Origin of the sequence: Sandarakinorhabdus limnophila DSM 17366 (assembly GCF_945882885.1) — a bacterium.
Taxonomy (GTDB): Bacteria; Pseudomonadota; Alphaproteobacteria; order Sphingomonadales; family Sphingomonadaceae; genus Sandarakinorhabdus; species Sandarakinorhabdus limnophila_A.
The window spans coordinates 1-50,175 of record NZ_CAMCWT010000013.1; the positions used below are offsets into that span (position 1 = coordinate 1).

At 65.1% G+C, this 50,175-nt stretch carries 54 protein-coding genes, 1 tRNA gene and 1 pseudogene; 27 read left to right on the forward strand and 29 right to left on the reverse strand.

Features of this window, described 5'->3' with window-relative positions; all coding sequences use genetic code 11:
• Nucleotides 1-14: 14 nt before the first annotated feature.
• Nucleotides 15-88: transfer RNA gene (locus Q7O19_RS04330), tRNA-Gly, on the reverse strand.
• Between the two features lie 173 nt (nucleotides 89-261).
• Here Q7O19_RS04330 and Q7O19_RS04335 point away from each other — a divergent pair.
• Both Q7O19_RS04335 and Q7O19_RS04340 read left to right on the forward strand, forming a co-directional pair.
• Nucleotides 262-627, forward strand: coding sequence for a BlaI/MecI/CopY family transcriptional regulator (locus Q7O19_RS04335; RefSeq protein ID WP_022679963.1), 366 nt, complete (start codon nucleotides 262-264; stop codon nucleotides 625-627).
• On the forward strand, nucleotides 624-2,237 hold the full coding sequence (locus tag Q7O19_RS04340; protein WP_303808892.1) for a M56 family metallopeptidase: 1,614 nt from the start codon (nucleotides 624-626) through the stop codon (nucleotides 2,235-2,237). Before Q7O19_RS04335 ends, Q7O19_RS04340 begins: the two co-directional genes overlap by 4 nt.
• Nucleotides 2,238-2,288: 51 nt before the next feature.
• On the opposite strand, the gene Q7O19_RS04345 is transcribed toward Q7O19_RS04340, so the two are convergent.
• The 4 genes from Q7O19_RS04345 to Q7O19_RS04360 form a co-directional block, all read right to left on the reverse strand.
• The gene (locus Q7O19_RS04345) at nucleotides 2,289-2,780 is read right to left on the reverse strand and encodes a GAF domain-containing protein (protein ID WP_303808893.1); all 492 of its coding nucleotides are present in this window, start codon (nucleotides 2,778-2,780) and stop codon (nucleotides 2,289-2,291) included.
• Nucleotides 2,781-2,866: 86 nt separating this feature from the next.
• Nucleotides 2,867-3,391, reverse strand: coding sequence for a translation initiation factor IF-3 (infC, locus tag Q7O19_RS04350; protein ID WP_022679960.1), 525 nt, complete (start codon nucleotides 3,389-3,391; stop codon nucleotides 2,867-2,869).
• Nucleotides 3,392-3,514: 123 nt separating this feature from the next.
• Nucleotides 3,515-4,057: a heme-binding protein gene (locus Q7O19_RS04355; RefSeq protein ID WP_303808894.1), complete on the reverse strand. Its 543-nt coding sequence runs from the start codon at nucleotides 4,055-4,057 to the stop codon at nucleotides 3,515-3,517.
• The gene (locus Q7O19_RS04360; protein ID WP_303808896.1) at nucleotides 4,030-4,413 is read right to left on the reverse strand and encodes a VOC family protein; all 384 of its coding nucleotides are present in this window, start codon (nucleotides 4,411-4,413) and stop codon (nucleotides 4,030-4,032) included. The genes Q7O19_RS04355 and Q7O19_RS04360 overlap by 28 nt, the downstream gene beginning before the upstream one ends.
• 186 nt (nucleotides 4,414-4,599) lie before the next feature.
• On the opposite strand from Q7O19_RS04360, the gene Q7O19_RS04365 reads away from it, so the two are divergent.
• A complete protein-coding gene (locus Q7O19_RS04365) occupies nucleotides 4,600-5,109 on the forward strand; it encodes a hypothetical protein (protein ID WP_303808898.1) in 510 nt (169 codons plus the stop codon).
• Nucleotides 5,110-5,259: 150 nt separating this feature from the next.
• Nucleotides 5,260-5,712 carry a hypothetical protein gene (locus Q7O19_RS04370; protein ID WP_303808899.1) on the forward strand — a complete coding sequence of 151 codons (453 nt, stop codon included), beginning with the start codon at nucleotides 5,260-5,262 and terminating at the stop codon, nucleotides 5,710-5,712.
• Between the two features lie 118 nt (nucleotides 5,713-5,830).
• Here the strand turns inward: Q7O19_RS04370 and Q7O19_RS04375 are convergent, their stop codons facing one another.
• Entirely contained in the window at nucleotides 5,831-6,121 is a 291-nt protein-coding gene (locus Q7O19_RS04375) for a hypothetical protein (RefSeq protein WP_303808900.1), read from the reverse strand.
• 68 nt (nucleotides 6,122-6,189) lie between these two features.
• Between Q7O19_RS04375 and Q7O19_RS04380 the strand changes: the two genes are divergently transcribed.
• The 4 genes from Q7O19_RS04380 to trxA all read left to right on the forward strand — a co-directional run bounded on the left by Q7O19_RS04380 (nucleotide 6,190) and on the right by trxA (nucleotide 13,476).
• The gene (locus tag Q7O19_RS04380; protein WP_303808901.1) at nucleotides 6,190-6,519 is read left to right on the forward strand and encodes a hypothetical protein; all 330 of its coding nucleotides are present in this window, start codon (nucleotides 6,190-6,192) and stop codon (nucleotides 6,517-6,519) included.
• A gap of 177 nt (nucleotides 6,520-6,696) precedes the next feature.
• Nucleotides 6,697-9,699, forward strand: coding sequence for a double-strand break repair protein AddB (gene addB / locus Q7O19_RS04385; protein WP_303808903.1), 3,003 nt, complete (start codon nucleotides 6,697-6,699; stop codon nucleotides 9,697-9,699).
• 8 nt (nucleotides 9,700-9,707) lie between these two features.
• Nucleotides 9,708-13,136 carry a double-strand break repair helicase AddA gene (gene addA, locus Q7O19_RS04390; RefSeq protein WP_303808905.1) on the forward strand — a complete coding sequence of 1,143 codons (3,429 nt, stop codon included), beginning with the start codon at nucleotides 9,708-9,710 and terminating at the stop codon, nucleotides 13,134-13,136.
• A 22-nt stretch (nucleotides 13,137-13,158) separates the two neighbouring features.
• Nucleotides 13,159-13,476, forward strand: coding sequence for a thioredoxin (gene trxA / locus Q7O19_RS04395; protein WP_303808907.1), 318 nt, complete (start codon nucleotides 13,159-13,161; stop codon nucleotides 13,474-13,476).
• Here the strand turns inward: trxA and Q7O19_RS04400 are convergent.
• Nucleotides 13,473-14,381 (reverse strand): glutathione S-transferase family protein, encoded by a 909-nt coding sequence (locus Q7O19_RS04400; protein WP_303808909.1) that lies wholly within the window; start codon nucleotides 14,379-14,381, stop codon nucleotides 13,473-13,475. The genes trxA and Q7O19_RS04400 overlap by 4 nt on opposite strands.
• 85 nt (nucleotides 14,382-14,466) lie before the next feature.
• Nucleotides 14,467-15,690, reverse strand: coding sequence for a bifunctional glutamate N-acetyltransferase/amino-acid acetyltransferase ArgJ (gene argJ / locus Q7O19_RS04405; RefSeq protein WP_303808910.1), 1,224 nt, complete (start codon nucleotides 15,688-15,690; stop codon nucleotides 14,467-14,469).
• 140 nt (nucleotides 15,691-15,830) lie between these two features.
• Here argJ and rpmH point away from each other — a divergent pair, with 140 nt between their 5' ends.
• Genes rpmH through thiS form a run of 6 tightly spaced genes read left to right on the forward strand, consistent with a single transcriptional unit; the run spans nucleotide 15,831 to nucleotide 20,099 of the window.
• A complete protein-coding gene (gene rpmH, locus Q7O19_RS04410; RefSeq protein ID WP_022679949.1) occupies nucleotides 15,831-15,965 on the forward strand; it encodes a 50S ribosomal protein L34 in 135 nt (44 codons plus the stop codon).
• A 5-nt stretch (nucleotides 15,966-15,970) separates the two neighbouring features.
• A complete protein-coding gene (rnpA, locus tag Q7O19_RS04415; protein WP_303808913.1) occupies nucleotides 15,971-16,348 on the forward strand; it encodes a ribonuclease P protein component in 378 nt (125 codons plus the stop codon).
• Complete coding sequence (yidD, locus tag Q7O19_RS04420; protein WP_303783100.1) at nucleotides 16,345-16,554, forward strand: membrane protein insertion efficiency factor YidD; 210 nt, start codon at nucleotides 16,345-16,347, stop codon at nucleotides 16,552-16,554. The genes rnpA and yidD overlap by 4 nt, the downstream gene beginning before the upstream one ends.
• A 58-nt stretch (nucleotides 16,555-16,612) precedes the next feature.
• Nucleotides 16,613-18,460, forward strand: a complete 1,848-nt coding sequence (gene yidC, locus Q7O19_RS04425; protein ID WP_303808915.1) for a membrane protein insertase YidC — start codon at nucleotides 16,613-16,615, stop codon at nucleotides 18,458-18,460.
• Nucleotides 18,457-19,107 carry a ribosome biogenesis GTP-binding protein YihA/YsxC gene (yihA, locus tag Q7O19_RS04430; RefSeq protein WP_303808916.1) on the forward strand — a complete coding sequence of 217 codons (651 nt, stop codon included), beginning with the start codon at nucleotides 18,457-18,459 and terminating at the stop codon, nucleotides 19,105-19,107. The genes yidC and yihA overlap by 4 nt, the downstream gene beginning before the upstream one ends.
• A gap of 11 nt (nucleotides 19,108-19,118) precedes the next feature.
• Nucleotides 19,119-20,099 (forward strand): sulfur carrier protein ThiS, encoded by a 981-nt coding sequence (gene thiS / locus Q7O19_RS04435; RefSeq protein WP_303808918.1) that lies wholly within the window; start codon nucleotides 19,119-19,121, stop codon nucleotides 20,097-20,099.
• Here the strand turns inward: thiS and Q7O19_RS04440 are convergent.
• The gene (locus tag Q7O19_RS04440; protein ID WP_303808919.1) at nucleotides 20,096-20,500 is read right to left on the reverse strand and encodes a GFA family protein; all 405 of its coding nucleotides are present in this window, start codon (nucleotides 20,498-20,500) and stop codon (nucleotides 20,096-20,098) included. The two genes, thiS and Q7O19_RS04440, sit on opposite strands and share 4 nt — an antisense overlap.
• Before the next feature lie 118 nt (nucleotides 20,501-20,618).
• Here Q7O19_RS04440 and Q7O19_RS04445 point away from each other — a divergent pair, with 118 nt between their 5' ends.
• Nucleotides 20,619-21,869 carry an MFS transporter gene (locus Q7O19_RS04445; protein ID WP_303808921.1) on the forward strand — a complete coding sequence of 417 codons (1,251 nt, stop codon included), beginning with the start codon at nucleotides 20,619-20,621 and terminating at the stop codon, nucleotides 21,867-21,869.
• Here the strand turns inward: Q7O19_RS04445 and Q7O19_RS04450 are convergent.
• From Q7O19_RS04450 to Q7O19_RS04475, 6 genes are all read right to left on the reverse strand, one after another.
• The gene (locus Q7O19_RS04450) at nucleotides 21,860-22,360 is read right to left on the reverse strand and encodes an RNA pyrophosphohydrolase (RefSeq protein WP_303808923.1); all 501 of its coding nucleotides are present in this window, start codon (nucleotides 22,358-22,360) and stop codon (nucleotides 21,860-21,862) included. The genes Q7O19_RS04445 and Q7O19_RS04450 overlap by 10 nt on opposite strands.
• Entirely contained in the window at nucleotides 22,357-23,301 is a 945-nt protein-coding gene (locus Q7O19_RS04455; protein WP_303808925.1) for an alpha/beta hydrolase, read from the reverse strand. Before Q7O19_RS04455 ends, Q7O19_RS04450 begins: the two co-directional genes overlap by 4 nt.
• Before the next feature lie 76 nt (nucleotides 23,302-23,377).
• Nucleotides 23,378-23,977, reverse strand: a complete 600-nt coding sequence (locus tag Q7O19_RS04460; protein WP_303808926.1) for an ABC-type transport auxiliary lipoprotein family protein — start codon at nucleotides 23,975-23,977, stop codon at nucleotides 23,378-23,380.
• Nucleotides 23,974-24,933, reverse strand: coding sequence for an MlaD family protein (locus tag Q7O19_RS04465; protein ID WP_303808928.1), 960 nt, complete (start codon nucleotides 24,931-24,933; stop codon nucleotides 23,974-23,976). The genes Q7O19_RS04460 and Q7O19_RS04465 overlap by 4 nt, the downstream gene beginning before the upstream one ends.
• Nucleotides 24,933-25,730, reverse strand: coding sequence for an ABC transporter ATP-binding protein (locus tag Q7O19_RS04470; RefSeq protein WP_303808930.1), 798 nt, complete (start codon nucleotides 25,728-25,730; stop codon nucleotides 24,933-24,935). Before Q7O19_RS04470 ends, Q7O19_RS04465 begins: the two co-directional genes overlap by 1 nt.
• Nucleotides 25,730-26,857, reverse strand: a complete 1,128-nt coding sequence (locus tag Q7O19_RS04475; RefSeq protein WP_303808932.1) for an ABC transporter permease — start codon at nucleotides 26,855-26,857, stop codon at nucleotides 25,730-25,732. Before Q7O19_RS04475 ends, Q7O19_RS04470 begins: the two co-directional genes overlap by 1 nt.
• 44 nt (nucleotides 26,858-26,901) lie before the next feature.
• Between Q7O19_RS04475 and Q7O19_RS04480 the strand changes: the two genes are divergently transcribed.
• Nucleotides 26,902-27,618 (forward strand): HAD family phosphatase, encoded by a 717-nt coding sequence (locus tag Q7O19_RS04480; RefSeq protein WP_303808933.1) that lies wholly within the window; start codon nucleotides 26,902-26,904, stop codon nucleotides 27,616-27,618.
• 54 nt (nucleotides 27,619-27,672) lie between these two features.
• On the opposite strand, the gene Q7O19_RS04485 is transcribed toward Q7O19_RS04480, so the two are convergent.
• The 3 genes from Q7O19_RS04485 to acnA all read right to left on the reverse strand — a co-directional run bounded on the left by Q7O19_RS04485 (nucleotide 27,673) and on the right by acnA (nucleotide 31,987).
• Nucleotides 27,673-28,944, reverse strand: a complete 1,272-nt coding sequence (locus Q7O19_RS04485; RefSeq protein WP_303808935.1) for a trypsin-like serine protease — start codon at nucleotides 28,942-28,944, stop codon at nucleotides 27,673-27,675.
• 116 nt (nucleotides 28,945-29,060) lie between these two features.
• Nucleotides 29,061-29,306, reverse strand: coding sequence for a hypothetical protein (locus Q7O19_RS04490; protein WP_303795571.1), 246 nt, complete (start codon nucleotides 29,304-29,306; stop codon nucleotides 29,061-29,063).
• Nucleotides 29,303-31,987, reverse strand: a complete 2,685-nt coding sequence (acnA, locus tag Q7O19_RS04495) for an aconitate hydratase AcnA (RefSeq protein WP_303808936.1) — start codon at nucleotides 31,985-31,987, stop codon at nucleotides 29,303-29,305. Before acnA ends, Q7O19_RS04490 begins: the two co-directional genes overlap by 4 nt.
• A gap of 143 nt (nucleotides 31,988-32,130) precedes the next feature.
• Between acnA and recR the strand changes: the two genes are divergently transcribed.
• Nucleotides 32,131-32,727: a recombination mediator RecR gene (gene recR / locus Q7O19_RS04500; protein WP_303808938.1), complete on the forward strand. Its 597-nt coding sequence runs from the start codon at nucleotides 32,131-32,133 to the stop codon at nucleotides 32,725-32,727.
• A 267-nt stretch (nucleotides 32,728-32,994) separates the two neighbouring features.
• Here recR and Q7O19_RS04505 read toward each other — a convergent pair whose 3' ends face one another.
• Nucleotides 32,995-33,996 (reverse strand): NADP-dependent oxidoreductase, encoded by a 1,002-nt coding sequence (locus Q7O19_RS04505; RefSeq protein ID WP_303808939.1) that lies wholly within the window; start codon nucleotides 33,994-33,996, stop codon nucleotides 32,995-32,997.
• A gap of 322 nt (nucleotides 33,997-34,318) precedes the next feature.
• Here Q7O19_RS04505 and Q7O19_RS04510 point away from each other — a divergent pair, with 322 nt between their 5' ends.
• Entirely contained in the window at nucleotides 34,319-34,603 is a 285-nt protein-coding gene (locus tag Q7O19_RS04510) for a hypothetical protein (protein ID WP_303808941.1), read from the forward strand.
• 4 nt (nucleotides 34,604-34,607) lie between these two features.
• On the opposite strand, the gene Q7O19_RS04515 is transcribed toward Q7O19_RS04510, so the two are convergent.
• Nucleotides 34,608-36,518 carry a potassium transporter Kup gene (locus Q7O19_RS04515; protein WP_303808943.1) on the reverse strand — a complete coding sequence of 637 codons (1,911 nt, stop codon included), beginning with the start codon at nucleotides 36,516-36,518 and terminating at the stop codon, nucleotides 34,608-34,610.
• 160 nt (nucleotides 36,519-36,678) lie between these two features.
• On the opposite strand from Q7O19_RS04515, the gene Q7O19_RS04520 reads away from it, so the two are divergent.
• Together Q7O19_RS04520 and Q7O19_RS04525 are read left to right on the forward strand one after the other, a co-directional pair.
• Complete coding sequence (locus Q7O19_RS04520; protein WP_303808945.1) at nucleotides 36,679-37,362, forward strand: DJ-1/PfpI family protein; 684 nt, start codon at nucleotides 36,679-36,681, stop codon at nucleotides 37,360-37,362.
• A complete protein-coding gene (locus tag Q7O19_RS04525; RefSeq protein ID WP_303808946.1) occupies nucleotides 37,359-38,048 on the forward strand; it encodes a hypothetical protein in 690 nt (229 codons plus the stop codon). Before Q7O19_RS04520 ends, Q7O19_RS04525 begins: the two co-directional genes overlap by 4 nt.
• On the opposite strand, the gene Q7O19_RS04530 is transcribed toward Q7O19_RS04525, so the two are convergent.
• Nucleotides 38,026-38,493 carry a hypothetical protein gene (locus Q7O19_RS04530; protein ID WP_303808948.1) on the reverse strand — a complete coding sequence of 156 codons (468 nt, stop codon included), beginning with the start codon at nucleotides 38,491-38,493 and terminating at the stop codon, nucleotides 38,026-38,028. The two genes, Q7O19_RS04525 and Q7O19_RS04530, sit on opposite strands and share 23 nt — an antisense overlap.
• 47 nt (nucleotides 38,494-38,540) lie before the next feature.
• Here Q7O19_RS04530 and Q7O19_RS04535 point away from each other — a divergent pair, with 47 nt between their 5' ends.
• Both Q7O19_RS04535 and Q7O19_RS04540 read left to right on the forward strand, forming a co-directional pair.
• Nucleotides 38,541-38,849, forward strand: coding sequence for a hypothetical protein (locus tag Q7O19_RS04535; RefSeq protein WP_303808949.1), 309 nt, complete (start codon nucleotides 38,541-38,543; stop codon nucleotides 38,847-38,849).
• Nucleotides 38,850-38,900: 51 nt separating this feature from the next.
• Nucleotides 38,901-40,394 (forward strand): annotated as a pseudogene (locus tag Q7O19_RS04540) (S10 family peptidase).
• Between the two features lie 163 nt (nucleotides 40,395-40,557).
• On the opposite strand, the gene Q7O19_RS04545 reads toward Q7O19_RS04540, so the two are convergent.
• Together Q7O19_RS04545 and Q7O19_RS04550 are read right to left on the reverse strand one after the other, a co-directional pair.
• Nucleotides 40,558-41,139, reverse strand: coding sequence for a chemotaxis protein CheB (locus Q7O19_RS04545; RefSeq protein ID WP_303808951.1), 582 nt, complete (start codon nucleotides 41,137-41,139; stop codon nucleotides 40,558-40,560).
• A 208-nt stretch (nucleotides 41,140-41,347) separates the two neighbouring features.
• Nucleotides 41,348-41,770 carry a DUF1801 domain-containing protein gene (locus Q7O19_RS04550; RefSeq protein WP_303808953.1) on the reverse strand — a complete coding sequence of 141 codons (423 nt, stop codon included), beginning with the start codon at nucleotides 41,768-41,770 and terminating at the stop codon, nucleotides 41,348-41,350.
• Between the two features lie 69 nt (nucleotides 41,771-41,839).
• Between Q7O19_RS04550 and Q7O19_RS04555 the strand changes: the two genes are divergently transcribed.
• The 3 genes from Q7O19_RS04555 to Q7O19_RS04565 all read left to right on the forward strand — a co-directional run bounded on the left by Q7O19_RS04555 (nucleotide 41,840) and on the right by Q7O19_RS04565 (nucleotide 44,316).
• Nucleotides 41,840-43,060: an argininosuccinate synthase gene (locus Q7O19_RS04555; RefSeq protein ID WP_303808954.1), complete on the forward strand. Its 1,221-nt coding sequence runs from the start codon at nucleotides 41,840-41,842 to the stop codon at nucleotides 43,058-43,060.
• 559 nt (nucleotides 43,061-43,619) lie between these two features.
• A complete protein-coding gene (locus tag Q7O19_RS04560; protein ID WP_303808956.1) occupies nucleotides 43,620-44,180 on the forward strand; it encodes a hypothetical protein in 561 nt (186 codons plus the stop codon).
• A complete protein-coding gene (locus Q7O19_RS04565; protein WP_303808957.1) occupies nucleotides 44,104-44,316 on the forward strand; it encodes a PEPxxWA-CTERM sorting domain-containing protein in 213 nt (70 codons plus the stop codon). Before Q7O19_RS04560 ends, Q7O19_RS04565 begins: the two co-directional genes overlap by 77 nt.
• A gap of 84 nt (nucleotides 44,317-44,400) precedes the next feature.
• Here Q7O19_RS04565 and Q7O19_RS04570 read toward each other — a convergent pair whose 3' ends face one another.
• The 4 genes from Q7O19_RS04570 to Q7O19_RS04585 all read right to left on the reverse strand — a co-directional run bounded on the left by Q7O19_RS04570 (nucleotide 44,401) and on the right by Q7O19_RS04585 (nucleotide 46,985).
• Nucleotides 44,401-45,066, reverse strand: a complete 666-nt coding sequence (locus tag Q7O19_RS04570) for an SDR family NAD(P)-dependent oxidoreductase (protein ID WP_303808958.1) — start codon at nucleotides 45,064-45,066, stop codon at nucleotides 44,401-44,403.
• A 70-nt stretch (nucleotides 45,067-45,136) separates the two neighbouring features.
• Complete coding sequence (locus Q7O19_RS04575; protein ID WP_303808967.1) at nucleotides 45,137-45,784, reverse strand: MarC family protein; 648 nt, start codon at nucleotides 45,782-45,784, stop codon at nucleotides 45,137-45,139.
• Between the two features lie 23 nt (nucleotides 45,785-45,807).
• On the reverse strand, nucleotides 45,808-46,677 hold the full coding sequence (gene folD / locus Q7O19_RS04580; RefSeq protein WP_303808959.1) for a bifunctional methylenetetrahydrofolate dehydrogenase/methenyltetrahydrofolate cyclohydrolase FolD: 870 nt from the start codon (nucleotides 46,675-46,677) through the stop codon (nucleotides 45,808-45,810).
• On the reverse strand, nucleotides 46,674-46,985 hold the full coding sequence (locus Q7O19_RS04585) for a YggT family protein (RefSeq protein WP_303808961.1): 312 nt from the start codon (nucleotides 46,983-46,985) through the stop codon (nucleotides 46,674-46,676). The genes folD and Q7O19_RS04585 overlap by 4 nt, the downstream gene beginning before the upstream one ends.
• A gap of 92 nt (nucleotides 46,986-47,077) precedes the next feature.
• On the opposite strand from Q7O19_RS04585, the gene Q7O19_RS04590 reads away from it, so the two are divergent.
• Nucleotides 47,078-48,643 carry a long-chain-fatty-acid--CoA ligase gene (locus tag Q7O19_RS04590; protein ID WP_303808963.1) on the forward strand — a complete coding sequence of 522 codons (1,566 nt, stop codon included), beginning with the start codon at nucleotides 47,078-47,080 and terminating at the stop codon, nucleotides 48,641-48,643.
• Nucleotides 48,644-48,704: 61 nt separating this feature from the next.
• On the opposite strand, the gene Q7O19_RS04595 is transcribed toward Q7O19_RS04590, so the two are convergent.
• Nucleotides 48,705-48,995 (reverse strand): hypothetical protein, encoded by a 291-nt coding sequence (locus tag Q7O19_RS04595; protein ID WP_303808964.1) that lies wholly within the window; start codon nucleotides 48,993-48,995, stop codon nucleotides 48,705-48,707.
• A 155-nt stretch (nucleotides 48,996-49,150) separates the two neighbouring features.
• Nucleotides 49,151-49,930 carry an SDR family oxidoreductase gene (locus tag Q7O19_RS04600; RefSeq protein ID WP_303808965.1) on the reverse strand — a complete coding sequence of 260 codons (780 nt, stop codon included), beginning with the start codon at nucleotides 49,928-49,930 and terminating at the stop codon, nucleotides 49,151-49,153.
• Nucleotides 49,931-49,981: 51 nt separating this feature from the next.
• On the opposite strand from Q7O19_RS04600, the gene Q7O19_RS04605 reads away from it, so the two are divergent.
• The coding region (locus Q7O19_RS04605; RefSeq protein ID WP_303808966.1) for a 3-hydroxyacyl-CoA dehydrogenase NAD-binding domain-containing protein at nucleotides 49,982-50,175 on the forward strand (194 nt) is incomplete at its 3' end.

Sequence of the window (50,175 nt, forward strand, 5' to 3'; positions counted from 1 at the left end):
ACCGGTCAGGAAAGTGGAGCGGGTAGCGGGAATCGAACCCGCGCGTTCAGCTTGGGAAGCTGACAGGCTACCATTACATCATACCCGCAGAAGCCGGCGTCCGCTTGCCACCGCCATGCCCGGTTCGTCAAGCAATCAGGCCATTCATCGACCAGCAAGCCGGCGAGGCGCAGGAGTGTCCCACCCCCATACAACAGCGCTTGACGACTACATACGTAGTCGATACATCGATTACAGATGTAAACGACTCGGGTGCCGATCATGTCAGAGCGTATCAGCGAAGCCGAATGGCAGGTGATGGAGGTGTTGTGGACACAGCATCCGCTCACTGCGCAGGATGTGGCGGCCCGGCTGCAACCCACTGGCTGGGGCCTGACGACGGTGAAGACGTTGCTTTCCCGCCTCGCCGCCAAGGGCGCGCTGACCACCACGGAAGATGGCCGCCGCTATCTGTACGCACCCGCCGTTGATCGCGCCGCCATTGCCGCCGGCGAATCGCGCCGGCTGGTTGATCGCCTGTTCGGTGGCCGCCCGGCGCCGCTGGTCGCCCATTTGGCCGAACGCGGCGAGCTTTCCCCTGCCGATATTGCCGAACTGGAAGCCCTGATCCGGGAGTTGAAGCAATGATGCTGACGCCTGAATGGTTGGTAGAGGCGCTGATCGGCGCCACGCTATTGATGCTGCTGGTGCTGGCCGTGCGCAAGCCGGTGGCCCGACTGTGGGGCGCCCATATGGCCTATGCGCTGTGGGCACTGCCGGCGCTGCGCATGGTGCTGCCGGCGATTCCTGGCTGGCAGCCGCTTTATGTGCCAGTGGCGCAATCCAACCCGGAAGGCGATGTGGCGCTGGCGCTGATGCCGCCGGCCGATGCTGCGCTCTACAACCAGCCATTGCCGCCGGCCACGCTGCAGATGGGACCAGACGTGAGCCTGCTGCCGGATTGGCCGCTTCTGCTGCTCGGCCTGTGGGCGGCAGGGGCGGTGGCCTTCCTCGCCATCCAATGGGCGCGGCACGTGCGCTTCGTTGGTCAGGCGGTGCGCGACGGCGAACTGCTCACCTGCCAGGGCGGCGTGGACGTGATCGTCTCTGCCCATGTGCCCGGCCCGATGGCGGCCGGCATCATCCAGCGCCGCATTCTGCTGCCGGCCGATTTCCTCACCCGCTACTCGCCGGCCGAGCGCCGCATGGCGCTGCTGCACGAAGGAGCCCACCATGATCGGTTGGATCTTGCCGCCAATCTGGCCGGGCTGGTGGTGCTGGCGGCGCATTGGTGGAACCCGATTGCCCATGCCGCCTGGCGCGCCTTCCGCGCCGATCAGGAACTCGCCTGCGATGCTAGCGTGCTGGCCGGCAGCGATGGTGACACCCGCGCCACCTATGGCCGGGCGGTGTTGAAATCTGCCTGCGTCGCCACCCCGGTCGCCGCCTGCGCCATGAACCACAAGAGCCAGTTGAAGGAACGATTTGCCATGATGAAGGATCGCAAGCTGGGCCGTTTTGGTCGTGCATTTGGCCTGCTGGCCGTCACCGGCCTCGCTGCCGGCGGCCTGATCGCCACCGCGTCGGGTGCCCAGCCCGCACCACCGGCCCCACCGGCACCGCCCGCACCCGTCTCGCCGCCCGCGCCGGTGTCACCGCCGGCCGCTGTGTCGCCGCCCGCCCCGGTGTCGCCGCCGGCTGCGCCCAGTGCTCCGGCTGCGCCCAAGGTGATGGTGTTCACCCACAAGATCGACGGCGCGCAAGGCAAGCCCGGCGAGAAGATCGTCCGCAAGATCATCATGAAGGATGGCAAGGTGGTGTCGGACGAGACCAGCGGCGACGGCCCGCACGTGATGATGATGCACGGCGGCGGCCCGGGCGAGATGGTCAAGGTGATGGAAATCGCCGAAGGCAAGAAGATGGTGATGATCCGCCACCAGGAAATCGCCGAAATGGCCGGCAAGCACGCCGCGCTGGCTGGCAAGGACGTCGAATCCCGCATGGCCGAGGTGAAGACCCGCATGCGCGCCCGTTGCGAAAGCGACGGTGTGAAGCTGCCCGTCGATGCCGATATGGCGCAGCTCGCCACTTGCGGCATGGAAATGCAGAAGAAGGTGCGCGAGGCCATGGCCGCGGCCCGTGCTGCCATCGAGAAATCGAGGGACCTCTCCGCCGAACAGCGCGCCGCCGCGATGAAGGGCATTGATGCGGCAATGGCCAACCAACGCACCGAAGTGATCGTGAAGATGGAGAAATGATCTGATCCGCGTCTGTTTGCTCCGGCCCTCTTTGGGGCGAGCGGTACAGGTTCAGAGCATAAGGCTGGCCCCCAGCAAGAGCCCCGCTGCGGATTCCAGCCCGGCCCGGTCGTCTTCATCGAAGCGGCCGGGTTTCGGGCTGTCGAGATCGAGCACGCCGATGATCATGCCATTACGGATCAGCGGCACGACGATTTCGGAGCGGCTGTCGGCATCGCAGGCGATATGGCCGGGGAAGGCGTGCACATCGGGCACCAGCTGGGTTTCGCGGGTCGCCGCTGCCGTGCCGCACACGCCGCGGCCGAGCGGGATGCGGATGCAGGCCGGCTTGCCCTGAAACGGGCCGAGCACCAGTTCGCCTTCGCGCATCAGGTAGAAACCGGCCCAATTGAGATCGGGCAGCTGGTGGAAGAGCAGCGCCGCCATATTGGCCATGTTGGCGACGAAATCACGCTCGTCGCCGATCAACGCGGCCAACTGCTGGTTCAGCTGCACATAGCGTTCGGGCTTTGTGCCTTCGAGGGCGGGGGCAAAGAATGACATGGCCGCCGGTTAACGCCATGGCCCCGGAAACGCAAACGCCGCCGGGATGAGCCGGCGGCGTTCATTGTTGCGGGTGAGACCGAAACTTACTTCGGTGCGATCACCATCAGCATCTGGCGGCCTTCCAGGCGGGGCAACTGCTCCACCTTGGCCAGTTCTGCGGTTTCGTCGCGCACGCGCTCCAGCAGCTTCAGGCCGAGTTCGCCATGCGAAAGCTCACGGCCGCGGAAGCGCAGGGTGAGCTTCACCTTGTCGCCGTCTTCCAGGAAGCGATTGATGGCCTTCATCTTGGTCTGGTAATCATGCTCGTCGATATTGGGACGCATCTTGATCTCCTTGATCTCCTGCGTCTTCTGGTTCTTGCGAGCTGCGGCAGCCTTTTTCTGGCTTTCATATTTGAACTTGCCGATATCGAGAATCTTGCACACCGGCGGATCGGCGCCAGGGGAGACTTCCACCAGATTCAGCCCGGCTTCCTGTGCGATCGCAATGGCTTCACGGGTGTAGAGAACACCCAGATTTTCCCCGTCCTGATCGATGACACGGACCTTGGGAACAGTGATGAATTCATCATAACGCGGGCCGGTCATCGGCGCGGGCGTGTTCATCATGCGGCGTGGGGGCGGTGGTATGGCAGTCTCTCCTGTGCAGTGTTACGCGCCTCAATAGCGCGGCCGGCTCACCAGCGGCAAGAGGGCGCAGGTGAACCGGCCGGATTCAGCCAAAAAGACGGATTATTTCTTCGGCGCGAGCGCTGCCTCCAGTGCGGAGATGCCGGCCGCGGCGATCAGGCCGTCTTCCTGGCTGGTGGCGCCTGAAACGCCGACCGCGCCCACGGTCTTGCCGTCCCGCTTGATGGGCACACCGCCTTCGGACGCGACCACACCCACCGGGAAGGTGAGGTAGCGCAGTTGGCCTTCCTTCTGCAGCCGCTGTTCGAACAGGGCCGTGGGGTTGCCGAAACGCGCCGCCGTCTGCGCCTTGCCGGTGGCGATGTCTGGCCCGGCGATCGACGCATCATCCATCCGGCGCAGCGCAATCAGAATTCCGGCCGGATCGACAACCACGATGGTCACTTTCAGCCCGCGCTTTTCGGCTTCGGCGTGGGCAGCATCGGTGACTATGCGGGCGCCATCGAGCGTCAGCACCGGCTTGTCCTTGATCAGTTGCCCCGCCGCCGGGGCGGCCAGCAGCAGTGTCGCCGGGGCGGCCAGCAGCAGCGCCGCGCCCAGAAGGGAAAGGCCGCGCATCAGGCGGGCATCCGATACAGGGCGCACAATTTGTTGCCGGCCGGATCACGCAGATAGGCGAGGTAAAGCGCGCCCATGCCGCCCTGGCGCACGCCGGGCGGATCTTCGCAGGTGGTGCCGCCATTGGCGACGCCGGCGGCATGCCAGGCATCGGCCATTTCCGGGCCGGCCATGGCAAAGCCGATGGTGCTGCCGTTGCCATTGCAGGCCGGGTTGCCGTCGATCGGCGGGGTGATGGCAAAGATGCCGGTGGGCGTCATCCAGAACACCCGGCCCTTGTCGTCGGCGTGGCCGGGGCCGATGCCCATGGCGGCGAAGGTGGCGTCGTAAAAGGCCTTGGATGTGGCTGTGTCGTTGGCGCCGACCATGATGTGGCTGAACATGGGCATTTCCCCCCGTGGTGTGTGTGTGGACAGACAGGGAAGCAAATTGCCGGCGCTCTGTCGAGATGGCGTGTGCCTCTCCACGGTTAACCGGCGATCAGAACCAGAATGGACCGAGTTGCATCTTGCCGTCCGTTACCAAGCGGTTAACCATATCGGTGCGAGGGTCTGAGTTGGGGAACAATTGTGGAGATAATATCGCCGGCGTCGTCGGAGAGGGCCGACGCATGCTCAAGTCGTTGCATCCGCTTGATGGGGGTGCAGTCGGACGAGGCTGAGAAAATCGGATTGCTGGCGGCGGTCCTGGGGTGGGAGGTTGAGCCTCCTGACGGAACCGGCCGGATTCGCAGCTGGATTGGCGGCTTTCCGGATGCCTTTGGCGCCCGCGATACGGTGCCTTGGACGACAGCGGCCGGGGGCGAAATGGCGTTGGTAAAGGGCGGATCGGCCACTGGTGGTTCGATCAATAACAGGTGTTTGCAAGGCGGTTGGGCACAGTGCGATCCGGGCCGGGACCCCGGTGCCGATCGGCTCGCGCGCTCGCCTCGGCTGGTGCTGCGCCAGACTGACAATGTGATCCTGGTCGACGCCGATGACATCGCCCTGGCAGATCAATTGGCGCGCCTGGGGCTGGATCGCCTGGTGCTGCCAGTTTCGCTACCGGCGCTGGAAGAATTGCTGGCCTTTGCCGGATGACAGTGGCGTGCTGCCTGGCCCCTAACGCCAGTGGCGCCGGGTTTTGCAGTGGTAACCATTTTTCGCGCGCTTTGCCGCTGCAAGCTGATCATTCACCCGCCGTAATCGTCGCAGTGGCGCTGCAGCGCCGGGCGGATGGAGTGATGGCCAGTGACTGTTGCGCAGCGGATCTTCAGTTTCGATCAGGTGGGAAGCGCCGAATGGCCGGGCTGGGCTCAGCCGGACGGCTTTGGCGCCGTGCCGTCTGTGGGGGAGTGGGCGGTGCCGGACCAGCACCCAGCCCGACACCGAGACCCGCAGCCACCGCGCCGGCTGGTGCTGTTCGGATTGCCGCCGGGGCTGGCCGAACCGGTGACGATGCTGGCCGAAATCCTTGGCTGGCAGGTGGAGAGCTTCCCATCTTTTCTGGCCGTGTGTCCGCCGGCGCGCCTGTGTCTGGCCATGTTGCCCGCCAGTCCCGGCGAAGGCGGGCCAATAGCGGCGTGGTCGCCAGAATTAAACCTTAATGAACTCATTTCCCAAGCCGGTTTGTCCATAATGGACCAGCCCCTGTGCATCACCAGAGTGGAGCAAATGTTAGAGACCTTGGTCTGCGAACCATAGTTTGTTCGCAGGCTATGGGGGCGTAGTTTCGATGATAGACGTCGGATACGACACGGGTTTTTCGCGCGACTTCGGCGATTCCGGCTTGTTTGGTGCCGGTCGCCCGACCGCCGGAACCCTATCGGCCCGAACTGCCACAGCTGAGCCCGACAAGGCTCAGGCGGTCCTGGATGGAAATGAACGGGTCCCGCCCGAACCGGCCTTGTCGAACGGGCACGAGGGTGATCGGGCTGTGCCCGCTGCGACGCCGGTACATGACCGGTCGCATGCCGATTTTGCCGGTCTGGATCTGGCAGCCTTGCAGGCGCTGGCCGGTAGTGGTGAACCGTCCGCCGCCATTGCCCGCCAGGTCGCCGATATGGCCCAGGGCCTGGCGGCGCTGGCCGACAAACTGGTGGGCCAGCCGCAAGCCAGCAGCGCCGATGTCGCCGAAGCCGATTGCATCGCCTTTCTGGAAGGCCAGTTCCGCATCCGTCGTTGCGCGTCCGCCATCTGCCCGGCCTGTCGCTGGGTGAACCGGCGTGGGACATCTTGCTCGATCTGGCGGTGGCGCATTATTGGCGCCGCGAAACCTCGGTCACCAGCCTGTGCATCGCCGCCGATGTGCCGAGCACCACGGCGCTGCGCTGGATCAATGGCATGACCAAGGAAGGCCTGATCGTGCGGCGGCCGTGCCAGCGCGATGGCCGCCGCAGTTTTCTGGGCATTTCGCCCGAATCCTATCAGAGGATGCTGGCGCTGGCGGCCGATGCGCTGCGCACCGGGGATCGAGTCCGCGCCCGCTTTCAGCGCAGCGCGGCTGCCTGATCTGAAGCTCTACCCCATTTTTCCCAACTGGGCGGGGCGGCGGCGGGTGGCCCACGCACCCGCCGTCTTCTCCCCAGCCACAAGGCGTCGGGAACATCGCTGCACCAGAGCCGCGCTGATGGCGATATCCCCAATCAGGGGCTGGCAGGCGCTGCAACTGGCCCTATGCTGGACGATGTGACCAGCCCGCCTCTGCGCCCACCGATATTCAACATCGCGTTGCACGTCGCCTTTGCCGATGCGCTGGCGGCCGGGTTGCTGGCGCGCACGGCGGGTGATCCGCTGGCGCTGGCGCGGGCCCTGGTGCTGCTGCCCAACCGCCGTGCGGTGACGGCGCTCACCGAAGCCTTTGTGCGGCAATTACCCAATGCCAAATCAGGTGCCGAATCCGGTGGCGGCCTGCTGCTGCCGCGCATGGTGCCGGTGGGGGATCTGGATGACGGCGGTTTCGATCGGCTGGCGGCGGGCGCGGATGTGCTGCTGCCCGCCGTGGCGCCGCTGCTGCGCCGGCTGGAGCTGGCGCGGCTGGCGGGCGGCCTTCCCGGCAGCGACCGTTCGGCGGTGGAGCGGCTGCGGCTGGGCGATGCGCTGGGTGAGGTTCTGGATGCGCTGCTGGCCGAGGAAATCGAACCCGAAACCCTGCGCGCTGCCGCCGACGGCCAGGATCTGGCCGATCACTGGCAGAAGACGCTGGCCTTCCTTGAACTGATCATCGCCGTCTGGCCGGAAGCGCGCACCGGCCATGGCGGCACTGAAGGCGCATCGCGGTTGGCAGCGCTTATCGATGCCAGCATCGCACGCTGGCAGGTGGCGCCGCCCACCGGCCTGGTGGTTGCGGCTGGCTTGGCCAATCCCACCCCAGCGCTTGTGCGGCTGCTAGCTGCAGTGTTGCACCTGCCGCAGGGGCTGGTGGTTCTGCCAGGGCTTGATGATGACCCATCGGAGGCTGGCACCGCGCGGTGGGACGCGATACCGATCAGCAGCGCCGAGGGCGGCCGTGATGATCCGGGCCACCCGCAATGGGCGCTGAAGAAACTGCTGGCCGCGCTCGGGCTGGAGCGTGCGGACGTTCAACCTTGGCCCGCACACGGCGGCAAACTGGATGGCCCGCCTGAACGCGCTGCGGCGCTGCTGGCGGCGCTGGCCCCGGCGGCCGCCGTGACGGCGCCGCCACCACCGCCGCCCGCCGCCATCGATGGCCTGGCGCTGGCCGAATGTGCCACCGCGGCCGAGGAAGCCCAGGTGGTGGCGCTGGCGTTGCGCGAGGCGCTGGAGCGGCCGGGCGAGCGCGCCGCGCTGATCACGCCCGATCCGCTGCTTGCCCGCCGCGTGGCGGCGCATTGCCGGCGCTGGGGCATTGCCATCGACACGTCGGCGGGCCAACCTTTGCTGCTTACCCCGCCCGGCGCGCTGGTGTTGGCGCTGGTGGAGGCGATGGCCGAGGATTTCGCTCCGGCCCGCCTGCTGGCCGTGCTGAAGCACACGCTGGTGCGGGTCGACGATGCCGCGTTCGAGGCCGGCGTGCGCCTGGCTGATATCGCCTTGCGCGGGGTGCGGCCGGCGCCCGGTCTCGATGGTGCCGGCGCCGGCCTTGATCGCTGGTTGCACGAAAAGGATGGGCGTCACGATCGCCTTGCCACCCGGTTGATGGGCTGGTGGCACGATCTGGCCCCGGCGCTGGAGGCGCTAGATGGCCTGCGCGTGGCGACCGCCATCACATTGCCCAATCTGATGCAGGCGCTGCGCGATGCGCTCAATGCGCTGGCCGGCGATGGCGCCTGGGCCGGGCCTGACGGGCGGCAACTCGCAGCACTGGTGGCCGAAATCGAACTTCATGGCGCCCTGTTCGGCAGCTTGCGCCCCGATGAAGCCCCGGCGCTGCTTGCCACGCTGATGGCTGGCACCAGCGTGCGCGTGCCGGGGCAGGGACACCCGCGCCTCGCCATATTGGGCCCAGTCGAAGCGCAGTTGACCCGCGCCGACACGCTGGTGCTGGCCGGCCTCAATGAAGCCACCTGGCCCGGCCGCCCATCGCCCGATCCATGGCTGGCCCCGGCCATTCGCCGCGCGCTGGGCCTGCCCGGCACGGCGCGGGCGCAGGGCCTCGCCGCGCAGGATTTCCTGCGCGCTGCCAGCGCCAAGCGCGTGCTGATCACCCGTTCACGCCGCGATGCCGGCGGGCCACAAGTGGCATCACGCCTGTGGCTGCGACTGGTGGCGCAGTTTGAACGCGCTGGTGCCGATGTGCTGCCGCGCCGGGACGATCTGCTCCTGATTGCCCGCGCATTGGATGGTGCCAGCGGCGGGCCACGGCCGGCACCGCAGCCGCGGCCCAACCCGGCGCTGTCCCTTCGCCCCCGCCGCATCAGCATCACCGAGATCGACACGCTGATCGCAGATCCCTTCGCCTTCCACGCCAAGCATATCTTGAAACTGCGCAAGCTTGATCCGCTCGATCAGGATCCCACCGCGATGATGCGCGGCAATCTTGCCCACGAGGTGCTCGACAAGTGGGTCGCCGCCCGTCACGGCAGCCTGCCGCAGCTGCAGCAGATCACCGCCGAAGTGCTGAGCAGCGCCACCTCGCATTTCCCGCTGCTGGCCGCCGCTTGGGTGCCGCGCATCCAGCGGGCGCTGGGTTGGGCGGGCCAAGAGATATTGAACGAGGAAGACGCCGGCTGGGCGCAGATGCTGGCCGAAGTGAAGGGCGAGTTGGAGTTGACCGGCGGGGTGATGCTGAGCGGCCGCATCGACCGATTGGACCGCCATGCCGACGGCAATCTGCGCGTGATTGATTACAAGACCGGCACACCGCCATCGGGCACGCGGGTCAAGGCGCTGGAGGCCAACCAATTGGCGCTGGGGCTGGGGATCGCGGTGGCTGGCGGCTTGCGCCATGGTGACAAGCCGGTGCCGGGCGGCAATGCTGGTGCCATCGAGTATTGGCAGCTGAACGGCAGTGGGCGGGAAAAAGGCAAGCGCAGCAATCCGTTGGGCAAGGGCGCCGATGTGCCCGATCATGTGACCCGCGCGCTGATCCGGGCTGAGCAATTGGTGGCGCAGTATCTGCTTTCGCAGACCCCGTTCCCGGCCAAGCTGCAGCCGCAATGGGCCTGGGGTGACTTTGATCATCTCGCCCGCGTCGCCGAATGGATCAACCGGCGGGAGCGCCAATCGTGAGTGGTGGCATGAACCGGGGACGCACCAAGCCGCTGGAACCGCTGAAGCCGGCGCAGGCCGCCGCTGCCGATCCTGAGGTCCATGCCTGGGTCGCGGCATCGGCCGGCACTGGCAAGACGCAGGTGCTCTCCGCGCGTGTGCTGCGCCTGTTGCTGGCCGGGGCGCGGCCGGATGCGATCTTGTGCCTGACCTTCACCAAGCTGGCCGCCGCCGAAATGCAGGACCGGGTGATGGCGCGGCTGGCGCGTTGGGCCGGCTGTGATGAGGCCGGGCTGGCCAGCGATCTTGCCGCCATCAGTGCGCCCACCGATGCGGAAACATTTGCCAACGCGCGCGGGCTGTTTGCCGCCGTGCTGGAGGCGCCGGCCGGTCTGGCCATCCAGACCATTCACAGTTTCGCGCAAGGGCTGATCGCCAGCTTCCCGGTGGAAGCCGGCATCACGCCAGGGTTTCAGACGCTGGATGACCGTGCCGCTGCGCTGCTGCGCCGCCGCGTGCTGACCGACGCACTCACGGATACGTCCAACCCCAAGTTTCTGGCTGATGTGGCCGAAATCGCGATCGATGGCGGCGAGACCAGGCTGCACGCCATCATGGCCGCGCTGTCCCGCCACAGCGCGGCGCTGGCCGAACTGCGCGTGGAAGGGGTGGAACCGCTGCTGCGCCGGGCGCTAGGGCTGGCCGATGGCGACAGCGAGGCGGCGACGCTGGCGGCGGGCATCGCGGCGCTGCCGTTACTGAAATTGCAGCAGTTCGCGCAGGCGCTGGGTCGGCAAAAAGGGGTCAACGCCCAGAAGCTTGCCGGAGCACTCGCCGGTTTTCAGGCAGCCAGCGACAAGGCGAAGCTGTGGCCTGATCTGTGGCGGATGTTCCATTCCACCAAGAATGAGCCGCTCGCGCTGACGACGCTGGTGCCCAAGGCTCTCGATGACGAAGATCTTGAATGGCGGCCTTTCTGTGCCGATCTGCAGACGCAGTTGCTAGGCCTGCGCGCCGATCTGGAACGCTGGCAGATATTGGATTTTGCCGGCCGCCACCTGCGCGTCGCAGTGCGGTTGGCGCAGGATTGGCGGGCGGCCAAGCACCGGGCCGGGGTGATCGATTATGACGACATGATCGCCGCCGCCGCGCGCCTGCTCGGCGAACCCGGCGCGGCGGACTGGGTGCGCTTCAAGCTCGACAGCCGCATCGATCATGTGCTGGTTGATGAGGCGCAGGATACCAACCTGTTGCAATGGCAGGTGATCCGCGCGCTGGTGGAGGAATATTTTTCCGGGCGCGGCCAGCGTGACCAGTTCCGCAGCCTGTTCGTGGTCGGCGATTTCAAACAGTCGATCTTCGGCTTTCAGGGCGCCGATCCGCAGATCTATGCCGATATGAAGGATGATTTCGTCGGCTTGTGTGAAGCCGAACCGGAACGCTGGAAGGAACTGCCGCTCACGGTGAATTTCCGATCGGTGCCGGCGATATTGGATGTGGTGGACCGGGTGATCGACCATGTCGGCCCGCAGCTCTTCGACCCGCAGGGGGTGGAGCCGCATGTCGCCCACAAGCCCGGTGCCGGGCTGGTGATGCTGTGGCCGCCATTGCTGCCCGACGCCGGCAGCGAGGATGAGGACGAGGCGGAGGACGATGAAGCCCCGCCGCTGGCGCAGGACATCGACATGGCGCGCCGCATCGCCGCGACCATCGCTGGCTGGCTGGCGCCGGAAACTGCGCTCATCCTGCCCGCCAGTGGCCGGCGGGCGGCGGCGCAGGACATATTGGTGCTGGTGCGCAAGCGCAGCGGGCTAATGAACGCGCTGGTGACGGCGCTGCACGAAGCCGGCGTGCCGGTGGCCGGCGCCGACCGGCTCAATCTGGCCGAACCGCTGGCCGTGGCCGATCTGCTGGCGCTAGTGCAATTCGCCTGCCAGCCCGATGATGATCTTACGTTGGCGGCGCTGCTGGTCTCGCCCTTCTGCGGCCTTGATCATCATCAGCTCATCGGGCTGGCGGCAGCACGGCCGGGCACCTTGTGGGCCGCTGTGCTGGCCAGTGACGATCCCGTCGTTGCCGCCCCGCGCGCCGTGCTGGTCGAGGTGCTGCGGTTGGCGGCGGACGTGTCGCCTTATCGTTTCCTCGAAACCATCCTCTCCGGGCCGTTGGCCGGCCGTCGCAAGCTGCTGGCGCGGTTGGGCGAGGAAGCCCGCGATGCCATCGACACCGTGCTTGATCAGGCGTTGGCCTGTGAAGCCGCGGGCGCGGCCAGCTTGCAGGCCTTCATCGCCTGGATGGCCGCCGAGGATCTGGAGGTGAAGCGCGATCCCGAAGCCGCCATCGACGCCGTGCGGCTGATGACGGTGCACGGCGCCAAGGGCTTGCAGGCGCCGATCGTGATCATGGCTGATGCCTGCCATGTGCCGCCGACGGAAAAGGGTGCGCTGGTGCTGGCGCTGAACAATGACGCGGAACTGCCGCTGTGGCTGCCGCCCGGACTGGTGGCGCCGCCGGCTTTCCTCACCGACGCGCAGAATGAACGGGTCGCCAGAGCCGCGCGCGAACATCGGCGGCTGCTCTACGTGGCGCTCACCCGTGCCGAGGAAGTGTTGTGCATTGGCGGCGCCACCAAGCCCTGCAAGGAATGGGATGTGCACCCGGAAAGTTGGTACAGCCTTGTCGGTGAGGCGCTCACCGATCGGGAGGCGGTGGACGATCCGTATTGGCCGCAACCGGTGCGGCAGTTCCGCTCTGGCCCGGCGACGGTACTGCGCGATGTCGAGGTGAAACCCGATGCGGCGCTGCTGACCACGGATCGCTGGTGGCAGCGGCAGGCCCCCACCGAAGCCCGCCCGCCGCGCCCGCTGGCGCCATCGAGTCTGGGGCCAGACACGGTGGCCGATCCGCCGCCGGATGCCGCCCGCAAGGCCGCCGCACGGCGTGGCACGGCACTGCACCGATTGTTCGAAACGCTACCGGGGCTGGCGGCTGACGTGCGGCGCAACGTGGCGCTGCAATGGTGCTTGCTGAACGTGCCTGATCTGGAGGCTGAGGAACTTGTGGCGACGGTGCTGGCCGTGCTCGACGATCCGGCCTTTGCAGCGGTGTTCGCGGCTGGTGCGCTCACCGAAGCTCCGGTGGCGGCCGTGGTGAGCGAGGCGGTGATCGCCGGCAGCATCGATCGGCTGCTGGTGAGCGAGACCGAAGTGCTGGCCGTCGATTTCAAGACCGGCAGCCGCGTGCCGGCTGGGCTTGACATGGTGCCGCCATCGCACCTGGCGCAAATGGGCGCCTATGCCGCTGCACTGGCCCGTGTGTTTCCGGGCCGCACGGTGCGCGCCGGGCTGCTCTACACCGCCGGGCCGCGCCTGATCGAGGTGCCCGCCGATGTGCTCAGCGCATGGCAGCCATCAGCCGCATTGCAGCCGGCGGGGCCAGCGCCTATCTATCCGTCGTGAATCTTATTTGCGGAGTCTTCCTATGACCAAAGCCGTGACCGATGCCAGCTTCCATGCCGATGTGATCAGTGCCGACAAGCCGGTGCTGGTCGATTTCTGGGCTGAATGGTGCGGCCCGTGTCGTATGATCGCCCCGGCGCTGGAAGAACTGAACAGCGAGCTGGACGGGGTGGAGATCGTCAAGGTCAACATCGACGAGAACCCGGATGCACCGGGGCGTTATGGCGTGATGTCGATCCCGACCATGATCCTGTTCAAGGACGGCAAGGCGGCGGCCACCATGGTCGGCGCGCGGCCCAAGGGCGAACTGAAGGCGTGGTTGACGGGCGCGCTGGCTTAAGCCGGCGCCACGACCTCCCCCAGGCGCGGGAAGTGGACATGGGCGGTGAGCCCGTCCTCCACTTCACGGGCAATGCTGATTCCGGTTGAACAGCAGCGCAGCAGTCGGCCAACGCTGGGCGCGTCCTTCGTGCCTTCTTGGGCAACGCCCACCATCATGCCGGCCACGTAGGGCGCATCCACTCCGCCGCTGATCGTGGCGGGGGTGGCGGCGCGGGCGGCAGCCAACGCATCATCGGCTGTCATTTCGCGCCGCTCGCCGTGGCCGAATCCGGCCATGCGCGCAAACCAGTCTTCCACGCCCGGCAGCGCCAGCATGGCGGCCGAATTGGCTGCCGCTGTCGGCACGGCCTTCACGAACCAGATGTTGCTGTAGAGCGCCAGATCACCCGCCCCAGGTTCGTCGCCGCCGATGAAGGCGCGGCCATCGGACAGTGTGTCCGAAAGCAATTGGCTCGCCACCAGCGCCTGGCCGGCCAGATGCGGCGCGGCGCGGCCCAGCGCGGCAAGGTCCATGCCAAAGCGGGCCTGGCGATCCTTGATGAAATCCTCGCCCATCATTTCGGGCGTCATGCCGCCCATCGCCGCGCCGACATGGGCAAAGAATTGCGGCCCGTTGGCCCAGCTTGCCACCAGTCTGTGCAGCGGGCCCAATGGCGCGGGATAGAGACTGGGGCCGGGCAGGGATTCGAGTGCCGGCAAAATCGCGCCGGTGTCGCAATAGATGTCGGCACCGATCTGCACGACAGGCGTGCGGCCATAGGCGCCGGTCAGCTGTGTCTGGTCCGGCTTGGGCATGATGCGGGGAACCAGCAGGCTGCCCCATGTGAGGCCTTTCACGCCAAAGGCGGCCCGCACCAGTTCGGCAAAGGGCGAGGCTTCATAATGGTAGAGGATCGGGATCATGGCCGGGATGATGCCCCTCAAACCGGCCTGCCCCCAGTGCCATTATGGGGAGGGGGCCAGCTGCGGTAGTCGGCCCCAGCAGCGTTCAGCTGCGATAATCAGCATTGATGCGGATGTAGCCGTGGGTGAGATCGCAGGTCCACACGCGGGCCCGGCCTTGCCCAAGGCCGAGATCGACGGTGATGCGCACCTCTTGCTCGGCAAGATGCGCCGCCACCGGTGCCTCGTCATAACCGGGCACGACCATGCCCTGTTCGGCCACCAGCGTGTTGCCGAAACGGATCGAAAGCAGGTCGCGCTCGGCGGGTTCGCCGGCCTTGCCGACGGCCATCACCACCCGGCCCCAATTGGCGTCGCCGCCGGCAATCGCGGTTTTCAGCAGGGGCGAATTGGCGATGCTCATGGCGACGCGCTTGGCCGAGCTATCGTCCACCGCGCCGGACACCGTCACCTCGATCAGTTTCTGCGCGCCCTCACCGTCGCGCACCACCAGGATGGCGAGTTGGCGGCACACGTCTGCCAATGCGGCGGCCAGCGCGTCGGCGCCCGCGTCATCCATGCTTGTGAGCACGGGATGGTCGGCGGCGCCGGTGGCGAAGGCCAGCACCGTGTCCGATGTGCTGGTGTCACTGTCCACCGTGATGCTGTTCAACGTGGGGGCGACGGCGGCCTGCAGCATCTGCTGCCACAGGCCTGCGGTGACGGCGGCATCGCTGAAGATGAAGCCGAGCATCGTTGCCATGTCGGGCATGATCATGCCGCTGCCCTTCACGATCCCCACGATGGTCACGCGCGTGCCGGCGACGATGGCGCTGGCCGTGGCGGCCTTGGGGAAGGTGTCGGTGGTGCCGATGGCGTTGGTGGCGGCCAGCCAATCGGCCTGGCCCAGTGCCGCATGGGCCTGTGTTACGCCGGATAGTGCCAGATCGACTGGCAGCGGCACGCCGATCACGCCGGTGGAGGCACTGAACACGTGGTCCGGGTTGCAACCCAGCACTTCGGCCACCCGCGCGGCCTGCGCTCTGGCCGCCTCACGGCCTGACATGCCAGTAAAGGCATTGCTGTTGCCGGCGTTGATGATCAGCCCGCGCGCCTGGCCCTGCGGCAGCTTGGCCCGGCACAACTCCACTTCGGGCGACGGGCATTTCGATTGCGTCGTCACCCCTGCCACCACCGTGCCAGGGGCAAGTTCCACCAGCGTCACGCAGTCTCGCGTCCATTTCTTGTAGGCGACCTTGGCCGTGCCGATGCGCACCCCGGCGATGGAGGCAAGGGCGGGGAAGGGCAGGGCGAGCGGGGAGCGTTCCATGGATTTCGCCTTTGCTGCCAATATGCAGCTTGTCCAGTGACAGTTGTGTTGACTCTGCGGGGCCGGCACATTATCGGCACCATTCTTTCTGGACGCAGGCGACTGCGTCCAGACCGAATCTATTTTTAGGACTGTTTCCCATGAAGCGCACTTATCAGCCGTCCAAGCTCGTCCGCGCCCGCCGTCACGGCTACCGCGCGCGCATGGCCACTGTCGGCGGCCGTAATGTCATCCGCGCCCGTCGCGCCCGCGGCCGCAAGAAGCTTTCGGCCTGACGCTGATGCGCGCGCCGGAGACCATCCGGCAGCGACGGGATTTCCTGGCTGCAAATCAGGGCCGGCGGGTACCATCCGCCGGCTTTGTGCTGCTCGTGCGGCAGCGGGATGATGGCGCGCCCCTGATGCGGGCCGGCTATACCGTCACCAAGAAGATCGGCAACAGCGTGATCCGCAACCGGCTGAAGCGCCGCCTGCGTGAAATCGCGCTCCTCACCCTGCCCACCCACGGCCATCCCGGCGCCGATCATGTGCTGATCGGGCGCGAGGCCGGCCTCACCCGCGATTTCGCCGTGTTGAAGGCCGATCTGGAAAAGGCGCTGGCCAAGGCCCATCTCCCACCCAAGGACACAGAAAAGCCTTGGCAGGGAACCCGGCGATGAAATCACTGCTGATCTGGCCGATCCGCCTGTGGCAGGTGACATTTTCGGCCGTGATGCCACCCTCCTGCCGTTTTTCGCCGAGTTGTTCGGCCTATGCCATCACCGCCATCGAACGCCACGGACCAGTGCGGGGTTTTGGCCTTGCCGTGCGCCGCATTGCCCGCTGCCACCCCTGGGGGGGTTCGGGCTATGACCCGGTGCCCTGAGCGGCTATAGCAGCCGCGATCCCATCCGAATCCTGCCATTCCAGCCAGAGAGACAATCTTGCCTCCTCAGGACAATCAATCGCCCGACGTGAAGAACATCGTGCTCGCCGTGGTGCTTTCCACCATGGTGCTGCTCGGCTGGACTGTTGTTGCCGATCGCTTCTTCCCCACCGAAGCGCCCACCCCGGTTGTCAGTACGGCAGCGCCGGCTGGCGATCCGGCTGTGGCCGCCCTGCCGGGTGCCGCCCCTGCCATTGCCGGGCCGGGCGCCATCCTTGGCCGTGACGCCGCGCTGGCCGCAAGCCCGCGCGTTGCCATCGATACGCCGCGCCTGAAGGGCTCGATCAACCTCATCGGCGCGCGCTTCGATGATCTGGTGTTGCCCAATTATCGCCAGACCAAGGACAAGACGTCGCCGCCCGTCCGCCTTTTCTCGCCAAGCCGCACCGCCGACGCGCAATTCGCCCAATTCGGTTGGGTGGGCACGGTCGCACCGCCGGCCACGGCCGTGTGGACGGCAGATCGCACCACGCTGACACCCGCCACGCCGGTGTCGCTGCGCTGGACCTCGCCGCAGGGCCTCATCTTCCTGCAGAAGATCAGCGTTGACGCCGATTTCATGTTCACCGTCGAACAGAGCATCGCCAATCCCGGCGCGGTGCCGGTGGCGTTGCAGCCGTTCGGCCTCGTGTCGCGGCGCGGTGAACCGGCGGCGGCGGAAGCCAATGTTCATGTCGGGCCGATTGCCATGCTGGATGGCACGCTGAAGGACACCTGCTTTTTCCTTGCTTTCAATTGTACCGACTTGACTTACAAGAAGCTGCTCGATGACGGCCCGCAGAAGTATAGTTTCAAGAGCGGCTGGGTGGGCCTGACAGAAAAATACTGGTTGGCCGCCAGTGTGCCGGATCAGAAGTCCAGCATTGCGGCCACGTTCACGCAGGCTGCCGGCCAATATCAGGCCGATTGGCTGGCCGGGGCGGTCACCGTGCCGGCGGATGGTCGCAATGCCAGCACCGCCAAATTGTTTGCCGGTGCCAAGGAAGTCGACCTGATCGACCGCTACACCGAAGCCGGTATTCCGCGCCTCGACAAATCGGTGAGCTGGGGCTGGTTCGAGATCATCGCCAAGCCGATTTTCTACCTGCTCGATTTCCTGTTCAAGTTCACCGGCAATTTCGGTGTCGCCATCATCGGGCTGACGCTGATCGTGCGCGCCATCATGTTCCCGATTGCCAACAAGCAATATGAATCGATGGCCAAGATGCGCCTGATCGGCCCGCGCATGAAGGCGATCCAGGAGAAGTACGGCGACGACAAGCTGCGCGCGCAGCAGGAAATCATGGCCATCTACAAGACCGAGAAGGTCAATCCGCTCGCTGGCTGCCTGCCGATCGTACTGCAGATTCCGATCTTTTACGCGCTCTACAAGACGCTGCTGATCTCCATCGAAATGCGCCACCAGCCGTTCGTGCTGTGGCTCACCGATCTGTCGGCGCCTGATCCGCTGACGCCCTTGAACCTGTTCGGCCTGATTGCCTGGCAGCCGCCGGCGCTGATTGCGCTGGGCGTGCTGCCGATCCTGCTGGGTGTCACCATGTGGCTGCAGCAGAAGCTTTCCCCGGCGCAGATGGATCCTGTGCAGCAGCAGGTGTTTGCGCTGATGCCATGGCTGTTCATGTTCTTCATGGCGCCGTTTGCGGCCGGCCTGCAGCTGTACTGGACGATCAACAACCTGGTTTCGATCGGGCAGCAGCTTTACATGAACCGCAAATACCCGGCGCCAGCGACCCCGCCATCGGCCGCCTTGATCGACGTGAAGCCGAATCCGCCCAGGCCAGCGCCGAAGCCCGCTGGCCCCAAGCCGGGTGCGCCAAAGCCGACTGCAAGACGCCGCCGCAAGTGACCGAGGAACAGGCAAAAGCCGATCTGATTGAGGCCGCGCGCAAGCGTTTTGCTGGGCCGGTCAGCTTCCTGCTGTCCGCGCCGGAACTGCGGTTCCTGCCGGCGCCGGATGTGCCGGAAATCGCGGTGGCCGGCCGGTCGAACGTGGGCAAATCATCGCTGCTCAATGCCATCACCGGCCGCAATGGCCTGGCGCGCGCATCGGTCACGCCAGGGCGCACGCAGGAACTGAACGTGTTCGAAGTGGGCGAGCCGACGCTGTTTCGCATCATCGACATGCCCGGCTATGGCTTTGCCGAAGCACCCAAGGACGTGGTGCGGCAGTGGAAGCATCTGGTGTTCGATTATCTGCGCGGGCGCACGGTGCTGCGCCGGGTGCTGGTGCTGATCGATTGCCGTCACGGCATCAAGCCGGTGGACCGCGAGATCATGAGCATGCTGGACAAGGCCGCCGTGAGTTTCCAGGTGGTGCTGACCAAGGGCGACAAGATCAAGCCGACCGAGCTGGCCAAAGTGCACGAGGCCGTCTCTGCGGCGGCCCGCATCCACCCCGCTGCTTATCCGGAAGTGATCGCCACCTCTGCCGAAAAGGGCGAGGGCATCCCCGAATTGCGCGCCGCCGTGCTGGCCGCCGCCACGGGCCAATGATGACGACTGTAATGAGCGAGCTGACCATCACCCTGAATGGCGATCCGCGCCGTGTTGCCGCTGGCAGCAGCGTGGCCGATTTGCTGGCGAGCCTCGATCTGCCGGCCGAAAAGGTGGCGGTGGAGCGCAACCTGGCCATCGTGCCGCGTTCGACCTTTGCCGAGGTGGTGCTGGCCGAGGGGGACGCCTTGGAGATCGTGCATTTCGTAGGTGGCGGGCAGGACGACGAAGGCTGGGAAGTGGCCGGCCGCCGCTTCACCTCGCGGCTGATCGTTGGCACCGGCAAGTACAAGGATTATGCCCAGAATGCCGCAGCCGCCGAAGCCAGCGGCGCGGAAATCGTCACCGTGGCGGTGCGGCGCGTGAACGTGACGGATCGCAGTCAGCCGATGCTGACGGAATTTCTTGATCCCAAGCGCTTCACCTATCTGCCCAACACCGCCGGCTGCTTCACCGCCGACGATGCGATCCGCACGCTGCGGCTGGCACGCGAGGCGGGCGGCTGGAACCTGGTGAAGCTGGAAGTGCTGGGCGAAGCACGCACGCTCTATCCCGACATGGCGGAAACGCTGCGGGCGACCGACATCCTCGTGAAGGATGGCTTCGACGTCATGGTCTATTGCGCCGATGATCCGATCGCCGCCAAGAAACTGGAAGAGCTGGGCGCCGCCGCGATCATGCCGCTGGGCAGCCTGATCGGATCGGGCCTCGGCATCCAGAACCCGGTGACGCTGCGGCTGATCATCGAGAATGCCAAGGTGCCGGTGCTGGTTGATGCAGGGGTGGGCACGGCATCCGATGCCGCTGTGGCGATGGAACTGGGCTGCGACGGTGTGCTGATGAACACTGCTATCGCCGAGGCGAAGGACCCGATCCTGATGGCCCGCGCCATGAAACTGGCGGTGGAAAGCGGCCGCCTCGCCTATCGCGCTGGCCGTATGGGCAAGCGCCGCTATGCCGATCCGTCGAGCCCGCTGGCAGGGCTGATCTAGCCCGGATTGCGGGCGAATCCCGGCACGCCGGCGATATCGACCCAATGCTGTTTGCTGTCGGTCCAGAACTGCATCTGCGGCGTGAACTGGCTGGTATCGTCCAGCGTGCCGGCCTTGATGAACACCAGATCGGGTGCCGCCGATACCCGGCTGAACAGCGGCGATCCGCAGGTGGGGCAAAACTGGCGCAGCACGTCGCCGCCGGACTCGCCATGATCCTGGTAGGTCTGCACCTCGCCGGTGATGGCCACAGCCGCCGCCGGCACACCCATGATCATCGACCAGCCACTGCCGGCCTGGCGCTGGCAATTCTTGCAATGGCACACCGCCTGCATCACCGGTTCGGCCGCCACGCTGTAGCGCACCGCCCCGCACAGGCATCCACCGTCCAGCCCCGCCATGGCAATATCCTCCGATTGTGTGCCAAACGCTATCGCACCCGTGGCCCCGGCACAACCAAGACGCCCCCTGCTTGACAGGCCAGCGGCCGCTGCCCACGCTGCGACGGCGGGGGTAACAATGGCACAAGCAAGCGAGCAGCCGAGCGCACAGGCAGGGGCGGTGACGGCGCTGGTCTGGCTGATCGGGCTGGCCGTCTTCATCAATTACATCGATCGCGGCACGCTGGGCATCGCTGCGCCGCGCCTGAAGGACGATCTGGGCCTCACCGCCACCCAATATGGTCTCGCCGCCTCGGCCTTTTTCTGGGTCTATGCGCCGGGGCAGCTGGTGGCGGGCTGGCTGGTGGGCCGCACCAATGCCGGCTGGCTGCTGGCAGCCGGGCTTGGCCTGTGGGGGCTGGCGACGGCGCTGACGGGCCTTGCCAATGGCCTGATTGCGCTGGTGCTGCTGCGGCTGCTGCTGGCGGTGGGCGAGGCGGTGACCTTCCCGGCGCTGTTCAAGCTGATTGTCGATCATGTCGATGCGGCGCGGCAGGGCGCGGCCAATGCCGCCCTGTCCATCGGCCTGGCCCTGGGGCCGGCGTTCGGCACGTTGGCGGGCGGGCTGCTGCTGGCCTCGCTGGGCTGGCGCTGGCTGTTTGGCGTGGTCGGCATCGCCACCTTGTTGTGGCTGCTGCCCTGGATCATCACCATCAAGCGGCTGCCGCCGGCCGCTGTGCATACTGGCGCCACCGGCGATGGGCCCACCTATCTGCAGATCCTTGTCACCCGTGCCGCGCTGTCATTGTCGCTCAGCCAAGTCTGTTGGGGCTTTGGTCTCTATTTCCTCGTCACCTGGCTGCCGTTGTGGCTGGTCGAGGTGCGCCACTACAGCCTGCAGAACATGGCGTGGATCGGCGCGCTGGCCTTTGCCGCGCAGGCGGTGGCGGCGCTGATCGGCGGTCAGGTGAACGATGTGCTGTTGCGGCGCGGCCTGGCCCCCGGCCCGGTGCGGCGCTTCGGTGCCATGGCGGGCACGTTGATGACGGCGTTGGGCCTGGCCGGCATTCCCCTGTCCCAAAGCCAGGGCGCGCTGATCACCGCATTGCTGCTGGCCGGCTTTGGCATCGGCATCATGCATGTGTGCGTGAACATGATAGCTCAGATGTTTGCCGGCCCCACGGCGGTGGGCAAATGGACCGGCATCCAGAACGGTTTCGGCAACATTGCCGGCATCGTGAACCCGCTGATCACCGGCGCCATCATTGATGCCACCGGCAGCTACAACGCCGCCTTCGCGCTTGCTGCCGGTGCGCCGTTGATCGCGCTGTTCAGCCTGGCCGTGCTGGTGCCGAAGGTGGAACCGCTCGACTGGGCGGCTCACAGATAGGGCGAGAGCACCCCGATCACATCGGCATACAGCTCCCGCTTGAACGGCGCCGCCATGTCCACCAGCGTGTCCACCGGGCTCCAGCGCCAGTGGCGGAATTCGGGATGCTCCGTCGCGATATTCACGTCTGCATCGGTGCCGTGGAAGCGCAGCGCATACCATTTCTGGCGCTGGCCGGCATATTTGCCCTTCCAGATGCGGCCGATCAGATCGTCGGGCAGGTCGTAATAATGCCACTCCGGCGTTTCGCCGAGCAAAGAGGTGAGCACCGGATCGACGCCGGTTTCTTCCCACAGTTCGCGCAGCGCGGTTTCATACGGGTCTTCGCCGGGATCGATCCCGCCCTGGGGCATCTGCCAGGCCTCCACCATCTGATCGAGGCGCTGACCAGTGAAGACCAGGCCAGCCGGATTGACCAGCATCACGCCCACGCAGGGGCGATAGGGCAGGCCGGATTTGTGCTCGCGCGGAATGGCGGATGGGGGTGTCATGCCCCGGCCAGAAGCAATTTCAGATCCGTGATGCAGCCGGCCAGATCATCCTGCGCGCTCGGAATGCCTTGCCGAATCGTGAAGCAGCCGTGGATCTGCCCGGCGGCCTCGCGGAAGATCGTGCGCACGCCATGTTCGATCAGCCGGCCGGCATAGGCCCGGCCCTGATCGCGCAGCGGATCCAGTCCACAGGTCATCAGCATCGCCGGCGGCAGGCCGTCCAGCGTTTCGGCGTGCAGCGGGCTGGCCCAGGGGTGGAGCAACTTGTCGGTCGCGCTGCCCATATAGGCGTCGATGAACCAGTCCATGGTGGCCTTGGTCAGCACATAGCCGTCGCCCAGTTCCACCATCGAGCCTTCGGCGGCGGTCATGTCGGTCACCGGATAGATCAGCCATTGCGCCACGATCGGCACCGGCAGATGGCCGTGCAGTTCGCGGGTAACGAGCGCCGCCATATGGCCGCCAGCGCTGTCGCCGGCCGGGATGATGCCGGTGACGGCGCTGCCCAGTTCGGCCGGTGAGCCGGCGAGCCAGCGGGTGGCGGCCAGGCAATCTTCGGCCGCGGCCGGGAACCGGGCTTCGGGGGCCAGGCGATAATCCACCGCCAGCACGCGGCGGCCCAGTGCGCGGGCGATTTCGGCGCATAGCTGATCATGCGTTTCGAGATCGCCGATCACCCAGCCGCCGCCATGATAATAGGCGACGACCGTGCCATTTTCGAGCGATGCCGGCGTGTAGAGTCGGGCCTTGATGCCGCCGGGCAGCGTCAAGTCCGCGCTGCTGATCTCGCCACGCGGCAATTCCAGCATCTGGCCCATGCCTTGGTACATGGCGCGGCCTTCGGCGGGGCTCATGTCGGTGAACGACGGCCCCGGATTGGCGGCCATCATGGCGAGCAGGTTGGCAACGTCGGGGCGGACATAAGGCGTTTTGGTGGGCATGGCAGAAACTCCCAAGGCGGTTTTGTGCTGTTCTAGGCCGGTGCAACCGTTGAGCAACCGGTGAATTTGGTTGGGCTCAGCCCTTCACCCACGCCGCCACTTCGCCGGCGAGGCGGTTGGCGGCACGGTTGAGGGCGGCGGCGACCACCGCAGGCTCCTGGCTCGTCACCTTCTCTTCGGCCACGAAACTGCGCAGCGCCACGGTGCCGGCGCCACGTGGCCCGGCCAGTTGCGCGTCATAACGCACGCGCACCACTGCCTGGCCACGCACATCCAGGCCAAATTCACGCAAGTGGCCGGTGAGCGCGCGGGCGGGCGCAACGCCGCCGCTGCGCGTGTCGAGCACCGCCACGCCGGCGCCGGCCAGCGTATCGGCGAGCAGACGCTGGAACTGGCGATTGGGTTGCTCCGCCCAACTGGCGCCGGCCAGATATTGCACGGTGGCACTGGTCAGTTGCACCGGCAGGCGCAGCGTCTGCAGTTCGGCCGGCACATCGGGAATGGCAACCGCCAGCGTGTCGCCCACTGCGGTCGGTCCAGCCCATTGCGGCGGCGGCGCATCGGCGCGCAGCACCAGCAGCGCATCAGGGGCGGGCGCGTTGCCGCCCACCTGCACCAGCGGGCCGCAGCCGGCCAGAGCCAGGGCAGCGATGATCGGAGCAAATCGCTGCATCATTTCGCGTCTCCCTTGGGCGGTTGATATTCGGGCAGCCGGCGGCCGCCAATCAGGGCACCGGCCGGGTCTTCATCCAGTTTCGCGGCGATCGCACCCAGGCGCGACGTGGTTTCCCTGAGTTCACGGATTAGCTGGGTGGTTTCCGGAATGGTCTGGTTGGCCAGCATCTCCACCCCCGGCTGGGCGCTGCCGGCCAATGCGTCGACCTTGGCCAGCGTCGCGTTGGCGCTGGTGACGGTGCGCCGCAGATCGGCCGCGAGCGGGCGCAGGTCTGAATCCACAAGGCTTTGCCCCGAACCGGCCAGCGCCTCGATGCGCTGCAGGGTGGCGGTGGCGGCGGTCATTGTGGTGCGCGCCTCTGCCAGCGCCGCCTGCAGATCGGGTGCCCCCTTGGCCAGCGCGGCGGTGGCGACATCGGTGTTCTTCAGGATGCCCGACAGCGCTTCGCGATTCTCATCCTTCAGCACGTCATTCAGCCGCTTGGTGAGCAGCGAGACGTTCGACAGCACTTCCGGCGCGGTGGCGAGCAGATCGTTGAGGCCGCCGGTGCGGGGCGGGATCACCGGGGCGCCATCGGGGCCGGGCGTGATGATCGGTTTGCCGCCTTCCATCGCGCCGGCCAGCTGGATCTGCGACACGCCGGTGAAGCCGACACCTTCCACCCCGGCCGTGGTGCCTTCCAGCACCGGCACTTCGCCATCGATGTTGATGCGCACCCGCACATACTCCGGGCGCTGCGGCAGCAAGCGGATCTGGGTGATCTTGCCCACGGTAACGCCGTTGAACTGCACCGGCGATCCCAGTGCCAGGCCTTTGATCGATTGCTTGAAATAAACGTCGTACACCTTGCTGTCGCCGCCGGAAAAGCGCGCCAGCCACAGCACCATCAGGAAGATGCCAACCACCATGGCCAGCGCGATGCTGCCCACGATCACATAGTTGCTGCGGTTCTCCATCAGGCTGAGTCCCCGGTTGCGGCCCGCCCGCGCGGCCCGCCGAAATATTCCTGCACCCACGGATGATCAAACGCGCGCAGTTGATCGACCGTGCCGCAGGCCAGCACCTTGCCGTCGCCCAGCACCGCCACCCGATCACAGATCGCGATCAACGTATCGAGATCATGGGTGATCAGGAACAGCGTGAGCCTCAACGTGTCTTTCAGCAGCTTGATGAGATTGTCAAAAGCCGCCGCCGAAATCGGATCGAGCCCCGCGGTTGGCTCATCCAGAAACAGCAGCGGCGGATCGAGCGCCAGCGCCCGGGCAAGGCCAGCCCGCTTCTTCATGCCGCCTGAAAGTTCAGAAGGGAATTTGGTGCACGAATCCGCCGGCAGGCCAACCTGGCGCAGGCGGGCGGCGGCCAGCGCGTCCATCACCGCATCGGGCAGTTGCAGAAACTCGCGCATCGGCACTTCGATATTCTCGACCACGGTGAGGCCGGAAAACAGCGCACCTTCCTGGAACAACACGCCCCATTGTCGGCGCAGGCGTCGCTGCGCATCCGGATCGGCGGCGAGGGCATCCTGGCCGAAGATGGACACGCTGCCCGCCCGCGCCCGATTGAGCCCGATGATGGTGCGCATCAGCACCGATTTGCCGCTGCCCGAACCGCCAACAAGGCCAAGGATTTCGCCGCGCGCCACATCGAGATCGAGATGATCGTGCAAGACATGATCACCAAAGCCGGTGACCAACCCGCGCACCCGCACCGCCACATCGGCATCATCAGGCAAGGTCGCAGAGAGCGTGGCCATCAATTGTAGCCCAGCGCGCTAAAGAAGAAGGCGAAGAAGGCATCGAACACGATGACGACGAAGATGGCTTCCACCACGGCCTGGGTGGTGCGGCTGCCGACCGTTTCGGCGTTGCCGGTCACCTGAAAGCCGTGGAAACAGCCCATGATGGCGATGATAAAGCCGAACACCGGCGCCTTGATCATGCCAATGACAAAATCGGAAACCAGGATCACTTCCTGCAGGCGGGTGATGTAGGAGGCTGGTGGCATCGCCAGTTCGCTCCAGGCAAACAGGCCGCCGGCGATCAGCGCGCACATCCCGCCATAGAAGGCCAGGCCCAGCAGCATCAGCGAACAGGCGATCATGCGCGGCACCACCAGCACCTCGATCGGATCAAGGCCGATGGTGCGCAGCGCATCGATTTCCTGGTTGAGCTTCATCGATCCGATCTGGGCAGCGAATGCTGAACCCGATCGGCCCGCCACCATGATGGCGGTGAGCAGGATGCCCAGTTCGCGCGTGGTGGCCCGGCCGATCAGGTTGACGGTGAACACCTCTGCCCCGAACTGGCGCAACTGCACGGCGCCCTGCTGTGCCACCACCAGGCCGACCAGGAACAGCAACAGCCCGACAATGCCCAACGCGTTGACGCCAATGGCTTCGCCCTGATGCACCACGGCATGCCAGCGCAAGCGCCGACGGCCGATCAGCGTCAAGGTCAGCACGACCAAAGTCTGTCCCAGAAAGGCGAGGAAGCCGCCGGCATTGTCCGCCTGGTGCACCACGGCCCGGCCGATCTGCTCCAGCCTGGCCAGCACCGGATTGCCCCTATCGGCCCGGCGCTTCACGGGCGGCGGCGGTACGGTGAGGGCGCGGATCAGCCGATCGATATCCGGAGCAGCGCCTTGCACCTCGGCCGTGTGGCCCGCGTCGTTCCAACGGTTGATCAGGCTGTTGATGGCCCAGGCACCCGCGGTATCGATCGCGGTTGCGGCCGAAAGATCGACAGAAAGCCCCGGCGCGCGCGGCGCAACCGTGGCTAGCGCGCCGGCCAGCGTGGCAACATCATCGATGGTCAGCCGGCCCGACAGCACCACGCGGGCGCCGCCGTCGCCTGTCTCCTGCCAGCTGATGCTGCTGCCCATAGCGAGCAAACTGGGCTATGCGGGAGCAAAAGCCAAGGGGAACAATGACCTCCATACCCACCGAAATCGCGGTTTATGATCTGGACCGCACGCTGACCGATACCGGCAGTTGGGCGCCCTTCATCCGTTTCTGGCTGGCGCGCGAGGCGCCGTGGCGGGTGCTGCTGTTGCCGATGGTGGCGCTGGGCGGCGTTGCCTATGAGCTGGGCCTGCTGTCGCGCGGGCAGATCAAGAGCTGGTCACACCGCTGGCTGATCGGTCCGCGCGTGGCGGAAGACCAGTTGCGCGCGGTGGCGGCGGATTTTGCCCTGGGCTTTGTTGCGGATCATGCGCTGGCCCCGGCCCGTGCCGCCATTGCAGCCGATGCGATGGCTGGCCGGCGCGTGGTGATCGCTTCGGCCAGCCATGCCTATTATGTGCGTGCCATTGCGGCGCGCTTTGGCGTGGCCGACGTGGTGGCGACCGAAGCCGTGCGGGTTGGCGGCGATGTCACGCCCGCGCTGGACGGCGCCAATTGCTATGGCTCGGCCAAGCGGGCAGCACTTGAGCGGTGGCTGGCACATGAAGGCCTGGCCGGCGCGGTCGTGCATTTCACCAGTGATCATCACAGCGATGCGCCCTGTTTCGAACTGGCGCTGGAAACGGGCGGCAGCGTATTGTGTGCCAATCCGTCGGCCAAACTGGCAGCGCTGGCGGCGCACCGGGGTTGGCCGGTGGCGCTGTGGGGCCGGATCAGGGGCAGCCTGCTGGAACGGGCATGAAAAGGGCCGGCTCCGGATGATCCGGAGCCGGCCCTTTCAAGCACTGGCCTGGTGTCAGGCAGCAGCCGTCACACTGCGACGGCGGCGCGTGGCGGCACCGGTTAGGCCAAAGCCCATGATCAGCAACGCCCAGCTGGCCGGTTCCGGCACAGCGGTGGTGGCGATGAAATCGGTGTGGATGTAGACCGGAACATAGCCCGAGAATTCACCCCAACCCGCATTCAGGCCGCCACCAAAGTCACCGAAGTTGGGTCCGAAGGTGAGGCCATAGCTGTTGATCGTGGCGAGCTTGCCATCAACAAAGCCGGGGCCGCCCGAATCGCCGCCAGCAATGCCGACTTCACGGGCACCCAGGCCCTGATTGTTGAAGAAGGTGTTGCCGAGCGGGCCAAGGCCGAGCGCGTTGGCGATGCGGCGCGATTGATCCTGGGCCAGCGTGCCGTTGTCGAAATCGGAGATGAAGCTGAACTCATAGTCAGCAACGTTGCCGTTGACGCCAGGATTGAAGAAGAAATTCTCCCCGTTGGCATCCAGCTCGGTGAAGAAATTCTGAAACAGCGAATTGCCCCAGGCATAATCATAGATGTTGTCGCCTTCGCGCAGGAAGCCTGTGCGGGCACCGAACGGTGGCGTGTTGCCGTTGTTTCCGCCCGTGGTCGAGCGCGTGCCGTAGCCGGCAACGTTGAACTCCATGCCGGCCAGATCGCCGTTGGTGAAGAGATCATAGCGCTGGGCCGAAGTCGGCGCTTCCTTGTTGATGCGCAGGATCGCGATATCGTTCTGGTCGATTACCTGGCCCGAATACTCCGGATGCACAAAATAAGCGGTGACGCTGCGGGTTTCGCTGGCGCCCGGATCAACTGCGCGCTGATCGGGATTGCCGTTGTAGAAATGGACTGTGGTCTTCACAGGATTGGCCGTGCCGGCGCCGTCGCTGACGCAGTGGGCGGCTGTGGCGATCGAGCGGCCATCGGCCAGCACGCTGCCCGAGCAGATGAAGCGATCACCGTTGGAATATTCCATGATCAGGGCGACCGTGCCGCTCTTGTTGGCGGACGGCTTATAGATCGGTTTGCCACCGCCGATGGTGTTGCTTGGGGCGAGCACATCCGAAGTCGCCGTCTGGCCGATGACACGGCTGACAGCCGACCAGCTCATGCCATTCTTGCTGCCGCTGGCCATCTTGACTGGCTGGATAGCGCTCAACTGCTTGGCTGCATTGGCCGAAATCCCGGCGACGTTGGGCGCCGGTTCAAAAGCCTCGATGGCAAGCGCTGGCGACGCAACGATCATCGCTGTTGCGATGACGGAAAACTGAAAACGCATCACAAAATACCCCCTTGAGTCAGCACCATCACGGCACAGACTGAGGGATACTAGAGATGTGTTCCCGAAATATCAACGAAAAAATTACCGATAATTAAGTTACTTAACTGCGGCTGCTAGCTGCGCAGTTTCCATAAGGTAAACACCGCTATCCCGCACCAGATGATGTTGAGCACCATCGACGGCATGGCGCCGTGCCAGGCGGTGTTGATCACGAAGCCGGCCGCGCCAACGAGGTTCAGCCACTGGAACAGCGGCGATTTGCCATCAAGGCGGCCAGCGCTGGCCAGCGCGTAGGCCGCCAGCACCAGCACCGCCCCGATCCAGCCTGCCGTCTCGATGGCAACTGTCTGCCAACTCATGCTGCGGCGAGGTTTCGCAACACGTAAGGCAGGATGCCGCCAGCGTAATAATATTCCAGCTCCTGCTCGGTATCGATCCGGCACAGCGCCTGGAACTCGCCGGTGCTGCCATCGGGCCGGGTGAAGCGCACCGCCAGCATCTGGCGCGGTTTCAGGTTGGCCATGCCGGTGATCTCGAACACTTCCTCGCCAGTGAGGCCGATCGACTTGCGATCCGTGCCGGCGGCGAATTCCAGCGCCAGCACGCCCATGCCGACCAGGTTGGAACGGTGGATGCGTTCGAAGCTTTCGGCGATCACGGCGCGCACGCCGAGCAGCGTGGTGCCCTTGGCCGCCCAGTCGCGGCTGGAGCCGGTGCCATATTCCTTGCCGGCGACGACCACCAGCGGCGTGCCATCGGCCTTGTAGACCATGGCAGCATCATAAATGGCGAGCTGCTCGCCCGACGGGAGGTGGCGCGTCACGCCGCCTTCGACGCCCGGCACTATTTCGTTGCGGATGCGGATGTTGGCGAAGGTGCCGCGCATCATCACTTCATGGTTGCCGCGGCGCGCGCCATAGGAGTTGAACTCCGCCTTGGTCACCTGGCGTTCGGTCAGGTAGCGGCCAGCCGGGCTCGATTCCTTGATGCTGCCGGCCGGGCTGATGTGATCGGTGGTGATGCTGTCCCCGAACACGGCCAGGGCGCGGGCGGCGATGATGTCGGCCACCGGGGCGGGCGTCATCGTCATGCCGTCGAAGTAGGGCGGGTTCTGGACGTAGGTGGAGCTGGTGTTCCAGCGATAGGTGGCGCCGCCTTCAACCTTGATCGCCTGCCAGCGCTCATCGCCGTCGAACACGTTGGCATAGCGCGCGGCAAACATCTCGGGCGTCACGTTGGCCATTACCATGCCGGCGACTTCGGCGTTGGTCGGCCAGATGTCCTTGAGGTAAACCGGGCCATTGGTGCCTTGGCCGATCGGTTCCTTGGTCAGATCCTTGCGCATCGTGCCGGCCAGCGCATAGGCAACGACCAACGGCGGCGAGGCGAGATAATTCGCCTTCACGTCCGGCGACACGCGGCCTTCGAAGTTGCGGTTGCCCGACAAGACCGAGCAGGCAACGATGTCGTTGGCGTTGATCGCTTCGGAAATCGGTTCGGGCAGCGGGCCGCTATTGCCGATGCAGGTGGTGCAGCCATAGCCGACCAGGTTGAAGCCGAGCGCGTCCATGTCCGCCGTCAGGCCCGACTTGTCGAAATAATCGGTGACGACCTTGGAGCCGGGGGCAAAACTGGTCTTCACCCACGGCTTGTTCTTCAGGCCGAGCGCGCGCGCCTTGCGGGCCACGAGACCGGCGGCAACCAGCACGGCGGGGTTTGACGTGTTGGTGCAGCTGGTGATGGCGGCGATCACCACGTCACCATGGCCGATGTCGTAATTTGCGCCGGGAACGGGCACGCGCTGGGCCATCTTGTCGGCCTTGCCGTAACCGCCGGCCAGTTCCTTTTCATACGCCGGCTTGGCATCCGACAGCAGCACCTTATCCTGCGGACGGCGCGGACCGGCGAGGCTGGGCATGACGGTGCCGAGATCGAGTTCCAGCGTGTCGGTGAAGACGGGATCGGGCGTATCGGCTTCGCGCCACAGGCCCTGCGCCTTCGCATAAGCCTCGACCAGCGCCACGGTGTCGGCATCGCGGCCGGACAGCACCAGATAATCGATGGTCTTGGTATCGACCGGGAAGAAGCCGCAGGTGGCGCCATATTCCGGCGCCATGTTGGCCAGCGTTGCGCGATCGGCGAGGGTGAGCGCATCGAGGCCTGGGCCATAATATTCGACGAAGCGGCCCACCACGCCCTTCTTGCGCAGCATCTGGGTGGCGGTGAGCACCAGATCGGTGGCGGTCACGCCTTCGGCCAGACTGCCGGTCAGCTTGAAGCCGACGACTTCGGGGATGAGCATGGACACCGGCTGGCCCAGCATCGCGGCTTCGGCTTCGATGCCGCCGACGCCCCAGCCCAGCACGCCAAGACCGTTAATCATCGTGGTGTGGCTGTCGGTGCCCACGCAGGTATCGGGATAGGCGATCATCGCGCCCGAGGAATCTTCGCTGCTCCAGACCGTCTTGGCGAGGTATTCTAGGTTCACCTGGTGGCAGATGCCAGTGCCGGGCGGCACCGCGCGGAAATTCTTCAGCGCGCCGCTGCCCCAGCGCAGGAACTCATAGCGTTCCAGGTTGCGGGCATATTCCAGCGCCATATTGTCTTCAAACGCCTTGGGGTTGCCGAATTCATCGACCATCACGCTGTGATCGATCACCAGATCGACCGGCACCAGTGGGTTGATCTTCATCGGATCGCCGCCGAGCTTGGTGATGGCATCGCGCATGGCAGCGAGATCGACGACGCACGGCACGCCGGTGAAATCCTGCATCAGCACGCGGGCCGGGCGATAGTTGATCTCGTGGTTCGACGTGCGGGTGGCCTGCCAATCGACCACGGCTTTCACGTCGGCGGTGGTCACCGTGCTGCCATCTTCAAAACGCAGCAGGTTCTCCAGCAGCACCTTCATCGAATAGGGCAGGCGCGAGATGTCACCCAGCTGCGCCGCGGCGGCCTCCAGGCTGTAATAGGCATATTCCTTGCCCGCGGCTTTCAGCGTGCGGCGGGTGTTCAGACTGTCCTGGCCGATGGCGGTCACTGCGCCTCTCCCTTTGTATGTGCTTTGACAAGATGTCGCACGGTCTAGCCCATATGGTGCAGCGCGAAAAGCCTGTGCGCCGGGGAATTCGTGTCAAAATCCAGACCGGTTGCGCCGGTAAAAATCTGTCACCATAAGGGGCCATGGCTTCGCCCGAAATCGATGCACTCACCAACGCGCTGGCCCGGCTGCCCGGTCTGGGGCCGCGATCGGCGCGGCGAGCGGTGCTGCACCTCATCAAACGGCGCGAGGTGGCGCTGTTCCCGTTGCTCGAAGCCTTGCAGGCGGTTGCGGCCAATCTGGTGGTGTGCGGGGTGTGCGGCAACGTCGAAACCAGCGATCCGTGTGCCATTTGCCGCGATCCGCGCCGCGATCCGTCGCTGCTCTGCGTGGTGGCGGACGTGGCTGATCTGTGGGCGCTCGATGGCCGCCACCTGTTTTCCGGCCGCTATCATGTGCTGGGCGGGCGCTTGTCCGCGCTCGACGGGGTGAGGCCGGAGGATCTGGCCATCCCCTCCCTTGTGGCGCGTGCCGGTGACGGCGTTGTGAAAGAAGTGGTGCTCGCCCTCTCGGCCACCATGGAGGGGCAGGCGACCATGCACTATGTCGCCGAGGCACTGGCCTCCACCGGCGTCAAGGTCAGCCAGCTGGCGCAGGGCCTGCCGATGGGCGGCGAACTTGATTGGCTGGACGAGGGCACATTGGCCCTCGCCCTCAACGCCCGCCGGCCTGTCGGTTAAGGCTCAGGACCTGCTAGTTCCATGCCCCGGCACGGCCCGCAGCGCCCCGGCAAGAGTGAGTCAGCGCAGCGGCGGTAGCAGAAGCTACCGCCCAAGCGAAACGAGCGCTGGGCTGGGGCGCTACGGGCCGCCCTGCGGGTTGGACGGAGAGGCAAAATGGCGGCGTCGGACGGCCTTGCCGGGGGGCACTGCCCCGCCTTCGACCGCTCTCCTTGCCATTTTGCCTCTCCGTCCAATGACGGGATATAGAATTAGCAGGTCCTGAGCCTACAGTTTCACCAGCATCTTGCCGGTGTTCTTGCCTTCAAACAGGCCGATGAACGCTTCCGGTGCCTTCTCGATGCCTTCCAGCACCGTTTCTTGCCACTTCAGCTTGCCGGCGCGGATCCAGCCGCTCATTTCGGCGATGAATTCGCCGCGCAGGCCCGCAAATTCCATTACGATGAAGCCGCGCATGGTGAGCGATTTGCCAACAATCTGGATGAGGTTGCGCGGGCCGGGCGTCGGCTCGGTGTCGTTGTAGGCGGAAATCATGCCGCATTCGATCAGCCGCGCGAACGGGCGGGCGACTTCGATGGCGACTTCCAGATGCTCGCCGCCAACATTGTCGAAATAGATATCGATGCCCTTCGACGCTGCGGCCTGCACGGCGGCCAGCAGATTGCCGCAGGTGCGATAGTTGATGACATGATCGATGCCGAGGCTCTTCAGCCATTCGCACTTGTCGTCGCTGCCGGCGGTGGCGACCACGGTGCAGCCCTTCAGCTTGGCAACCTGCGCGACGATGCTGCCGACAGCGCCAGCCGCACCGCTCACGAACACCACGTCACCGGGCTTGGGCTTGCCGATTTGCGCCAGGCCGGCCCAGGCAGTGAGGCCGGGCATGCCCAGCACGCCAAGGAAGCTTTCCGTCGGGATGCGTGCCGGAACGTCGAGCTTTTCCAATGCGGCGGCCGGGGCCACAAACGCTTCGCGCCAGCCGAACATGGAAGAGACGATGTCGCCCTTCTTCAGGTCCTCGGCGTTGCTTTCGACCACCACGCCGATGGCGCCGCCCTGCAGCGCCTCGCCGATCTGGAACGGCGGCACATAGCTCGGCCGGTCATACATGCGGCCGCGCATATAGGGATCGACGGAGATGAACTTGTTCTCGACCAGCACTTCACCGGGGCCGGGGGCAGCCAGTTCACGGCTGGCGACGGCAAAGTTTTCGGCGGCGGGCATGCCGACCGGGCGGCTGGCAAGGCAGATTTCGCGAGACGTGGTCATGATGGGATTCTCCTGTGGTTGACCTCACCCTAGCGGCATTGCGCAGCCCCTGCACCTCTTGGGTGCGGGAGGGGAATAAGGCCCTCCACCGGCGATTGCGGGCGGCGCTTCAACAGATTACGTTGTCGTAATGAAACTCACGGCTCCGCTTCTTGTTCTTCTGGCTTTTGCCCTTTCTGGCTGCTCGGCCACCATTGGCAGGGACGGACCTGCGGGGTTGCCGGGGCCAGCAGGGCCACCAGGACTGGCTGGGCCCGCCGGTCCGCCGGGGCCTGTCGGTCCGCCTGGACAGCGCGGCGCGCAACAGGCACGTCCGCTGATCGTGACCGATGCAGACGCCGGCACGATCAGCGTTGGCGACGATGCGGATGTTGTCGTTGCGGTTCGGGTCGAAAAACTGTCCATCCGGCTGCCGCGTGCAGATCAACTGGCAGGCCGGCTGCTGACGGTTCGGGCGGCTGGACGCGGCGGCGTCCGTCTGATGGCGGCGATGGGCGAGACAATCGAACTGGCGCCCGCGTTCGAGGTGCCCAGCGGCGAAATGGTCACCTTGATGGCCGATGACGGCCAGCGCTGGTTCGTGATTTCCACCAGCGATCTAGATTGAGATCTCAGATCTCGACCTGAGAGCCCAGCTCCACCACCCGGTTGGTGGGCAGCTTGAAGAAGTCCATCGCGCTTTCGGCGTTGCGCATCATCCAGCTGAACAGATGCTCGCGCCAGATCGCCATCCCGGGCTTGTCGCTGGCCAGCAGGGTCTGGCGGGAGAGGAAGAAGCTGGTTTCCATCATCTTCAGCTTCGGTCCGCAGTTTTCGACCTTTTTCAACACGGCTGGAATGTCGATTTCCTGCATGAAGCCATAGCGGATGAGGATGCGATAGAAGCCGCCACCCAGATCCTTCACGCCAATGCGATCCTCGTCCGATACATAGGGCACCTCATCGATCACCACGGTCAGGATCATGATGCGTTCGTGCAGGATCTTGTTGTGTTTCAGATTGTGCAGCAGCGCCTGCGGCACGCCCACCGGTGATGTGGTCATGAAGACGGCGGTGCCCGGCACGCGGGTGGCAGCCGCCGCGGCGGACTTGATGAACACCTCCATCGGCATCGAGCTGTCACGCAGCCGTTTCTGCATCAGCGCGCGGCCGCGCGACCAGGTGGTGAGGCCGGTGAAGCCGATGATGCCGATCACCAGCGGGAACCATCCGCCATCAGGCACCTTGGTCAGGTTGGACGCGAAATAGGCGAAATCGACGATGAGGAAGATCGCCAGCAGCGGGGCCGCCCACCACGCCGGCCAGCGCCAGATGGTGAGCACCAGCACGCCGACCAGCAGCGTATCGATCAGCATCGTGCCGGTGACGGCAATGCCATAGGCGGCAGCAAGGTTGGAGGAGGACTGGAAGGCCAGCACCAGGAACATCACCAGCACCAGAAGCGTCCAGTTCACTGCCGGGATGTAGATCTGCCCAAAGGCGGAAGCCGAGGTGTGGACGATCTTCATGCGCGGCAGGAAGCCGAGCTGGATGGCCTGCATCGTGACCGAGAAGGCACCCGAAATCACCGCCTGCGATGCGATGATGGTGGCCAGTGTTGCCAGCACCACCAGCGGCAGCCGCGCCCATTCCGGCGCCATCAGGAAGAAGGGATTGGCCACGGCTTCGGGGTGGGCGGTGAGCAGCGCACCCTGGCCGAGATAGTTGATCATCAGCGCTGGCAGCACGAGGGCGAACCAGGCCAGCCTGATGGGGTTGCGGCCGAAATGGCCCATGTCAGCATAGAGCGCTTCGGCGCCGGTCACCGCCAGCACGACGCTGCCCAGCGCAAGGAAGGCTGCGCCCGGCATGGCGATGATGAACTGCAGCGCATACCATGGGTTCAGCGCCCACAGGATGGCCGGATTGGCAATGATGTTGCTGATCCCCAGCACCGCCAGCGTGGCGAAATAGATCAGCACGATGGGGCCGAAGATGGCGCCCACCTTGGCAGTGCCGCGGCTCTGAAACAGGAACAGGCCGAGCAGGATGGCGATGGCGATGGGCACCACCAGCGGCTGCATCCGTGCTTCAACGACGGTGATACCTTCCACCGCCGACAGCACCGACATCGCCGGCGTGATGATGGCATCGCCGAAGAACAGCGCCGTGGCCATCACGCCCAGCAGCACCAGTTGTGCCGAGCGTGTGTCGCCGGGGGACAGGCGCGAGATGAGGGCGATAAGGGCGAGGCTGCCGCCTTCGCCGCGATTATCGGCCCGCATGATGACGGAGACATATTTCAGCGTCACCACCAGCATCATCGTCCAGAAGATCAGCGAGATGACGCCATAGATGCTGACCGTGGACAACCCCAGCGGATGGTGGCCCGCAAAGGTTTCCTTGAAGGCATAAAGCGGGCTGGTGCCGATATCGCCGAACACCACGCCAACGGCACCAACCGCCAGCTTCAGCAGCGATTGTTGATGCCCGTTGTGGTCAGCGTGAGTGGCCGCATCCGAAGATGCACCCTGGTTCGACATGGAAGATGCCCGACCGTTGAATAGACGCGGCGAGGTAGCACAGGGCCGGCTGTGCTGCAATGCGGCATCGGTGGGGCAGGGCATGCGCCAGACTGGCGGCTGCCCCCCGCACGCGCTATGGCTGGCCGCAGACGGAGTCTGAACCAGGGGAGCCTGAACCATGCGCATCGCCTTTCTGCTCTATGATCAGCTCACCCAGCTCGACATGACCGGCCCGGCCCAGGTGCTGAGCCGCATGCCGGGCGCGCAAGTGGAGTATGTCGCCAAGACCATGGATCCGGTGATGAGCGATTGCCGACTGGCGCTGATGCCAACGCTCACCCTGGCTGAATCGGGCCAGTTCGATCTGCTATGCGTGCCCGGCGGCTATGGCTGTTCGGCTGTAATGAATGACGAGGAGACACTGGGCTGGCTGCGCGTGCAGGCACCGGGGCTAAAATGGCTCACCAGTGTGTGCACGGGATCCCTAATCCTGGCTGCCGCCGGCCTGCTGAAGGGCCGCAAGGCTGCCTGTCACTGGGCCTGGGGCGATTATCTGCCGCTGTTCGACGCCGAATGGGTTGCGGAACGCACCGTTTTTGATGGCAACATCATCACCGCCGGCGGCGTGACCAGCGGCATCGATTTCGCTTTCCGGGTGCTGGATCATCTGCACGGGCCCGACGTGGCCGCCACCATCCGGCTGGCATTGGAATATGATCCGGAAAGCCATGAGGGCGGCACGCCTGCTTCGGCACAAGCCGATATCGTGGCCAATGTGCGGGCCATCACCGCCCAGCGCCTGGGCCACCGCGATGCCGAAATGCGGGCTGCTGCCGCCCGCCTGAAGGGAGAAAATCCATGAACCGCCTTATTCTGATTGCCGCGCTGCTTGGCGCAACCCCGGCGCTGGCCGTGCCGACGCCAGTGACCGTGCGGGTGTTGAGCCAGGGCGCCAAGTTCATTGGCACCGGCATGGGCAGCGTGGATGTCGTCCTGGCCGATGCCGCCACCGGCGCCAAGCTGGCCGAGGGGCATATCGACGGCGGCACCGGTGACACCGCGAAGATCATGCCCGGCAGCCCGCGGGGCACGCCGATGGCGGATGACAAGTCGGCGCACTTCACCACCAGCATCGACATCAGCGAGCCCCGGGAAATCCGGGTGGTGATCATGGGTCCGATGAAGCCGGCCGGCGTGGCGGTGTCCAAGGCCGAAACCCGCTGGCTAATCCCCGGCCAACCGGTGGTGGGCGATGGCTGGGTGGTGGAATTGCCCGGCCTGGCGCTCACGGCGCGGCGCGAGGGCGGCCAAGTGGTGGCTGATGTATCGATGCTGTGCGGCTGCCCGATCGCGCCGGGCACGCTGTGGGATGAGAAGCGGTTCGAGGTGAAGGCCTGGTCAGTCGGCGCTGCGGTGCCGTTGCAGTGGGCCGGGCAGACCGGGCGTTTTGCCGGCGCCGTTCCGGCCGGTGCCGTTTGGGTGACGGCGGTCGACACATTTTCAGGCGCCACCAGCGCCGCGAAAATCACCCCAGCCGCAAAGCCCTGATCGCAACGGGGACGCCGGCCAGTGCAATGGCGGCATCGGCGAAGCGCAGCCGCAACACCTCTCCGGCGAGCGCGGCACCATCTTCGAATGCACTGTCCCAGGGGATGAATGACCACATCGCCAACCCGCCATAGGCAAGGGCCAGCGCCGCCAATGGCCGATCCCGGGTTGTTCGCCAGCGCAGCGCCACCACCACGGCGGCCGGCACGACAACGAACAGAACCATGAACTCGCTGATCTCCAAGGCCTGCAGCGGCTGCGGCGCCGGGAGATCGCCTGGCCATTCGCGCATCCGCCAGCCCAGCCAGCCGTAGAGCCCGGCCATGGCGATTTCCGCCAGCATCCACAGGCGCAACAACGCATCTGCAGGTGAAAGATTGGCAGGCGACATGCCGAGCCCATAGCGCGACGACCCGCGCGGTGCGAGGCTTGCGCGCTGCAACACCGCGCGCCACCTGTGTTATGATGCTGTGATTCAGAAGGAACCGACTCATGGCCAATCCGCTTGCCCGCTTTGCCGTTCGTGCCGTTGCCGCAGCCGCCAGCCGCCAGATTGCGGCGCGCGTATCGGGATCGCACCTCGGTCCAATCGGCAATGTGGCCGCCGTCGCGCTGCCATTCGCGCTGCGCCGCGTCTCGCCGCTGGGCCTCGCCGCCATGGCGGTGGGGGCATGGGGGCTGGGCCAGTTGGCGAAAGCAGCCCCGGTTGAAGCCGCGCCGGAACCGCAACCTGAAGCCCCGCGCGCACCGCTTGTGACTCCGCCGCCGATCGCCTGGAGCCCGCCGTCTGACGCCTTCTGATTGAACTCTCCCCGGCTGCCGGCTATCCGGAGGCTCAAAGGGGAGAAGTTCATGGCTCGTTTCATTTCACTCATTGCGCTGGCTGCTGCGCTGGCCGTACCCGCCTTCGCCCAAACCGCCGACAAGCCGGCTGAAAAGGCTGCCGAAGCCAGCCCAACCCCCAACCGCGTCGTCGCCAAGCGCAGCGGCACCTTTGGCGGTGTGAAGATGAATTATACCGCCGTGGTTGGCGAAACCTTCCTGTAGGACAAGGAGGGCAAGCCCACCGCCGCCATCTTCTCCACCACCTATCTGAAGGACAATCCGGAGCCGAACCGCCCGGTGTTCTTCCTGTTCAACGGCGGGCCTGGTTCTGGCAGCCTGTGGCTGCACATGGGTGCCTTTGGCCCGAAGCGGGTGAACATCCCCGATGCCAAGGACGACGGCGCCCCGCCCTATGACATCAGCGACAACCCCGAATCGTTGCTCGATGTCGCCGATCTGGTGTTCATCGATCCGGTCGGTACCGGCTGGAGCCATGCCCTGGGCAAGACTGATCCCAAGGACTTCTGGGGCGTTAACAGCGATGCCAAGTCCGTCGCAGAGTTCATCCGCCTGTGGCTGAACGAGCACAACCGCTGGAACGCGCCCAAGTTCCTCGGCGGCGAATCCTATGGCACCACCCGCTCGGCCGCCGTGGCCTATGAGTTGAACCGGCAATATAATGATGTCGCGTTCAACGGCGTCATCCTCATTTCCGCCATCCTCGATTTCGGTCTGGAGGCCGAGGATGAAGGCAACGAGATGCAATATATGGGCTTGGCTCCCAGCTATGCTGCCGCCGCCTGGTATCACGACAAGATCCCGAACAAGCCCGCCAGCGTCGAAGCGTGGGTGGCCGAAGCCCGCGCCTTTGCCAGCGGCGCCTACATCACCGCGCTGATCAAGGGGAACAGCCTCCCCGCCGCCGAACGCGCCGCCATCCGCAAGGAACTGGCCCGCTTCACCGGCCTGTCGGAAACCTATCTGGAACAAGCCAATCTGCGTGTCACGCCCGGCCGCTTCTACAAGGAACTGCTGCGCGATCGCGGCCTCACCATCGGCCGCCTCGATGCCCGCTATACCGGCAAGGATTATGACAATGCCGGCGAAGGGCCCGATAACGATCCCAGCTTCTACGGCATTGATGCCTCCTACCCGGCGGCCGTGAACGCCTATCTGCGCGGCGATATCGGTTACAAGACCGATCGCAGCTACGTCTCCATCGGAGGCGTCGGCCCGTGGGACTGGCGCCTGGGCAATGGCCGCGATGCCTATGTCAACGTCGCCCCCGGCCTCGCCCGCACCTTGCGTGAAAACAGCAAGACGAAGGTCTGGGTCGGCCAAGGCTGGTATGATTTCGCCACGCCGTTCCACTTCGCCGAATATTCGATGAACCGACCCGGCTGGCCCGAAGGCCGCACCGAATTCCATTACTATGACGCCGGTCACATGATGTATGTGCGCGGCCAGGATCGACTGAAACTGTCCAATGATCTGAGGGACTTCATCCGCCGTCAGAAGTGAAGCCAAGGCGGAAAGGAATGAGGAGGCCTCCGGCGGGCAGGGGCTGAGCCCCTGCACCCACGTTCGTTTTCGGGTGCGCTGTTTGGCGGGTGCGTCCCATTCGAGGTGCACGGGTTGATTGTGATCGTGCATGGACGCGGATCACTGAGACCAGGGCGAACGATCAGTTTGAGTTGGCTGGCCGAATGATCTTCATGATCTGATCGGCGATTTGCTCGGGCGCCAGGATGAAATCCACGCACCCGCTGGCAATGGCGCTGTCGGGCATGTCGGGCTGTCCCGCTGAGGCCGGCAATTGCGCAATCGTCGTTCCCCCGCAGTTTCGGATGGCGCACAAGGCGTCGGCACCGTCGCCATCGTAACCTGACACGATCACCGCAACCAGCCTGCCATGCCAGTGCTCGGTCAAAGAGCGGAGGAAGACGGTGATGACATCGGGCCATCCTCTCGGCTTGGAGATGGGCTTCAGCCGAAATTCGCCGTTCAGGACATGCAAATCCCGCTGGGATGGGATGATGAACACATGGTTCGGCCGGATATCGAGACCTTCGGTAATCAGCTCGACAGGCATGGCGGTATAGTTCGGCAGAATTTCGTGCAGATGGGTTGAAACCGTCCGCAGGTGGTTCACGATCACAATCGCCGCCCCGAGATCGGGCGGCAGATTCTGGAGCAAGCGTTGATAGGCGTCTTGTCCACCCGCCGACCCCCCCACGCAGATAACTGGCACGTCCTGCGCAATCATTGTGTGTGCGCCCTCCTCTGCATTGCTTGATCTCAGGCTCATCAGATTAGCGACGGGTGCGTTGTCATCGCAGCCGTGGAGTCTACCCATGGCGAAGAGCCCATGGCATAGCAGCCGGATCATGTCCGGGCTGACGTGTGGAAGGTGAGGGGTGCTCGAGAATAAACGGGTGCAGGGACGGGTCCCTGCCCGCCGGAGGCCCTCTTGCTTAGCCCGGATATCGCGTTGCAATCATCGCCCATGATCGCCGAGCCATTTCGGCGAGCACGTCCATATCGATATCGGCCAGTTTCTTGATGTAGAGGCACGACACCCCGGTTGTCGCCTTGCCCAGCCCGGCCAGCAGGTCGGCCTGGCCGTCGAAGCCGTCCATCAGATAGACGACGTGGTTCGCCTTGCGCGGGGAGAAGCCGAGGCGGGGCCAGGTGCCGGTGCGGCCGGAGGCATAGGTGTAATCATAGATGCCATAGCCGATGATGCTGCTGCCCCACAGCACGGGTGGGCAGCCGGCGACTGTTTCGAGCAGGGCGGCCAGGCCCAAGGCTTCTTCGCGGCGGCGGGCGGGTTCAAGGGCGGCGAGGAAGGCCGGAACGCTGGCATCGGTGGGTAATGTCTTTGGTGTGTCGGCCACGGTAACTCCCCCGCTTGCGTTGCGGGAGCTTAGCAAATAGGCGCGCAACCACAACGTGAGGGAATGACGATGGCTGATTCGATCAACAAGGTGGTGCTGGCCTATTCGGGCGGGCTGGATACCAGCGTGATCCTGAAGTGGCTGCAGACGGAATATCAGTGCGAGGTCGTCACCTTCACCGCCGATCTGGGCCAAGGTGAAGAGCTGGAGCCGGCGCGGGCCAAGGCGCTGCTGCTCGGCATCAAGCCGGAGAATATCTTCATCGACGATCTGCGCGAAGAGTTCGTGAAGGATTACGTCTTTCCGATGATGCGCGCCAACGCGCTGTATGAAGGCCTGTATCTGCTCGGCACGTCGATCGCGCGGCCGCTGATTGCCAAGCGCCAGATCGAGATTGCCAAGATGACGGGTGCCGATGCCGTGTCCCACGGGGCGACGGGCAAGGGCAATGACCAGGTGCGGTTTGAGCTGGGCTATTATGCGCTGGCGCCCGATATCCGCATCATCGCGCCGTGGCGGGAATGGAATCTGACCAGCCGTGAAGCGCTGATCGCCTTTGCCGAACAGCACCAGATCCCGGTGGCGAAGGACAAGCGCGGGGAGAGCCCGTTCTCGACCGATGCCAACCTGCTGCACACGTCATCCGAGGGCAAGGTTCTCGAAGATCCATGGGAAGAAGTGCCGGATTATGTCTACAGCCGCACCGATCACCCGGAAGACGCGCCGGATGCGCCGGAGTATATCACCGTCGATTTCCAGAGCGGCGATGCGGTGGCGATCAATGGCGAAGGGCTGAGCCCGGCGACCCTGCTGGCGAAGCTGAACGAGCTGGGCAAGCGCCATGGCATTGGTCGGCTCGATCTGCTGGAAAACCGGTTCGTCGGCATGAAATCGCGCGGCATGTACGAAACGCCGGGCGGCACCATCCTGCACATCGCGCATCGCGGCATCGAACAGATCACGCTCGATCGCGGCGCGGCGCATCTGAAGGATGAGTTGATGCCGAAATATGCTGAGCTGCTGTATAACGGCTTCTGGTTCAGCCCGGAGCGCGAGATGCTGCAGGCCGCCATCGATCACAGCCAGGACAAGGTGACCGGCACGGTGCGGCTGAAGCTGTACAAGGGAAATGTGGGCGTGGTGGGGCGCAAATCGCCCTACAGCCTCTATTCGGCCGGCATCGTCACCTTCGAGGATGACCGCGGCGCTTATGACCAGCGCGATGCGGCCGGCTTCATCAAGCTGAATGCGCTGCGGCTGCGCCTGCTGGGACGGCGCGACGGGCGCTGAGCCCTGCGGTTTTGATTGCTGCTGACTGATTGACGCGTCGCAAAGGGGTGGGGCCATGCGGCGTCTGCGCCGTATGGCGGGCTTTGCCATGCGCTTCAAAGTTCGGATGTGATCAGCAGCCAGTCCTGAAGGGCCCAACCCGGTCATGCCGATTGCCGGCTTCGGGCCGATCGGCTCGGCTTGCTGGCAGGCCGGCGCCGGGTCGGGAATCTTTACACACACGCTGAATGGGATGGGCCACGGCTTCAGGCCAAGCCTGAACGGCGCGCTGTTAACCAATTTATAATTTTCACGTCAGAAGTTTTAAGGCATAATGAATGTGACACGCCATTCTGGTCATTTCGAGGGCCAAAGCGATCAAAATGACCGACTTTCAGGCTCCGACCTGGAAGGACCGGGCGCTGAACCGCAGCGTCCGACTTGTCGGCATAATTTACATCCATTTTGGATTGACCATTTGCGTAATGGTCATAACGTCTTGAAACCCAAACAGAAATCGTGAAACATCCATTTTGGCATGCTGTTTGCATGGCGGGCTGCGTATCAAAGGGAGATTTCGATGCGTATCCTGACTGCTCTTGCTGCTGCCGCCGTGATGGCCATGCCGGCGTCTGCCGTGACCATCTTCAGCCAGAATTTCGATACGGTGCCGCGTGCCAACAACACCACCAACGTGCCCGGCTTCACGGTCACGGGCGGTGTTGATGTCATCAGCAGCGGCACGGCGGGCGTGCTGTGCGTCGGTGCGGCCGGTCGCTGCCTCGATCTCGTCGGTTCGCCGAACGTCGGTTCGATCACGTCCGATCCGATCGCTTTCAACGCTGGTCGCGTGATCACGGTGTCGTTCGCTGTCAGCGGCAACCCGCGCGCTGGCACCCCGGCCGACATCTTCAACTTCGCCCTGGGCTTCACCGATCCCGAAAACATCGCCGTGTTCACGCTGATCTCGGGCTTCCAGGGTTCGTACGGCAGCACTGGCCCGGGCATCTCCACCATGGGCACCTACACTGAGTCGCTGGTCCGCAATCGCCCGTTCGTCAGCTATGCGCTGTCGTTCGTCCCGACCAGCGCCGGTTCGCTGTTCGCTGCTGCTCACCTTTGGCGGTGCTGGCCCGAATGACTCGGCCGGTCCGATCATCGACAACATCCTGGTCGACAGCGCGGTTCCGGAACCGGCCAGCTGGCTGATGCTGATTGCCGGCTTCGGCATGGTCGGCATCGCTGCCCGCCGTCGTCGCAGCAGCGTTGCTGCCTGATCCGGCAAGGGTCGGTTCTTCCGGCCCTGGTCGACAAGAACGGGCGCCGCTCCACCGGAGCGGCGCCCTTTTTCTGTCTGCTGTCTACCAGGGGATGTTGCTGCCCTTGTAGTCGACATAGACCTGACCGGGCGGGTGCGCCGCAGCGATCACATCGGCCAGGCCCTTCACGCTGGTGGCGACATCGATATCGGCATCGGCACCGCCCATGTCGGTCTTCACCCAGCCCGGGTGCAGGTTGAGCACGGCAACGGCGCGGCAGCCGATATCCTGCACGGCAAAGCCCCGGCTCAGGCTGTTGAGCGCCGCCTTCGAGGCGCTGTAGAGTTCGGCATAGCCGTGCGTGCGGCCGCCCACCGAACCCAGGATCGAGGTCATGAAGCCGATTGAGCCGCCTTCCTTCACCAGTGGCAGCAGGATGCGGCCGGCGCGGATCGGGGCGATGGCGTTGGTCCAGAACAACTGCGTCATGGCATCACGGCTCACGGTGCTGGCGGTATCGGCGCGGCCAACGGTGATACCAGCGTTGATCAGCACATGATCGAACGTCCTGCCAGCCAGGTTGGCGGCCAGCGCCGTCACCGTGTCGTTATCGTCGATATCCACGGTTGCCACTTGCGCGCCGGTGGCGGCCAGGGCGAGGGACGGGCTGCGCTGGGTGGCTACTACGTCCCAGCCGCGGCCGATCAGTTCGGCCGTGAGGCCAAGGCCGATGCCGCGCGAGGCACCGATGATGAGGGCTGAGGGCATGGTCGAGTCTCCTGTAGTTGCAGGAGTCAGTCTGGCCCGCGCCGTTTGATCTGTCGAGCAATCCCGGCTGTTACAGCCCAAAGCTCTGCTTGATGCCGTCGATCACGAATTGCGCCGCCAGCGCCGCCAGCACCACGCCCAACAGGCGGGTGAGCGCGCCTTCGAACTTGGCGCCCATCAGCTTCATCATCGGGCCTGCTGCAAGCAGGCAGAGCAGGGTGAGCAGCAGCACGGTAACCAGAGCGCCCAGCACCACGGCTTCCTGGGTGACATCGCCATCGGTGCGCGCCGACAGCAGCATCACCGACGCGATCGATCCCGGCCCGGCCAGCATCGGAATGGCCATTGGAAAGACCGAGATATCTTCTTCCTCCAGCGGCTTGCCAGCGGCATCGGCGGCGGATTTCACCCCTTCGGCACGCGTTTCGCGGCGCTGGGTGCGCTTTTCGAACACCATGTCGATGGCAATCACGAACACCATCAGGCCGCCGGCGATCTTGAAGGCGGGCAGGGTGATGCCCAGCGCCGACAGAAACGCCTCGCCCCCCAACGCAAACGCGATCAGCACGCCCGCCGCGATCAGGCTGGACCGCACCGCCATGTCGCGGCGGTGCTTGGGGGTGGTGCCGGCGGTGAGGCTGGAAAAGATCGGCACGCAGCCCGGCGGATCGATCACCACGAACAGGGTGACAAACGCCGAGATGAACAGCTGGACCAGCGGGCCGTTGAGCGAAAGATCGGTCACGCGCCAGCCCGGGCGCGCGCGGCCTTCAACGTGTTGGCCAGCAGGCAGGCGATGGTCATCGGGCCAACGCCGCCGGGCACCGGAGTGATCCAGCCGGCGCGAGCCATGGCGCCTTCGAAATCGATGTCGCCCACAAGGCGCGTCTTGCCATCGGGCAAGGCGATGCGGTTGATGCCGACATCGATCAGGCAGGCGCCGGGCTTGATCCATTCGCCCTTCACCATGCCGGGGATGCCAACAGCGGCCACGACGATATCGGCGCGCGCCACGTGGCCGGCCAGATCGCGGGTGCGGCTGTGGGCAACGGTAACGGTGGCGCTGGCGTTGGTCAGCAGCGCGGCCATCGGCTTGCCGACCAGGATCGAACGGCCGATCACCACGGCTTCCGCTCCGGTGATGTTGCCCAAGGCTTCCTTGATCAGCAGCATGCAGCCCGACGGCGTGCACGGCACCAACCCGTCGCGGCCACTGACCAGCAGGCCGGTGTTGATCGGGTGCAGGCCATCGACATCCTTGGCCGGATCGATGGCCGCAATCACGCGATCACTGTCGATATGTTTCGGCAGCGGCATCTGGACGAGGATGCCATCCACTGCAGGTTCGGCGTTCAATGTGGCCACCAGGGCGAGCAGATCGGCCTCGCTGGTATCGGCGGGCAGGCGATGTTCGCCCGAGATCATCACGGCCTCGCGCGTGGCCTTGCCCTTGGAGCCGACATAGACCGCGCTGGCCGGATCATCGCCAACCAGCACGACGGTGAGCCCCGGTGCGCGGCCATGGGCGGCCACGAACGCGGCCACCCCAGTCGCCACTTCGGCGCGCAGGGCGGCGGCGCGGGCCTTGCCGTCAATCAGCACAGCACTCATTGCAGCAGCCTTGTCGAATCCAGCACCAGCGCCGGCACAAGGATCTGCAAGCCGCGCAGCAGCAGCCACAGTACCAGCGGTGACAAATCGATGCCGCCGAAATCCGGCAGGATGCGGCGGATCGGGCGCACCATCGGGCCATAGATCTTGTCCAGCGCGTCCAGCACGCCGCTGACAAAGCGGTTGCGGGTGTTGACCACGTTGAAGGCGACCAGCCAGCTGGAGATCGCCCACACGATCAGACCCCAGATCACCACTTCGGTGATCATGGTGAAGATATTCACGAAGGCGACGATGGTATTATCCATGGCCGTGGCCCTTACAGACCGCGACTGCTTCCCGCAATGGAGAGTGGCAAAATCGCGCCCCCTAAGGCAGAAAATCCCCGGGGAGGACCGGCATGGACAGCAATTTCACGACCTTGGCGGCGTTGACCGGGCATCATGCCGCCAGCGCGCCGAATAAGCCGGCCATTCGGGTGGACGGCGCGGTGTGGAGCTATGGCGATCTGCATGAACGTGTGCTGCAAACGGTGGCGGCGCTGCGTAGCGCCGGGGTGGGCAGGGGCGATCGGGTTGGCTGGCTGGCGCTGAACCATCCCGATTATGTCACGCTGATGTGCGCCTGTTTCCGGCTGGGTGCGGTGCTGGTGGCGATCAATGCCCGGCTGGTGGCGCGCGAAATCGCCTATATCCTGTCGGATGCGGGCATCGGCATCATCGTTTCGGAAACCGGTTTCCTGCCGCTGGTGGACGAAGCGCGAGCCACGACCGATCTGAAGACCGTGATCCTGCTCGATGCGTCGTTCGAGCACCGCCCGGCCTTTGCCGAGTGGATTGCGGGCCATGCCGCTGATGATTTCATGCCCGCCATCACCCCGGATGATGTCGCGCTGCAGCTTTACACCAGCGGCACCACCGGCTTTCCCAAGGGCGGGCTGCTCAGCCACCGTCAGCTGCTCGGCACCATCGAAAAGGGCCGGCTGACCGGGGAGGATTGGGGCCGCTGGGACGAACATGACGTGGCGCTGGTCGCCATGCCGCTGTTCCACATCGGTGGCAGCGGCTGGGCGCTGCACGCGCTGGAGGCCGGCGCCACGATGGTGATTTTGCCGCGCCCCGATGTGCCGGGCATGGTGAACGCCATCGCCAGGGAACGCATCACCCGCATGTTTGCCGTTCCGGCCGTGCTGCTGGCCCTCTGCCAGTATCTGGAAGCCGTGCCGGCCGATCTCACCGCCATGACCGAGCTTTACTATGGTGCCTCGCCGATTCCGCTTGATGTGCTGCGCCGGTCGATGGCGGCGTTTCCCAATGCCGGCTTCATCCAGTGCTATGGCGCCACCGAAACCTGCGGCACGGTCGTCTATTTGCCGCCTTATGATCATGATCCCGCCGGCAACGCCCGCATGCGCGGTTGCGGCAAGCCGTTTCCTGGCAACCAAGTGAAGATCATCGACGGCGATGGCCACGAACTGGCGTCGGGGCAGGTAGGCGAGATCTGCATCAAGTCGGTGAGCGTGATGAGCGGTTATCATGGCAAACCCGAAGCCACCGCCAAGGCCGTGGTGGACGGCTGGTATCTGACGGGGGACGCTGGCTACCTGGATGCCGATGGCTATCTTTATATCCACGACCGCGTGAAGGACATGATCGTTTCGGGCGCGGAGAATATCTATCCGGCCGAAGTGGAAAACGCCCTTCACGAGCACCCGGCGGTGGCCGATTGTGCCGTGATCGGCGTGCCGGATGACAAGTGGGGCGAGGCAGTGAAGGCGATCGTGGTGAAGAAGCACGATGTGACGCCGGAGGAGCTGATCGCCTTCGCCCGGGAACGCATAGCCGGGTTCAAGGTCCCAAAATCGGTGGACTTCATTGCTGAACTGCCGCGCAATCCCAGCGGCAAGATCCTGAAGAAGGACCTGCGTGAGCCGTTCTGGGCCGGGCGGGAGCGCAAGGTGAACTGACGCAAAAAGGGGCAGCATGACCGCGTGGCCGGGCTGCCCCCAATTTGTTCAGCAGTTGCCGTTATTTCGGCTGCTGCATGTCCTTGCCAACTTCTTCGATGGCCTCGCCAGTGTTCTGTTTGGCCTCGGCTGCAGATGCAGCGGCCTTGTCGCCCGCCTTCTCCATGGCATCGCTGGCGTTTTCGCCGGCCTTGTCGATGGCAGCGCTGGCATTGTCACCGGCCTTTTCGATCGCGTCACCGGCCTTTTCGGCATTAGCAGCGGTATCATCGGCGGCCGAATTGGCGGCTTCGTTGGTTTCTTCCTTCCTTGGTCGTCTGCGAACAGGCAGCCAAAGCAAGTGATGCAGCACCAAGAATCAAGATGCGGATGAATGTTTTCATGAGCTTTTACTCCTCAGACCGAAGATTGGTCACGTCGGGTGTTGCCCAGTCAAAGCGTAACAAAATGATCATTGTATCATGATTCTGATCTTATACCCCATCAATTCGCTAGGACTGGTCGCGTTCACTCAGGTGATGCGGCCGATCCTGCCAGGATTCCGCCATCAATGTGGAATTCGCTGCCGGTCACATAGGCGCTTTCATCGTTGGCGAGATAGGCGGCCATGGCGGCGACTTCGTCTGCCGTGCCAAAGCGTTTCAGCGGCGTATCGGCGACGAAGGCCTTCATCGTTGCTTCGCGCTCGGCCGGCGTTGTGCCCAGCATCGGTTCCCACATCGGTGTCATGATCGCGGCCGGGTGGATGGAATTGCAGCGGATGGCCAGCCCCTGCTGCGCGCACCACAAGGCCACCGATTTGCTGTGGTTCCTGACTGCCGCCTTGGAACTGGCATAGGCTGCCGCCGCCGGGATACCGACGATCCCGGAGCGTGACGAGATATTGATGCTGCTGCCCTTGCCCGCCGGCCGCATCGCCCGGATCGCGGCGCGGCAGCCGAGGAAGGTGCCATCAAGATTCACGGCGTGGACATGCCGCCAATCGGCCAGGCTGGCATGTTTGGGATCATGCGCGGCCGGCGCGCCTTCGAACCCGGTGATGCCAGCGTTGTTGACGAGGATATCGAGCGGGCCGACGTCAGCCATCACCAAATCCCACGCCGCTTCGTCGGTTACATCGAGTAGGGCAAAGTGCCCGCCGATGCTGTCCGCCACGGCCTTGGCAGCGGGATCGATATCGGTCACCCACACCAACGCCCCTTCCGCGGCAAAGCGGCGGGCGATGGCTTCGCCGATGCCGCGCGCGGCACCGGTGACAAGAGCGGTCTTGCCTTCCAGTCTTCTCATTGCCCTGCTATCGCCCCCGAACAGAAAAACGACAAGATGGAAGAGGGCGACATGCAGACCGTTGGTGTGATTGGCGCAGGCCTGATGGGCAATGGCATCGCCCATGTGGCGGCGCAGGCCGGGTATGATGTCATCCTGTCGGACGTGGCGATGGAGCGCTGCGAAGCGGCCAAGGCGACCATCACGAAGAACATGGCGCGGCAGGTGGGCAAGGGCGTGCTGACGCAGGAACACGCCGATGCGGC

What these genes read in the sequence shown, in the direction of transcription:
- Q7O19_RS04335 (WP_022679963.1), top strand. Translation starts at nt 262, where the DNA reads ATGTCAGAGCGTATCAGCGAAGCCGAATGGCAGGTGATGGAGGTGTTG.
- Q7O19_RS04340 (WP_303808892.1), top strand. Translation starts at nt 624, where the DNA reads ATGATGCTGACGCCTGAATGGTTGGTAGAGGCGCTGATCGGCGCCACG.
- Q7O19_RS04345 (WP_303808893.1), bottom strand. Translation starts at nt 2,780, where the DNA reads ATGTCATTCTTTGCCCCCGCCCTCGAAGGCACAAAGCCCGAACGCTAT.
- infC (WP_022679960.1), bottom strand. Translation starts at nt 3,391, where the DNA reads ATGATGAACACGCCCGCGCCGATGACCGGCCCGCGTTATGATGAATTC.
- Q7O19_RS04360 (WP_303808896.1), bottom strand. Translation starts at nt 4,413, where the DNA reads ATGTTCAGCCACATCATGGTCGGCGCCAACGACACAGCCACATCCAAG.
- addA (WP_303808905.1), top strand. Translation starts at nt 9,708, where the DNA reads ATGAACCGGGGACGCACCAAGCCGCTGGAACCGCTGAAGCCGGCGCAG.
- trxA (WP_303808907.1), top strand. Translation starts at nt 13,159, where the DNA reads ATGACCAAAGCCGTGACCGATGCCAGCTTCCATGCCGATGTGATCAGT.
- Q7O19_RS04400 (WP_303808909.1), bottom strand. Translation starts at nt 14,381, where the DNA reads ATGATCCCGATCCTCTACCATTATGAAGCCTCGCCCTTTGCCGAACTG.
- argJ (WP_303808910.1), bottom strand. Translation starts at nt 15,690, where the DNA reads ATGGAACGCTCCCCGCTCGCCCTGCCCTTCCCCGCCCTTGCCTCCATC.
- rpmH (WP_022679949.1), top strand. Translation starts at nt 15,831, where the DNA reads ATGAAGCGCACTTATCAGCCGTCCAAGCTCGTCCGCGCCCGCCGTCAC.
- rnpA (WP_303808913.1), top strand. Translation starts at nt 15,971, where the DNA reads ATGCGCGCGCCGGAGACCATCCGGCAGCGACGGGATTTCCTGGCTGCA.
- yidD (WP_303783100.1), top strand. Translation starts at nt 16,345, where the DNA reads ATGAAATCACTGCTGATCTGGCCGATCCGCCTGTGGCAGGTGACATTT.
- thiS (WP_303808918.1), top strand. Translation starts at nt 19,119, where the DNA reads ATGAGCGAGCTGACCATCACCCTGAATGGCGATCCGCGCCGTGTTGCC.
- Q7O19_RS04440 (WP_303808919.1), bottom strand. Translation starts at nt 20,500, where the DNA reads ATGGCGGGGCTGGACGGTGGATGCCTGTGCGGGGCGGTGCGCTACAGC.
- Q7O19_RS04445 (WP_303808921.1), top strand. Translation starts at nt 20,619, where the DNA reads ATGGCACAAGCAAGCGAGCAGCCGAGCGCACAGGCAGGGGCGGTGACG.
- Q7O19_RS04450 (WP_303808923.1), bottom strand. Translation starts at nt 22,360, where the DNA reads ATGACACCCCCATCCGCCATTCCGCGCGAGCACAAATCCGGCCTGCCC.
- Q7O19_RS04455 (WP_303808925.1), bottom strand. Translation starts at nt 23,301, where the DNA reads ATGCCCACCAAAACGCCTTATGTCCGCCCCGACGTTGCCAACCTGCTC.
- Q7O19_RS04460 (WP_303808926.1), bottom strand. Translation starts at nt 23,977, where the DNA reads ATGATGCAGCGATTTGCTCCGATCATCGCTGCCCTGGCTCTGGCCGGC.
- Q7O19_RS04465 (WP_303808928.1), bottom strand. Translation starts at nt 24,933, where the DNA reads ATGGAGAACCGCAGCAACTATGTGATCGTGGGCAGCATCGCGCTGGCC.
- Q7O19_RS04470 (WP_303808930.1), bottom strand. Translation starts at nt 25,730, where the DNA reads ATGGCCACGCTCTCTGCGACCTTGCCTGATGATGCCGATGTGGCGGTG.
- Q7O19_RS04475 (WP_303808932.1), bottom strand. Translation starts at nt 26,857, where the DNA reads ATGGGCAGCAGCATCAGCTGGCAGGAGACAGGCGACGGCGGCGCCCGC.
- Q7O19_RS04480 (WP_303808933.1), top strand. Translation starts at nt 26,902, where the DNA reads ATGACCTCCATACCCACCGAAATCGCGGTTTATGATCTGGACCGCACG.
- Q7O19_RS04485 (WP_303808935.1), bottom strand. Translation starts at nt 28,944, where the DNA reads ATGCGTTTTCAGTTTTCCGTCATCGCAACAGCGATGATCGTTGCGTCG.
- Q7O19_RS04490 (WP_303795571.1), bottom strand. Translation starts at nt 29,306, where the DNA reads ATGAGTTGGCAGACAGTTGCCATCGAGACGGCAGGCTGGATCGGGGCG.
- recR (WP_303808938.1), top strand. Translation starts at nt 32,131, where the DNA reads ATGGCTTCGCCCGAAATCGATGCACTCACCAACGCGCTGGCCCGGCTG.
- Q7O19_RS04505 (WP_303808939.1), bottom strand. Translation starts at nt 33,996, where the DNA reads ATGACCACGTCTCGCGAAATCTGCCTTGCCAGCCGCCCGGTCGGCATG.
- Q7O19_RS04515 (WP_303808943.1), bottom strand. Translation starts at nt 36,518, where the DNA reads ATGTCGAACCAGGGTGCATCTTCGGATGCGGCCACTCACGCTGACCAC.
- Q7O19_RS04520 (WP_303808945.1), top strand. Translation starts at nt 36,679, where the DNA reads ATGCGCATCGCCTTTCTGCTCTATGATCAGCTCACCCAGCTCGACATG.
- Q7O19_RS04525 (WP_303808946.1), top strand. Translation starts at nt 37,359, where the DNA reads ATGAACCGCCTTATTCTGATTGCCGCGCTGCTTGGCGCAACCCCGGCG.
- Q7O19_RS04535 (WP_303808949.1), top strand. Translation starts at nt 38,541, where the DNA reads ATGGCCAATCCGCTTGCCCGCTTTGCCGTTCGTGCCGTTGCCGCAGCC.
- Q7O19_RS04545 (WP_303808951.1), bottom strand. Translation starts at nt 41,139, where the DNA reads ATGATTGCGCAGGACGTGCCAGTTATCTGCGTGGGGGGGTCGGCGGGT.
- Q7O19_RS04555 (WP_303808954.1), top strand. Translation starts at nt 41,840, where the DNA reads ATGGCTGATTCGATCAACAAGGTGGTGCTGGCCTATTCGGGCGGGCTG.
- Q7O19_RS04560 (WP_303808956.1), top strand. Translation starts at nt 43,620, where the DNA reads ATGCGTATCCTGACTGCTCTTGCTGCTGCCGCCGTGATGGCCATGCCG.
- Q7O19_RS04565 (WP_303808957.1), top strand. Translation starts at nt 44,104, where the DNA reads ATGCGCTGTCGTTCGTCCCGACCAGCGCCGGTTCGCTGTTCGCTGCTG.
- Q7O19_RS04570 (WP_303808958.1), bottom strand. Translation starts at nt 45,066, where the DNA reads ATGCCCTCAGCCCTCATCATCGGTGCCTCGCGCGGCATCGGCCTTGGC.
- folD (WP_303808959.1), bottom strand. Translation starts at nt 46,677, where the DNA reads ATGAGTGCTGTGCTGATTGACGGCAAGGCCCGCGCCGCCGCCCTGCGC.
- Q7O19_RS04585 (WP_303808961.1), bottom strand. Translation starts at nt 46,985, where the DNA reads ATGGATAATACCATCGTCGCCTTCGTGAATATCTTCACCATGATCACC.
- Q7O19_RS04590 (WP_303808963.1), top strand. Translation starts at nt 47,078, where the DNA reads ATGGACAGCAATTTCACGACCTTGGCGGCGTTGACCGGGCATCATGCC.
- Q7O19_RS04600 (WP_303808965.1), bottom strand. Translation starts at nt 49,930, where the DNA reads ATGAGAAGACTGGAAGGCAAGACCGCTCTTGTCACCGGTGCCGCGCGC.